Origin of the sequence: uncultured Paraglaciecola sp., from assembly GCF_943787955.1 — a bacterium.
GTDB lineage: Bacteria > Pseudomonadota > Gammaproteobacteria > Enterobacterales > Alteromonadaceae > Paraglaciecola.
On the sequence record NZ_CALSOK010000014.1, the window covers coordinates 1 to 57,671 of the forward strand.

Here is a 57,671-nt window from a genome sequence, read left to right on the forward strand (position 1 = left end):
TTTTTATAAACGCACTGTCGTGTTGTCGTGATACATTGCTTAACCACAATACGTGGTTTTGCTGACAAGTATCTAACTCGCTAAAGTTAAAAGCGTGCGATAAACGAGAGAGTGGTATAAGAAACATGAAGCGTTTGATGAGTGACAAGTATTAAGACAAGATTATAGAGTAAGACTGGAGACATTCTTTAGCCTCGATTACGGCTTAACTTCTTAGGAAGTTGAGTATCAGCTTATACATATTGATTTATTGAGTGAAAACTTGATAGATAACAGTTTTTGTCTGGCGACAATAGCGATGTGGCACCACCTGATCCCATTCCGAACTCAGAAGTGAAACACATTAGCGGCGATGGTAGTTTGGGGTTTCCCCATGCGAGAGTAGCACATTGCCAGGCTCCCATTTAGAGAAAGGGCTATCCGTAAGGGTGGCCCTTTTTTATATCTGCATTTTAAAAAACGAGAGTAGACATATATACATCTCTGTTGAGATAGTCCCAAACTCATCACCTCGATAATCACATCTGCATCGTTCACCCTTTTACTATCCTTGATAGTCCCATACTGAATAGTTCAGGTTTCCCTATGTAAGAGTCTCATTCGGTAGCTGTTCTGTGCATTGCTGTACCTCTCACTTCGATGCGTTTATCTTGTCTGTGAACAGTAAATCAAAAACGTTTAAAATTAACTATTTAATAAGCTTAGCATTGGTAGTGAAGATGAATTGATGCGTGTTGTTACTGACTGACGACACTCACTGAAAGGCTTGAAATAAAGTTCGAAACAAGATACTGCAGGCGTTATTAATTCTATTATCTTCAGAAGTTTGATGAGTGGCTCATATTTTATTAAAAAAGCAGAAATATTACGGTTATGCCAAATGGTTCAATTTCCAGCGACCCTCTAATGTATTAACTAAGTGTGCTACCATAAATGCATCAATCAAATAGGTACATTGTGTGAACTTGCATGTACATAGAGAGCAGGTTCATTGGGCGTTATTCATTGCTTTGTGAGTACTTGATCGTTGTTACTAAGTGATATTTTTTAATTTAACACAGTATGAATAGCCAATCTTTCAGTTAGTAAATGTAAAATATGTTGTCCAAATTAGATAATGAATGATTTTCAAAGCTTGAACGAGATATTTTCTGGTATTAGCTTTTTTCTTGATTACACTAGAGTTTAAATTTCTCTTGGCATCTCTTGTGAACTCACTAGCGTCTCTACATTCTTTCGGCTTCCCTTTGTTAGCGCATGATGTCATGTCTGTTAATGTTGCAGCTGACCTGCAAGCTCAATTAAGTCAATTAAATAATACTGCCTTTTATATTCTTGGCGAGGGTAGCAATACGGTTTTTTTGGAAGACTACCAAGGAACCATCATCAAACCTGCTTTCATGGGGGTCGACCTTGTACATACAGATACGCACTATCTTCTTAAAGTAGGGGCTTCTGAAAATTGGCACAAACTGGTACTTTGGTGTATTCAACATCAAATTTATGGATTTGAAAACTTAGCTTTAATACCTGGCACTGTGGGGGCTGCACCGATCCAAAATATTGGTGCTTATGGCGTTGAGATAAAGCAATTTATTCATCAAGTTGATTATTATGATTTGAGTGAACAAACCCATAAAAGTCTGGATTCACTTAGTTGTGAATTTGCATACCGCGACAGTATTTTTAAGCAACGTTTAGCAGGCCAAATTGTAATTACTGGTGTTACTTTTATTATCCCTAAGCGTTGGGAGGCCGTTATGCATTACGGCGAGTTGAAAGAGTTAATAGAGCCTTGTGCTATTGATATCTTTAACAAAGTTGTTCAGGTGCGTCAGGATAAATTGCCAGACCCTTCAAAAATTGGGAATGCGGGCAGCTTTTTTAAAAACCCCGTTATAGCTATGGGTCAATATAATAAATTACAGCAAACTTGGCCGTCTATTCCTAGTTATTTTGTGGACAGCAATAACGTCAAAGTACCCGCCGCTTGGCTTATTGATCAGTTAGGTTTTAAAGGAAAAAAGATTGGTGGCATTGGCTGCCATCCGGATCAGGCTCTTGTATTAACCAATGATGGTTCAGGTACAGGTGAACAACTTTTACAGCTTGCCCGTAATATAAGAGACACTGTATTCAACGAGTTTTCCATCATAATAGAGAATGAAGTCAGACTAATAGGTAAAAATGGGCCAGTTGCTTTATGAGTCAATCATCAGAATTAGTGCGTGGTAACTTACTCTCGATTTTAAATGACAATACATTCCATTCAGGGGAAACACTAGGCGTAACATTAGGCATAAGTAGTGCTGAAATTTCTAATCACATCAAAGTGCTCACCACCTTAGGGCTCGATATCTTAAGTGTTAGAGGTAAAGGTTATTGTTTATCTCAACGGCTCATGCTATTAAATACCCAAAAGATAAGAGAGCAACTTGACTCCACTCACTCTGCTGATGTAGAAGTTTTGAATGTCATCGGTTCAACTAATCAATACTTAAAAGATAAGTCTATTGATGTCGAAAATGGTCACACTTGCCTAGCGGAAGCACAAACAGCAGGTAGAGGGCGTCATGGTCGAAAATGGGTTTCTCCATATGCAGCGAGCTTATATTTGTCAATGCATTGGTCTTTTTCTGGCGGATATTCTGTGCTGGGCGGATTGAGTTTGGCCATAGGAGTGGCTATTGTTGATGCGCTAAACCAGTGCGGTGTGCAAGGTATACAATTAAAATGGCCAAATGACATTTATGCCCAAGGTAAAAAGTTGGCTGGTGTGTTAATAGAAGTTGAAGGAAAAATTGGTTGTAACTGTAAAGCCATTATCGGTGTCGGACTTAATGTAGCGTTACCAAAAAATGTTCAAATAATAGACCAGCCATGGATTGATCTTGCGCAATTAACTGATCCATTAATTAACCGTAATTTTTTGGCTGGCACTTTGATAAATGAACTGGCTAGAAGCCTCACATTGTTTGAAAGAGACGGACTTAAACCATTTATTAGCAAATGGCGAGCGTTAGATATTTACGCAAACAAAGCCGTAAAACTCATTATTGGTACACAATCAATAACTGGTATTAACCAAGGAATCGATGAAAATGGTGCTATTCTGCTAGAAACAGAGCAAGGCGTAAAAGCTTATCATGGAGGTGAAATCAGTGTCAGACCCATTTAAAGCTCTTTTAGTTGATGTTGGTAATACCCAAATTAAATATGTCATGGTGAATGATATCTCGGACTTATCCGATATTAAGTGCTGCCAAGATATTGCCGGTTTATCTTCCTATATTAGTTCAGCGTGTGAGGTCCTTGTTTCATCTGTGGGACATTTGTCTTTATTGGCAGAGCTAGAGCGCTTGTGTGAAGATTTTAATAAGCCTTACAAAATCATACACACCGAAGCGGAAACTTTAGGCATACAATGCGCCTATGAAAAATTCAAAACCTTAGGGGTGGATAGATGGTTAGCCATTTTGGCTGCACGTGAAATCACCAGATTGCCTGTGGCTGTGATAGATTTAGGCACAGCTAATACTTGTGACATTGTCGTAAAAAACAAACATCTGGGCGGATGGATTGCTCCGGGTTTTTCGATAATGCGTGAAACTTTACTCAGTAACACGCAACAAGTTTTTGCTGACAACAATATGCCTGCAATTTTGGACATAGGGAATACGACTGAAAACTGTGTCAGTTATGGTTGTCTTGCATCACAAGCTGGATTTGTCACAATGGCACAGCAGTATTTAAATAATAAATATGAAGATTATTTTGTTTTAGTGACAGGTGGTGGTCAAAATTCACTCATTTTAAAAGAAGATAAAAAAATATTATCTTTTCCCAATCTGGTTTTGAGAGGACTTTTTCGTTTAATTTGATTTTTCTTACAAAAAAACACCGGTGAATTTATGTACGTAAAGCGTGAAAACTGCACATTAAGTCGTTAAATTAAACAAACAACATAAAAAAAGCAATTTTTTGTAAATTCCCTCTTGCACGACCCCAATCATTACTCTAATATCCGCATCCACTTGATGTAGCCGACTTAGCTCAGTAGGTAGAGCAACTGACTTGTAATCAGTAGGTCACCAGTTCGACTCCGGTAGTCGGCACCATCAATCTGGAGGGGTACCCAAGCGGTCAACGGGATCAGACTGTAAATCTGACGGCTCAGCCTTCGCAGGTTCGAATCCTGCCCCCTCCACCACTTTTTGCTTGATATGGTATGAGAGTAGATTGTGCGGACGTCGTATAGTGGTAATACCTTAGCCTTCCAAGCTAAAGCTGCGAGTTCGATTCTCGCCGTCCGCTCCAATTTTGTGAGATGCTGATATGGCTCAGTTGGTAGAGCGCACCCTTGGTAAGGGTGAGGTCGGCAGTTCGAATCTGCCTATCAGCACCATCATTCTCTCCCCCATCTCAATTAAAAACTATATTTTTAATGTATATTGCTGGGGAATAGACAATGGCAAAAGCAAAATTTGAAAGAACTAAACCGCATGTAAACGTCGGTACTATCGGCCACGTTGACCACGGTAAAACAACTCTTACAGCGGCAATCACTACGGTATTAGCAAAGACTTACGGCGGTCTGCATCAAGCATTCGATCAAATCGATAATGCTCCAGAAGAGCGCGAGCGTGGTATCACTATTTCTACGTCTCACGTTGAATATGATACTCCATCACGTCACTATGCACACGTTGATTGTCCAGGACACGCCGATTATGTTAAAAACATGATCACTGGTGCTGCTCAAATGGATGGTGGTATCTTAGTTGTTGCTGCTACTGATGGTCCTATGCCACAAACACGTGAGCACATCTTGTTAGGTCGCCAAGTTGGTATCCCTTACATGATCGTTTTCATGAACAAATGTGACATGGTTGATGATGAAGAATTACTAGAATTAGTAGAAATGGAAGTTCGTGAACTTCTTACAGAATACGAATTCCCAGGTGATGATTTACCAGTAATCCAAGGTTCTGCACTTAAAAGCGCTTGAGGGTGACCCGGTATGGGAAGCTAAAATCATTGAGCTAGCTGAAGCACTTGATAACTACATCCCAGAGCCAGAGCGTGATGTAGACAAGCCTTTCATTCTTCCAATCGAAGATGTTTTCTCAATCTCAGGTCGTGGTACAGTTGTTACCGGTCGTGTTGAGCAAGGTATCGTTAAAGTTGGTGAAGAAGTAGAAATCGTTGGTATCAAAGATACAGTTAAGACGACTTGTACTGGTGTTGAAATGTTCCGTAAATTGCTTGACGAAGGTCGTGCTGGCGAGAACGTTGGTGTTCTATTACGTGGTACTAAGCGTGAAGACGTAGAACGTGGTCAAGTATTAGCGAAGCCTGGTTCAATCAACCCACATACTAAGTTCGAAGCTGAAGTGTACGTACTTGAGCAAAGATGAAGGTGGCCGTCATACTCCATTCTTCAAAGGTTACCGTCCACAGTTTTACTTCCGTACAACTGACGTAACAGGTGCTGTAGAGCTTCCTGAAGGCGTAGAGATGGTAATGCCTGGTGACAACTTGAAATTCGTTGTTGAACTGATTGCTCCAATCGCGATGGACGAAGGTTTACGCTTCGCAATCCGTGAAGGTGGCCGTACTGTTGGTGCTGGTGTGGTGTCTAAAATCATATAAGTAACTCGTTTACTTATTCAAAAAAGGTCACTTAGGTGGCCTTTTTTATTGGCTGTAGAAAAATATGGGCGGCTGAGCGGATACTCCGAGTCAACATTATCAGGAACGATTTTAAACATTCGTGGACATTACTGATTGCGGTAATACAAGTGCCTGATACCACCCATTATGCCTCGCCAAGTCTAGCTATAATGTTTGCACTTAAAGGCTTCCCGATGAAATTTGAAAGCTGCTTTCGCTGATGTTCAATTTTTGACGTTAGCCAAAACATGCATTAAACAACGTGAAAGATAAATTTTGTGGTTTAAGAGATTTGCGATGATATATGATAATCATCAAACTTCAATTCCTTGGGTTTGTTCAATCAATTAGAATATCCCTTTATTAATTCTGGGGTATTAATTGAACCCCTACACACTTGCTTTAGCAGATTACCTCAAAAGTTGCTTAAAGGAGATTGTTTGGATATTGGGACGTTTGCACTGGTACTTGATGATGTGGAGTATCAATGTTTTTTTTTAATGCGTAAACTGGCCGTTGCAAACAATAAGATTGCCAAACGATTTAAAGGATTGGAATTATGAAGTTCATATTATAAAGCTTTGATGAACAACTTAGGTCCTTATGACGAGAACAGCTTTAAAGAATTAGCTAAACATTAAGTAATACATTTTGGGAGGGTATATATGCAATATAGCGTGCTAGGAAGTAGTGGTGTGCAGGTGTCTAGAGTCTGTTTAGGCAGTATGACTTGGGGTATACAAAACACTCAAGAGCAGGCTAATGAGCAGATTGAATATGCCCTTAGTCAAGGTGTCAATTTTATTGATACTGCTGAGTTATACCCAGTGCCCCCATCGGGAGAGAAATACGGCGATACCGAACGTATTATTGGTTGTTGGTTAGCACAAAATTCTACTCGCAGAAAAGACATCATATTGGCCAGCAAAATTGCTGGGCCTGGTTTACCTTATCTTCGTGGTGGTGCGAAGATTAGTGGTGAGAGTGTTATTGAGGCCGTAGATGCCTCGCTAAAGCGTTTGCAAACCGATTATATCGATCTTTTTCAGTTACATTGGCCAAATCGTACATCACCACATTTTTCAAAACATTGGCCGGGCAAAGTAACGTTTTCAAGCTTTGACTCTGAACATGAAACCAATGAGATGTTGGAAATTCTACAAGCACTAGATAGCTGCGTTAAGGCGGGGAAAATCCGTTTTTGTGGATTGTCAGATGATACACCTTGGGGGATAAACACTTACCTCAAATTGAGCCAGCAACATGCTTTACCTAAGATGGTATCGATTCAAAATGAATTTAGCTTGTTACATGCTAAAGATTGGCCATATTTGATTGAAAACTGTGTGCGTGAAAATGTCGCTTATCTGCCTTGGTCACCTTTGGCGGGTGGCGTGTTAAGTGGCAAGTATCTAAATGGAAAATTACCACAAGGTAGTCGTTGGACGCTTGAACAAAGAAACGGCATTTTCCGGGATACACCGGCCACTCATGGGGCCACTGCTGGATATGTAGAGCTAGCCAAAACCTATAATCTCACTCCATCACAACTTGCGTTGGCTTGGTGTGATCAAGTTGATGGTGTCACATCAACCATTATTGGTGCAACAAACATGGCGCATTTAACAGAAAATATAGCAGCGTTTAAAACACCATTATCGGATGAAGCTATAAAAGCTATCAATCTGGTTTTTAAAGAATACCCAGTCCCTTTTTAATCTTATGCCATTGGTAAAGCTAGCACTGACTTCAATTACAAATTGATGTAAGTGTTAGCTTTTTATTATCTTGAATATATTTTATCCTGTAACCATTCCTAAAAGAAGAACTGATTAATTATGTTTTTTAAAAGTAAGCTTAGTATTTTTGCCTCAACCTTATTTGTTCTTATGTCGTTAAATGTGCATAGCACGGTAGTCGAAATTCGTACCTCGCTTGGTATCATAGAAGTCAATTTATTTGACAATACAACGCCAAAAACAGTGGCTAACTTTTTGAGTTATGCCAATTCCGGTGCTTATGCAGACAGTGTAGTACATCGTTCTGTATCAAACTTTGTGATCCAGGGTGGAGGGTTTACCTATAACGGCCCTGTCGCTGTAAATAGTTTTTCGTTAGACAGCATTTCAACAGGTACTCCTGTAGCAAATGATCCTAAATTATCCAATCTGCGTGGCACTATCGCGATGGCTAAAACCAGCAGTCCAGACAGCGCTACTTCACAATGGTTTATTAATTTATCAAATAACGCCAATAGTTTAGATGTGGCCACAAACGCTGGCGGGTTCACAGTCTTTGGTCAGGTGATTGGTGACGGAATGCAAGTGGTTGATGACATTGCGGCCCTAACTCTGTTGAATGGCGGCGGTGCATTTGGTGAATTGCCTATTCGCAGTTACACACAGACAGATGTAGATAATGAGGTGCCAATTACCGATGATAATTTGGTTGTCATTTCTGACATAGTGGTTACTGATACGGCAGCTGATACCGCTGCCAACCTCAATCCAACACTTAATACGTTAGTAAATCCACCACCAAGTGGAGGCGGTTCAGGCTCTAGCGCGGGCGGTGGCGGGATCAGTTGGTTGTTGCTTCTAGGTTTAGTGATGTTACAAAAAACTCGGTTATTTAAGCGTTAAATTGTAACCGGGTTGTGAGGATCAGTGCGTGTCGCCCGCTCATACTAAAGGTATTTATTATGGGCGGGCGTTAAATATGTATTTGTTCAATAGATAAATATTCTACTTTAGATTCAATTTTTGTCCTAAATGGTTGTGGTGGTTCTGGCTCAGATGTGACGGATTCAATCGCTGCACCAAAAACCTCCTCACATTCTCCGAACATGTTGCAAGGCGTCTTTGTTGACGCAACAGCTTAAGGTTTTGGATTTAGCATTGTCAGTCAATTAAGTATGAAAACTAACATAGTCAGTTTTCATATATTGTGGGTGAAAACGTGATTTGCTCAAATGTTGATACCGTATTTCTAACTGGAGTAGGTCAGGAGATGACTTCTCCATTGGATGTACCGATAACGAAACTTCAACCGATAATATGCGAGTGAGCTACATGGCTCGATTACTACATACATAAGGTGTAGATCGCATCCCAGCCAATGGTATAAGTATTAGCGTTCAGGCGCATAATCAAGCAAAAGAAGTGTTGATAGATTCCTTCTGTCGTTTTTGAACAACAAGTAGTGGATGTGGTGGCTAATTCAGGCGCTGCGTATATCTCTTTGATAATTGCTCACAGAGCTATTCAGCATCTCAATTTAGCACTAGGTAATGCGGTTAGAACTCAAAATTGGGCAGATTATTCAAGAAAAATCCAATTATACAGATACATTTTTTACATTAGTTAATAATGTATCGGCTACGGGCATCGTCATTGATAACGGCACAAATGAAATCAGTATGGTTATCCTTAATGGCGCCACAACCCATGTTAAATATTAAGTTGGCGTGAATGAAAATTTTATGGCTCAAGGCTTTTGGACTAGAATCACGGATTAATGGTCGTTATATTAATGAGTCAATTATTTTAGAGGTAAGCGTCCGGTGATCCCACCTAGCGTTTAGCGCAATTCCATGGCAACAGGTGTTCGATAGTGTCATCTGGTTTCAGGCTTGGGATTTCATTTAGCAGATGGTTGAGGTAATCGAATGGCACTAAGCCATTGGATTTAGCAGTTTCGATAATACTATAAAGTGTGGCACTGGCGTTTGCGCCGTTAGCCGTGTTTGAGAATAACCAGTTTTTTCGACCTATCACAAAGGGTTTTATGGCCCGTTCCGCCCGGTTATTGTCGATAGTCAGGTTGCCATCTTCAATGTAACGAATGAGTTTGGACCATTGATTCAGGCTGTAGGCAAGGGCTTTGCCCAGAGCCGTTTTAGGCGGTACCTCTGTGGCGGACTTATCCAGCCAGCCTTTGAATTGCATAAGTAAGGGTAAGGCGTCAGCCTGACGTATTCGGTATTTTTCTTGTGCTGTTTTACCTTTGATTTTTGTTTCTATGCGATACAGTTTTTGGATTTGATTGAGTGCCCAATTGGCTTTGCCGGTTTTGCCTTTCGGTTGTGCGGTTTCTGCCTCAACAAACTTTCTGCGGGCATGGGCCATGCAGGCGACCAGCGTGGCCTGAGTTTGGGCATACCCCTGATAACCATCCACTTGCAAATAGCCTGAATATCCGGCGAGGAAATCCACCGCACACTGACCTCTGCGACTGTTTTGATAGTCGTAGAGCACAATATTGGGAGTGGAGCTGTCGTTGGGCGAGTCTGTGCCACTGCAATACAGCCACATATAACTGGTGGTTTTGGCTTCCCCGATAACTTTTAATGTTGTCTCATCCGCTTGAATGACCGATTGTTGCAGCAGTATTTCCCGCAGTCGCTCATACAGTATTTGCAACGCCAGTTGCGACTTTATCATCCAATCAGCCATGGTCTTGCGACTCAGCTCGATGCCGTATTGTTTGAACAGGCTTTCCTGGCGGTAAAGCGGTAAACCATATTGGTATTTACTGGTAATGATTTGGCTGAGCAAGCTGGGGGTGGCATAACCTTTGGGAATAATGCTGGCTGGCACAGGCGCCTGTTTTATCTGGTTTTGTGTACCGTCTTTTTCGCAGGCTCTGCATGCATACTTTGGCCGTACCGTTTCAATCACTTTGACTTTAGCTGGGATAAATTCCAACTTCTCGCTCTTATCTTCGCCAATCTGATGCAGTTCACCGTTGCAGCAAGCACAGACTTTATCTTCATCGGCAATATCAATGACCACGACTTCACGGGGTAAGTCCTTCGGCAGCGGTTTGCGCTTTGGCTTATTGCGGGTGTATCCAATTGTCTCTTGTACTGGCTCAACGTCAAGCTGCTCTACTTCGGCTTCCACCTCATTAAACAACTCGCCTTGGCCCGGATGACCTTCACTGCTGGCACCAAACTGTTTTTGTTGGGCAAGGCGGAACTGCTCTTCTAGAAATGCTATCTTGGCATCTTTCTCTGCCAATAAGCTTTCCAGCTCAGTAATGCGTTGTTGGTATTGCGTCTCTATCATGTCTGTATTTTATCGAATAACAGACTGATTTAATTGACTTTTTTAGAATAAGTCGTGATCGTTAAATGCTACTTATGATCGTACGTTATAACCCAGAGGCCGTGTAATCCAAGCTGCGATGTCCAACGACATCATAGCCACCGAGCAACCATGTTAACTGCTGCTCACTCAAATTAGTGTGTTTGAGTTGGCCACACTTAGGCCATTTGAAGCGTTGTTTCTCCAACCGTTTGTACCATAATGCAAACCCGGTTTTATCCCAGTATAAGAGTTTGAGTTTGTCTTGTTTTTTGTTACAGAAGATAAATAATGCACCGGAGAATGCGTTTAATGTTAATTCACTTTCGATAATCGCCAGCAAGCCATTAATCGACTTTCTAAAATCAACATGCTCAAGGTGCAAATAAATGTCATCTGGCTCAACGAACATTCTCATGATTGCAGTGCCTTAACGAAACTTGCCAACCAAACAGGCTCGCAAGACGTCGAAAAAGATAACGAAACCTCGCCCAATCTGACAGATACTGATGGTTGAATAGTCGCGTCGATAGCAGACTTGCTAGCTTTTACAAAACGAGGCGGGTTAACTTGCTGTTGTAATCGCCCACGAAATTTATAAAAACTTGATGTGCTAACTCTGTGCTCTTTACAGAAATCAACAATGGCTAACCCACTCGTTTGTTGTTGGCTTATCAATTTCTGCCATTCATCTAGTGTTTTATGCTTCATAATACCTCCCATTACAGTGAGGAAGTATTTTCGAATGAATAATGGATGACTGCTAGGCGTGGATCACCGGACGCTTACTTTTAGAGTGTCATGCAGGTAAGTCTGTTGGTGGCTTTGATAGTCAGAGTGCGAGGTGTGTAGAATTTTGGGCGGTACTTGGAAATTCATGTCTGCAAGCACCGTAGAATATTTCATATGCTAAGTGCAGATTAAATTAAAATAAAAGCCTTGTAAGGGGTCTTACAAGGCTATTATTTAAGAATTATTTAATTTCAATCAGTTCAACATCAAACAATAATGTCGCATCTGGACCAATAGCTTGACCACTGCCCGTTGTTCCGTAGGCAAGGTCAGAGGGGATCACCAATTCAAACTTATCACCGACGTTCATCAGCTGTAATGCTTCTACCCAACCTTTAATGACGCCTGTCACTGGGAATTCTGCTGGTTCGCCTCTATCGTAGGAGCTGTCAAATACTGTACCGTCAGTTAATGTACCTTTGTAATGTACAACGACTGTTTTATCCGACGCGGGTATTTCGCCTTCACCAGATACCACTTCTTTATATTGCAAGCCGCTTTCTGTTACGACTACACCTTCTTTCATAGCGTTTGCCTCAAGATAAGCTAGGCCGTCTGCTTTATTTTTACCGCTAACTGCTTGTTGCGCAATTTGCTGTTTTTCCTGAGCTTGTTTCTGGACTGCTGCGACTGCCTCTTGGATTTGCTCCTGAGATAAACGGGACTCTGTGCCAGCCATAACATCATTGACGGCAATAGTAAATGCGTTCACATCAAAGGTGAGCTCATCACGCTTAAATTGGCCAGCTAAATTTGTGCCTACTATATAACTGAGCTTTTGCTCAAGACTTGCTAGAGCTGGATCGCTTGCATCACTTGTTGCTGAATCAGTTATCGACTCTGATGCTGGTGCGATTGTAGTTTCGGTTTCGCTTTTTTGATCATTGCCGCATGCAGCTAGAAATAAAGAGGATGCTGCCAATAAGGCAAAAGAGTTCAATTTCATGTGTTTTTTCCTAAAATTTGGGTGGGATGAATGTGAGTTGTTAAACATATATATCAAATAAGTATTGTCACGATGATTCTACTTAACTTTATCATATGGTCACGAGTCATAGTATTCAAATCTAAAAGACTAGATAAGATCAAAAAAGCCCCATTAATAAAAAATAATGGGGCTTTTTAAGTCGTCAGAAGTGTCTACTTCTTAGCTGCAGCGTTACGCTCTTTAGTTTCTGCAATGACTTTCTCTGATACATTTTGTGGACAAGGACTGTAGTGTGAGAACTCCATAGAGAACTGACCACGGCCAGAAGTCATAGTACGTAGACTTCCTATATAACCAAACATTTCAGATAAAGGAATGTCAGCTTTAACACGCACACCTGTTACGCCCGCTTCTTGATCTTTGATCATGCCACGACGACGGTTTAAATCACCAATAACGTCACCTACGTGATCGTCAGGCGTAAAAACGTCAACTTTCATAATAGGCTCAATCAATTGAGGACCAGCCTTAGGAATTGATTGACGGAACGCGCCTTTAGCAGCAATTTCAAATGCAACTGCTGATGAATCCACTGCGTGGAATCCACCGTCGTACAATTCAACTTCAACATCGAGTACTGGGAACCCAGCTAATACGCCAGTATCCATCATGCTCTTGAAACCTTTCTCAATCGCTGGGAAGAATTCTTTAGGTACATTACCGCCAACAACTTTAGAAGCGAAAGTGAAACCAGTGTTTGGCTCACCAGGCTTGATGATGTAATCAATTTTACCAAATTGACCAGAACCACCAGATTGTTTCTTATGGGTATATGAATCATCAATTGTTTGAGTGATCGTTTCACGGTAAGCAACCTGAGGCTCACCTACTTGCAATTCAACTCCGTATGTACGCTTAAGGATATCTACTTTGATATCTAAGTGAAGCTCACCCATACCCGATAGGATGGTTTCACCTGAATCTTGGTCAGTTTCAACACGGAACGTCGGATCTTCTGCCACCATTTTACCGATAGCAATACCCATTTTCTCAGTTGAGCCTTTATCTTTTGGTGTAACAGAGATAGAGATTACTGGCTCAGGGAATACCATGGCTTCTAAGATGATAGGATCTTTTGGATCGCATAAGTGTATGACCTGTTTGAACGTTAGTTTTCATACCTACAATAGCGATGATATCACCCGCTTGCGCCGAGCTAAGCTCATTACGGTCATCAGCCTGCATCTCACACATACGACCAACACGCTCAGTTTTACCCGTAGCCGCGTTAAGAATTGTATCACCTTTCTTAAGTGTACCTGAGTAGATACGCACGAAGGTAAGGGAACCAAAACGGTCATCGGTAATTTTGAATGCTAGTGCTTTAAATGTTTCTTTTGCGTCAACAAGTGCAAATTTTCCATTTGCTTCGCCTTCTTCGTCTGTAAGAGGTTGTGGATCAACGTCTGTAGGACAAGGTAAGTAATCAACAGTAGCGTCAAGGATGTTTTGCACCCCCTTGTTTTTAAATGCAGAACCGCAGTAAGTTGGGAAGAATTCCATAGTACGTGTACCTTTACGAATACAACGTTTGATTTCATCAATAGATGGCTCTTCGCCTTCTAAATATTTCTCCATCAAGTCATCATCTTGACCTAATGCTTCTTCAAGTAACATTTCACGGTATTCTTCTACTTTATCAACCATGTCCGCAGGCACATCAGAGATCTCGTAGTTTTCTGGAAGGCCAGTGTCGTCCCAGATGTGTGCCTTACGAGTAAGCAGATCAACTACACCAACAAAATCATCTTCGATACCGATAGGCAAAACCATAATTAGTGGGTTAGCACCCAATACTTTTTTGGTTTGATCTACAACACGATAGAAATCAGCGCCCATTCGGTCTAATTTGTTTACGAAGATAATACGTGCAACTTCTGAGTCATTCGCATAACGCCAGTTAGTTTCTGACTGAGGTTCAACCCCACCAGAGCCACAAAACACACCGATGCCGCCGTCTAATACTTTAAGCGAACGATATACTTCAACTGTGAAGTCAACGTGTCCTGGAGTATCGATAACGTTAAAACGGTGATCTTTCCAGAAACAACTTACTGCTGCTGACTGGATAGTAATACCGCGCTCGGCTTCTTGTTCCATGAAATCGGTAGTTGATTCACCGTCATGTACCTCACCGGTCTTATGAATTTGACCGGTAAGTTTAAGGATTCGTTCTGTAGTAGTCGTTTTACCCGCGTCAACGTGGGCAAAAATACCAATGTTTCTGTACTTTGCTAAATCTGTCATTATTCCAACTTCAGTCTGAGTAAAAATTGCGCGGGATTATACAAGATATTTCGACTTGATGCCGAATTTCTTTTGTATAAAATTTAATAAATTTAAAAGCGAAAGGATTTTAGCATGTTGTTTCCATTTAATCTTAAAAGCGATCAAAGAAAAACAGAGAGAAAACACTATTTTTCTTATAATTATGAGTCTTGTTCGATACTTTGAAAGTTGAACAGTCTCTAGTTTACACGTCTAGAAAGCGCCTGTTAAAAGCTTCTGCACTCGCAGGTTATAATTGTTGTTAGCGATAATTTTGTGGGTAGCAAAAAGAAGTGGCGTTTTTTACAAGAGTTTACGTGATAGGCATGGCACGATACAAACATAGGTGTACCTAAGAATCTAGTTGGTATTAATAACAAAGGTTTTATGCTTAAGTGATGATGGGATAGTCTGTTTTAATATTGCAAAAATACTTTCTAAATTTTTATCGTCTACCTTAGATTATCCTGTTTAGCTCAGGTGATCAGTTTACACAAAATAGTGGCAATGGCAGAATAAAGCTGTTGTCATCGTTCTAAATTTAATCAACGTTAACCATTGGAGAAAGTTAAATGATCAAAAAGGCTTTAGCAGTAATTATAGGTACAGCGATGCTGAATACATTTACAGTGTTTGCAGAGCCCGCTAAATCAGGTAAACAAGCTAAAGATGTAACAGAGTTTAGACAAGCTCTTTTCAAACTTGTAAAAAGCAATGTGGGCGCACTGGGAGCGATGAACAAAGGTGCGATCCCTTTTAATGTAGAAACAATGCAAACCAATTCATTACGCCTTCAACAATTGTCTTTGATGTTAAACGATTATTTTGCCACTGACACAACCGGATTTGATGTTGATACCGCTGCGTTGGATAAAATTTGGGTAAATCAAGCTGACTTTAAAGAAAAGATAATTGCTTTGTCAGTGGCTGCTAGCAATTTAAATAAAGTGGCTAAAGCGGTTGATACAAATCAGTTTAAGCCAGCTATTGGTCAAGTGTTTAAAAGCTGTAAAGGGTGCCACGACAATTATAAAGAAGACTAACTTTATGGGCATTTCACTACTAGCGAGTCAAATGCCCGTTAATTAATAATAATATTCTTCTACTGGTGGAGGGTTAATTTCAACCAACCAGTAAACAAAAAAAACTACCACTATGGCTAATATCAAAGCTCTAACTAACTTGGAATGAGGGATGCCCTTGGATGTTTCAATTATTTTTTTACCCGTTAACATGGGCGTTATCAAGTCATGTTTTAGACCCCATTGATACCAAGTTATTGCTAATACATGAATAACGACCAGACCGATTAATACATCAAAGACATTGTGGTGTAGCCACTGCATCCACTTCTGTATCGTACTGTTAACTGTATCGTAGTATGGTCCAGCACTGACTATATCGTCAGAAGTAAATAAGCCGCTAATGGCTTGTAAACCAACTAATATAAGCACCGCAGGTAATAACAACCCACCTAAAGGATTATGCCCTGTAGTAACAGTCTTCTGCTTTGATACGAGTGTCTGTAAATAGCCGATAATAGCCTTTGGACCCGCGATAAAACTGCTAAATTTTGCGTATCTTGTACCGAAAAATCCCCACAGAAGCCTAAATATGATCAGCCCTAAGGTAAAATATCCAATGAAGAAATGGATATGCATAGAGTTTTCTAATACCTCAGCAGTTAACCATTGGCCAAACAAACTGAGCACTAATAACCAGTGAAATAATCTTACAGGGATATCCCAAACTAAATTTTTTTTCATATGAAGAAAGTGTTTATTTATCATTTGTTAAAGTAGAGAGCCTTAACAAAAGTTTGTTAAGGCATGTGAAGAATAAATCTAATGTACCCAATGATGCTTTTGTGCTTTAGCGTCTATGGCTTGTTGTGTTGCTTTGGGCATAAACAATTGGTTATTTTGTTCGAAGAAAAAGGCCTCACGTTGTTTTTTGCTGCCTACTTCATTCATGGTCGCAGTTTCATACACGCGGCCATTTAACACGGTATATTCAACAAACTCACTGCGGCGAATATCAGTTAGTCCGTCACCGTCTATAATCATCATATCGGCTATCTTACCTACTTCAATACTGCCTATTTGTTTGTCCATGCCTAAGTGAGTTGCACCGTCAATTGTTCCTCCTCGAAGGGCTTCCCATGGTGTAAACCCACCTTGAGTCATTATCCATAACTCCCAGTGAGAGGCTAACCCTTCTCGTTGACCATGAGCACCAATATGTACACTTACGCCTTTGTCTCGCAATGTTTTGGCATACTCAGCGACAGCGACATGATTGTATTGATTGTCTGGTGCTGAAGGGCGTCTAATTGAACGACCATCCACTAAAAAGCTCGGGGTATAGCGCATTAAACGGGGATTTTTCCATACTTCGGTTCTGTCATAAAAGTATTCTTCGCCCATCATGCCACCGTAAGACACCACAAACGTTGGGGTGTAGCCGAATTTTGTCGCTGACCATAAAGCGGTTAAATCATCATAACCTTTGGCAATGGGTAGCGAATGTTCAAGACCTGTATGGCCATCGACTAACATTGATATGTTTTGCTGAAATTTGCCACCGCCTTCTGGGACTACCATCATGCCGAGCTCCTTAGCAGCAGCTAAAACTTGTTGACGGGTGTCACGTCTGGGTTGGTTGTAACTTTTGACAGAAATAGCCCCTGTATCTTTTAATCTTTGCATATGGAATAGGGCATCGTCATAACTGTTGATGATAGCTTTGTAGCCAAGTGCTTCTGCCCCATACAAAATGGTGCCAGTAGAGTAAATTCTTGGGGCAACGATCTTGCCTGCCTTTTGTAATTCAGCAGCTGAAAATATCTCAGTGGTATCGTTTGATGGATCGTGAATAGTGGTCACACCAAATGCGAGATTAGAAAACATGCTCCAGTTTTGCTGCGGTATGATCTCATTACTGCCCTGTGAGCCGTGGGCGTGAGCGTCAATTAGCCCAGGCAAAATGGTTTTACCTTTGGTATCGATAAGTAATGTTTCATCGGGAATAGTCACATCTTCATATTTGCCTATTGCGACAATTTTATTATCTTTGATTAATACCACGCCATTTTCGATTACTTCCCGTTGCCTATTTGCATCGCGCATCGTGACAACTGTGCCACCCACGAAGGCTTTGTAGCCTAAAGGTTTGTCTGCTTTTTGTTGAAATGATAAGTCAATGCCTTCACTTACTGGCTCAGGCAAGTCTTGTGGCGCATCCGCAAAAAAAGCAAAGGCATCTTTTAGTTTGCGCTCATAAAAGGTTGCGCCGTGATACCAACTGACTGATTGATTGTCGGCACTCCAAGTTAAGTATTCACCCGCGCGACTTGATATTTGTTTGACTGGCAATGAAGACATTTCAGGGCCAATGTCGACGCGTTTACCTGTATCAACAAAAGGTACAACATAGGCATTGTATTGGTGTACAAACGCGACCCATTTTTTGTCATGGGACAAGCGATATTCTGTTACTTTATCGGCACCGTATAAATGCTCTCGTTTATCTTCACCATTTAAATCTAAGCTGATTAATTGAGTTTCATCATAACTACTGTCTGCAACTGAGGTAGTCAAATAGATGCGAGTATTGTCGCCAGCAAAATGTGGTGCTGCTCCCGATTTAGCTATTCGTTTCGTATCGCCATTTTTAACATTTGCTACATAGATCCCAGGTTCGACTGAATATTCAGGACTGAGGAGGTAGCCACCAGTGACTTTGTCATAGACTACTAATTTCCCATCAGTTGAAAAACTGGGTTCGATATAGTGGCCAGGCATTTTTGTTAGCTTTTTACCTTTACCGCCTCGGGTTTTAATGATTCTAACTGAACCTAAGTTTTGATCGTGCCATGTGGTGTAAACGATGCTTTTGCCATCATTAGAGTAGCGTGGGTAAAGTTCTTCGTGATCACTTTGTTTGGTTAAACGTGTTGTTTTACCCGACTTGATATTTTTAACATGCAGTTTGCCTAATGCCTGAAACAATATCGATTTTCCATCTGGAGATTTTTGTGCCCAGCGAGTCATTTTGATAGAAAAATTGTCTGGCGCCACATCTACATCAAAACGCACAGCATCAGCGTATTTAAGTTCTGCTTTGATATTCACTGGTATGGTAGTGATAGATTGGTCTTTGACAGTTAACTTTTGAAATTTCCCATCCGTCCAGAAAACGATGTGTTTGGAATCAGGGGTCCAATCAAAGTAAGCAAAATACCCTTCTGATCCAAAACCTTCTTGCATGTCTCGTTCAAGATTCATATACAGAGGTTTTTCCATGCCCGTCGCCAAATCTTTAATAAAAAGCACTGTTTTTTCTTTTACTCTTCGAATAAAAGCCAGTTGTTGACCGTCTGGAGAAGGTGTCGGAACAACTGCGCCACCTGTGCCACTAACAAAGCGTTCTTCTTCGCCATTGGCTAATTCGTATCGGGTAATGGCAAAAATACCTTTTAAAGGATCGCGGTTATAGCTAAAGGTACTGCCGCTTGATACATCTTGAGTAAAATACAGGTATTTACCATCGGGTGAAAAGGCGGGATCTGCAATATTTTTTTGGTCTTTCTTACCGTTGACACGTTCTTTCACGGCCAGTCCATCCCCTCCAGAATGATGGTATAGCCAAATTTCACCCGCGGGGATACTACGACTCGACATAATGCCTTTGCTCACCGCTATATATTGCCCATCAGGACTCCATTTGGGTGAGTGAATTAAATTATTTTTTTCTGTGCTGAGCTGTTTTAGGTGAGTGCCGTCTTTGTCCATCACCCACAGGTTAGATAAACCACCTCTGTCAGAGATAAAGGCTATTTTTGTTCCATCTGGGCTAATAGCCGGATGAATATTCCAGGCAAAATCTTGAGTCAGTGCCTTGGCATACCCACCCTTTATATCGGTGATGTATAGATCCCCAAGCATGTCGAAGACAAATTGCTTGCCATCAGGCGTCACATCTAAACTTGACCAGGTAGTTTGGTCTGTATCGATTGAAACAGTCGCTAAATCAAAAGGTGGGTTAAGTACATCCCAGTCTTTTTCGTCCGGTATTTTATCAGTAGATATTTGCTCTAAAACTTGCTCTGTTTGGCTAAATGCAGCACAAGATAAACAAAGCAGTGCAGCTAAACCAGCTGCGTGCAGTAGCGATTTTTTGTTGCTTGTCATATTGGTTTCCCTAAATTTTATTTGTTTTTTATATTTATTTTTAAATTGGGCCATGCAAATGAAATACACTATCACTGTGGTTAATATCTGCAAGTTCGACATTCGAATAATACCAATCATCATAAGTAATCTCCCACTTCAATCCAATCTCTAGTACATAGATTGGCGACCCTTTCGCTATGACTGATGAAGCTGTTCCATGCTCTACAACATTGCTGCACACTATTTTCTTAGTCTTCTCAGTCTTCTTAGTGTTCGAAGCATCGATTAGCTAATTCATTCTGTCTAAGCCATTGTGATACCTGCTCTGTTGGATTTAACTCGGGTGAGTATGGTGAGAGCTTGATAATAGAAAGGTTAGCAAACTCGTCAGCTAGGTAGTGTTGATGCCATGCCGCCCCATCGACAATGATAACAGCATGGCGTTCAGCTTGTGTTTGTTTTGATATAAGCGAAAGATGTTCGTGCATTATATTCATATTAACGCACGGGGTAATATTGGTCGCCGTTACGCTGGTGGACGGACAGAAAGCACCAAACAAGTAGGCATATTCAAATTGCTGCTGCTGAACACATCGTGGGCGGCTACTTGTTTACGCTCACAAGCGAGTCGTGGTGTTTTGTTGACCAAACATTGCTTCATCCTGAAACCATACATCTACCTTATTCAAGGCGATATGATTTGGGAACGCATTGAACGTTTCAGTTTTGAATTTGTTAAAAACCTTCTCAAGTGTCTTGTGGCTTTTTTGGTTGCTTAAAGCGACTCGTGAACCACGAAAATTTTAACTAATGGAGCAAGCGGTATACGCTTGTCAGGGTGTAGCTCACAACACACTATTGCTGTACACAGGCAATCACAAGGGTACCTTTGAGGCTGCAACTTGGTTACCTTGAGTAAAGTGTTCAAGCTCTTCAATAGTGGTTAAGTTTACAATATTCATGACAGCTTTCATCTTATGTTCATGAACAGAATTTAAAACTTTATGCGCATTTCATATTAGAAACACGTAATTAGCAAAAACTCATTTCATATTGGACAAGGCTGATGATTGCTATCTAACTGTAAATAGGGGGGCTTTTTGTCGTCAGCTAACCGATTATTATTGAACCTTTTGCATAGGTGCTTAACCAGTCCCACTAATAATTTGTATTTGTGGGATATCAGTATCACCCTTTAACACTTTTAGGATCCCATCTTGTGTGAGTGTTCGCATTCCATCGTACATGGCTTGGGCCTTCATCTCGTGCACAGATGCTTCTTTATAAACCAATGAGCGTAACTCCGCTGTCATGGATAGTAATTCATGTACACCGGTTCTCCCTCTATAACCAGTATCACCGCACTCATCACAGCCATTGCCTTTATATAACATGAGCGGTTCAGGTAAATTAAGCTCTTCTATGTATTCTTTACCATATTGGCGTTTAATGAACGCTATGTCTGTTTCGCTGGCAGGATACTTCTCTTTGCAACTAGGGCAGATGGTTCTGATCAAACGTTGCGCTAAAATACCGACACAAGCGTCTGAAAAATTGACAGGATCCAGTCCTAGATCTAACAAACGCGTAATAGTTTCTGGAGCTGAGTTGGTATGCAGTGTAGAAAATACTAGATGCCCAGTCAATGAAGCCTCTATGCCGGCATGTGCGGTTTCTTTATCACGCATCTCTCCAATAAGTATTATGTCAGGGTCAGCACGAAGAAACGCCCTCAAGGCATTGGCAAATGTAAAGCCAATCTTAGCGTTGACTTGCACTTGTTGTAGGCCAGGTTGTGTTATCTCTACCGGGTCTTCTGCGGTCCAAATTTTCTTTTCTGGTGTGTTGATGTGTCCTAATACAGCATGCAAAGTCGTAGTTTTACCAGAACCAGTGGGCCCTACTACCAATATGATACCGTGAGGTTTTTGAACAAGTTCCAGGGTCTTTTTGTGATTTCGTGGTGATAAATTTAGCTTGCTCATGGGCATTGCACCACCTGCAGCCAATATCCGCATAACCACACCTTCGCCAGCAATAGTGGGAATAGTGGCTACCCGTACTTCAATGAGTTGCCCCGACATCCTAAAAGATAATTTTCCATCTTGTGGCACACGTTTTTCGGAAATATTTAGATTCGACATGATCTTGATACGCGCAATGACAGCACTGTGATGTGATGCCGGTACTTGAGTGACGTCCCTACATACTCCATCTATTCGCATACGAACTCGAGTGGGCGCGTTTTTTTCAGGATCAACATGAATATCCGAGGCATTTAAACGTTTCGCATCATGCAACACACGACTCACTAATCTAACAACAGCTGGGGCATCGTCAGACATCTCATCAGATTGTTCATCAATTACATCTGCACTGGTGCCTATCTCGTCAAGGATCTCATCCATGGCTCCAGGTCCAGTACCTCCACCTGCTGCCTCACCTAGATATTGCAGAATGATATTAGGTAGGCTGACATAAATCTCATAACTATCTATACCTAAAGCACTTTCAATTTCCATTAATAAACCTGCGTTATTGGGTTCTGCCATCAACACAATAGGATTATCTTTTACGTCTGCTAACACAGCTACGAAATGGCGTTTTAGATAAGACAGATTGAGCTTGCTGTTGCTTTGAAATAGATGAAACTTATCGGGTAAATAAGCTATATATGGAACTTGATAATGAACTGATAGTGCATTACCTAAATCATCTTCTGGCACTCGGTGTTCAGATGTTAGACGTTGTATTAACTGCCTATTATCATGACTTGTTTCTTGAAGTTTTTTCATTTCTTTTTCAGAAATAAGATTGCGATGTATTAGATAGTCGAAAGCTTGACTGGTACCACCTAATTCATAACGGAATTTCTTACCCAGTATTTCCGCGATAGCATTGGCAAGAGTCAGGTCGTTTTCAGTAAAAGAAACATCTTTCTTGTTAAGGATCTGCATTACGCCCATCAATACGCCAGAATCGAAGATCGGAATACAAATAATGTTGCGTGTCTTAAATGTTGAGCCTTTATCGAATTTATCAGCAAAGTTTAAGCGTTTATGAATACGGGCTAGCTCTTCTGTGTCGTAAGGGTCTTTAATGATAAGGGGTAATTGACTTAGTGCTACATAGCCCGCAATAGACATAGGGCTAATAGGTACTTTTATTTCGCGGGTTTCTTTACCGGTCTTAAAACGAGCGACCAAATCCTGGTGTTGTCTGCGGCGTTGAAAAATACTCATTCGCTCGGCATCGAATAAGCCCAACACGAACGGCTCAAACTTGTGATACGCATCCATAAGGGAAGGATAGGTTTTAAGCAACTGGTTAATACGGTCGAGGTTGTTTTGGTTCAGTTCGGAATTCATATAGTTGCTTTATGTACTTCTAGGCCAATGATTTATTCTGTAATTAGTTACCTTACTATAACTGACAGGCTACAGACAGCAAATAGCTTCTAATTGAGAAAGGCAGTAATATTTTAATTTTCAAGAAATGGATGGCAAAGTTTTAATATAACGCCCAATTTATAGTGACTGTTTTGCTTTTGCACAGGCCATGTCAGCTTTTTACTAGCGAGTATGTATCTGTTAGTAGCCAAGTGAAAATCAGCGCAAGGACTACCGCAGGCAATAATAATTGCTTTGTTCTGAGATGAGCTTGCAATATTACTACTCTTGTGTATAATTCTTATCCACTAGTTCTTCTGAACAAGTGAATTTGGTTGGAATTGAGGTGCTTTTACTGATATTCAATATATAACCAAATAAAACAGGACCCTAATTTTGGGTCAGCAGTTTACATGCATCCTCCTATCAATTTATTGATGGTGTGGGTGATTTTTTTTGTTCTTTCGGTTGGAGCTTAATCGATGCCAAATCAAAGAATTCGTATACGTTTAAAAGCGTTTGATCACAAGTTGATCGATCAGTCTACGGCTGAAATCGTGGAAACGGCGAAACGCACGGGCGCACAGGTTAGCTGGACCTATTCCTCTACCTACTCGCAAAGAGCGTTATACAGTACTTACTTCACCTCACGTCAATAAAGATGCACGTGATCAGTATGAGATTCGTACACATAAACGTTTAGTGGATATCATTGAACCTACTGATAAAACAGTTGATGCGTTGATGAGATTGGACTTGGCTGCCGGTGTTGATGTTCAAATCAGCCTGGGCTAACAAGAGAGGGTTTTAACATGGCGATTGGTCTTATCGGTCGTAAAGTAGGTATGACTCGCATCTTCACTGAAGATGGTGTTTCAATTCCTGTGACTGTTATTGAAGCCACCCCGAACCGTGTGACTCAGTTACGTACTGACGAAACGGACGGGTACAGCGCTTCAAGTCACCGCTGGCGATAAGAAAGCAAGCCGTGTAATAAAGCTGCAGCAGGTCATTTTGCTAAAGCTGGCGTGGAAGCGGGCCGTGGTTTGTGGGAATTCCGTCTTAGACGACAATGAAGGTGAAGGCATAGAAGTTGGCAGTGAAATCACTGTTGAACTTTTATGCTGATCACTAAAAGGTTGACGTTGCGGTACTTCAAAAGGTAAAGGTTTCCAAGGCGCTATTAAGCGTTGGAACTTTAGCTCACAACGTATGACACACGGTAACTCATTGTCGCACCGTGCACCTGGTTCGATTGGTCAAAACCAATCACCCGGTAAAGTATTTCAAAGGTAAGAAAATGGCCGGTCAGATGGGTAACAAGCGCGTCACACTATGCATCTTTGGAACTAGTACGTGTTGATGCTGAAAACAACCTTTTATTAGTTAAAGGTCACTGTTCCTGGCGCAACTGGCGGTGATGTCATTATCAAGTCCAGCTGTCAAAGCGTAACGTCTGGGGAGTTAAGTGATGGAATTAACATTGAAAGACGCGAAAGCGCTCTTGAAGTATCCGATGCAACCTTTGGACGTGAATTCAACGAAGCACTTGTTCATCAAGTAGTCGTTGCTTTCGGTGCTGGCGCTCGTCAGGGTACTAAAGCACAAAAAACACGTCTGAAGTCCGCGGTGGTGGTAAGAAACCATGGCGTCAAAAAGGTACAGGTCGTGCCCGTGCTGGTACTATCCGAAGCCCTATCTGGGTTGGTGGTGGTCGTGCATTTGCAGCTAAACCTCGTGATTTACAGCAAAAGGTGAATAAAAAGATGTACCGTGGTGCAATCCAAAGCATCCTTATCTGAATTGGTTCGTCAAGATCGTTTAATCGTTGTTGAAAAATTTGGTGTTGACGCACCAAAGACTAAAGCGTTATTACGCAACTTAACGTACTTGAGATTTAACTGACGTATTAATCGTGACACCTGAAGTTGATGAGAATTTATTCTTAGCGTCACGTAACTTGTATAAAGTTGACGTACGCGATGTGCAGGGTATTGACCCAGTTAGCTTAATTGCATTTGAAAAAGTGTTGATTACTGCTGACGCAGTGAAACAACTTGAGGAGGCGTTAGCATGAACGAAGAACGTCTATTAAAAGTGCTTTTAGCACCACATGTTTCTGAAAAGTCAACACTGGCAGCTGAAGCAAACAATACTGTTGTTTTAAAGTAGTTAAAGACGCGAACAAAGCAGAAATCAAAGCGGCTGTTGAAAAATTGTTCGAAGTTGAAGTGAACTCTGTTCGTACTGTGAACTGTAAGGGTAAAACCAAACGTCACGGTCATCTTTCGGTAAGCGTAGAGACTGGAAAAAAGCTTACGTTGTGCTTAAAGAAGGTCAAGACATCGACTTCGTCGGTGGCAGCGAGCTAAGAAGGGGATTAGATATGCCATTATTGAAAGCTAAGCCAACTTCTGCCGGTCGTCGTCATGTTGTTCAGGTTGTTAACCATGATCTACATAAAGGCGCACCACATGCTCCTTTGCTTGATAAAAACAGCAAATCTGGTGGTCGTAACAACAATGGTCGCATTACCGTGCGTCATATCGGTGGTGGTCACAAGCAGCATTATCGTGTTATCGATTTTAAACGTAACAAAGACGGCATTCCAGCCAAAGTTGAACGTTTAGAATATGATCCAAACCGTTCTGCAAACATCTGCTTTGGTGTTTATGCAGATGGTGAGCGTCGTTATATTTTGGCTCCTAAAGGCGTCTAAAGCAGGTGATGCAGATCCAATCAGGTTCTGATGCGCCAATTAAAGCAGGTAACACTTTGCCAATGCGTAACATTCCAGTAGGTACCACGGTACATGCTATTGAAATGAAGCCAGGTAAAGGTGCACAAATTGCACGTTCTGCTGGTGCTTATGCACAGATCTTAGCGCGTGATGAGGTTATGTAACCTTCGTCTTCGTTCTGGTGAAGTTCGTAAAGTATTAGCAGATTGTCGTGCCACTATTGGTGAAATCGGCAACGCTGAACATATGCTACGTTCACTTGGTAAAGCCGGTGCGAATCGCTGGCGCGGGATTCGTCCAACTGTTCGTGGTGTTGCCATGAACCCAGTAGATCACCCACACGGTGGTGGTGAAGGTCGTACCTCTGGTGGCCGTCATCCAGTTTCACCTTGGGGCGTTCCTACTAAGGGTAAGAAAACCCGTAGTAACAAGCGTACCGATAAACTTATCGTACGTCGTCGTAACAAGTAACAGCGAGGATTCACCATGCCACGTTCTCTCAAGAAGGGTCCATTTATTGACCTACACTTGCTGAAGAAGGTAGAGGCTGCAGTGGAAAAGAGCGAGCAAAAAACCAATTAAGACTTGGTCTCGCCGTTCTATGATCATCCCAGATATGATTGGGTTGACCATTGCGGTCCATAACGGTCGCCAGCACGTCCCTGTATTTGTCAGTGACGAAATGGTCGGCCATAAGTTGGGCGAATTTGCTCCAACGCGTACTTACCGCGGCCATGTCGCGGATAAGAAAGCCAAGACGATAAGGAATTAATATGGAAGCATTAGCTAAACATCGTCTTGCTCGTACCTCTGCTCAAAAGGCACGCTTGGTAGCAGATCAAATTCGCGGTTTACACGTTGAAAAGGCGCTTGAGTTTTAACTTACAGCCCTAAGAAAAGCTGCCGATCTAGTCAAGAAAGTACTAGAGTCAGCGATTGCGAACGCAGAGCATAACGACGGTGCTGATATCGACGAGTTAACTGTAGCTAAAATCTTTGTTGACGAAGGTCCAACTATGAAGCGTATCAAGACACGAGCCAAAGGCCGTGCTGATCGTATATTTAAGCGTAGCAGTCACATTACTGTGGTTGTGTGCTGATAACTAGGAGTAGATAATGGGACAGAAGGTACATCCTACAGGTATACGCCTGGGTATCAGCAAACCATGGACATCTACCTGGTACGCTAATACTGCAGATTATGCAGATAACTTGTTTAATGATCATCAGGTACGTCAGTATTTGACCAAACAGTTAAAAAGCGCTTCACTTTCTAAAATCGTTATCGAACGTCCAGCAAAAGCATTCGTGTGACTATTCACACTGCTCGTCCTGGTGTTGTTATCGGTAAGAAAGGTGAAGACGTAGAGAAGCTTCGTAATCACGTATCTAAGTTAGCCGGTGTGCCAGCTCAGATCAACATTGCTGAAGTACGTAAGCCAGAGTTAGATGGACAGCTTGTTGCTGATAGTATTTCTAGCCAGCTTGAGCGTCGTGTTATGTTTCGTCGCGCTATGAAGCGTGCGGTACAAAATGCAATGCGATTAGGTGCTAAAGGTATCAAAGTTCAAGTAAGCGGTCGTTTAGGCGGCGCTGAAATTGCGCGTGCCGAATGGTATCGTGAAGGTCGTGTTCCATTGCACACTTTCCGTGCTGATATCGACTATGCAACGTCAGAAGCTGACTACTTACGGTATCATTGGCGTTAAAGTATGGATCTTCAAAGGTGAAGTATTAGGTGGATTGCCACTTACTCACGAGCAGCCAGCTGCCGCACCTAAGAAGAAAGGCCGTCACGCTAAGCGTGAGGGCTAATCATGTTACAACCTAAACGTACGAAGTTTCGTAAAATGCATAAAGGTCGTAACCGTGGTTATGCTATCGCTGGTGACAGTGTAAGTTTCGGAACTTACGGTCTTAAATCCGTAGGCCGTGGTCGCATGACTGCGCGCCAAATCGAAGCAGCTCGTCGTGCTATGACACGTGCCGTTAAACGTCAAGGTAAAATTTGGATACGAGTTTTCCCTGACAAGCCAATTACTGAGAAGCCTCTAGAAGTGCGTCAAGGTAAAGGTAAAGGTAACGTTGAATACTGGGTATGCCAAATTCAACCGGGTCGTGTGTTATATGAAATGGAAGGTGTTCCAGAAGAAGTAGCACGTGAAGCGTTTGCATTGGCTGCGTCCAAATTGCCCTTTAAAACAACCTTTGTAACTCGGACGGTGATGTAATGAATGCCACAGAACTGAAAGAAAAAAGCGTAGAAGAGTTGAACGCAGAGCTACTTAAGTCTTGCTTCGTGAACAATTTAACTTGCGTATGCAAGCGAGTCACTGGTCAGCTTGAAAAAACTGACGGTCTTCGTAAAGTACGTCGCAGCTATCGCGCGTGTTAAAACCATTCTGACTGAAAAGGCTGCTGCATAATGACTGAACAAACTAGTCGTACAGTACAAGGTCGTGTGGTCAGCAACAATATGGAGAAATCCATCACTGTTGTAGTAGAACGTAAAGTGAAGCACCCAATCTATGGGAAATTCATCAAGCGCACTACTAAGCTACACGCACATGACGAGACTAACCAATGTAACGAAGGCGACGTAGTCACAATACGCGAATGTCGTCCTTTGTCTAAGTCCAAAAACTGGATGTTAGTAGACGTTATTACTAAAGCGTAATTGTTTTAGTAAACAAAATTGAAAAGGCGCTAACCGCAATGTTAGCGCCTTTTTCTTTTGCATCTTTAACCTAGGTCCAGCTTAAACAAGACGCATAAAGCATTCTGTTTAGTTGTTTTGCAATGCTGATGATGCTTGCAAGATATTTCTTCCTCAGTGGAACATAATGACTCGAAGCTAATGCCTAAAAACTTTAATGCGATGCCATCATGACATCTGTCATAAATTTCCTAATTTCACAATTTGAACAATCACTATCGTAAACATGCATCACTTGAGTAAAAACAGATGCACAATCAACATAATTACCCTCAAACCTTTAACAGTCATGCTAAGTGTCTGTGTCAATGTGCTCTTACTTCAGATAACTTGAGGATAATCCTAGGGATTGAATTAATAGCTTTTAACGTTATTCGATAAAGGGACTTTCTAGGTATATTCTTTTTTTTTACTAACTAAAGTCATTGTGGTTTGCAGTTCAGGAGACTCATCATTTTTATATGGCCACTTTGGTTGTGTTGTAAATAACACTGGCCGTTTTTGATGAGTAAGGAAAATGTATCAGCCGGTTTTATATCCCTGCCATCTAATAAAATTCTTTGGTTGTTGCTGTGCTGACTACGATCAACAATTATCGTACTGTTTTGAGTGAATACGTTATCTGCGAGTTTTATTGGGTGGCTATTAATCAGGCTGCCTATGGCTTGTTCTAATATACTACGAATTTCAGGTGATGAGTATTCAAGCAATGCGGGGCGTGACTCATGCGCCTGGATCGTTTTACAGTTAGTGAACATTATTGTCGCCATGACTAAAACACTCTTAACTTTGTTTATTTTCATCATGCAGTTGGCTCGCTAATAGGCGTCAAAATCCTTATCGATTCTAAAAGGGTATTGGGTGTCTGAATGGCAATACCGGGGCCTTGGATGTTTGCTGCCTTTATCGTTACTTTACCGGCAGGTTTATTTTGGATTGGGCATGAGCCAGTTTCTGCATAACTGATTGCCGATGCTAGTAATGATTCGTCTACGTTGCCAAGGATTTGGGTGAAATTGTCCGCTGCTCTACAACCCGGTAATTCGTCATCAAATATTGGGCTGGTGACTGGACTAAATCCTTCTGAATACTCCCCAAAATCTTTTGCGTTAACGCCTTGAAATTGAATGGTGAAGTAGGTCGTACTGCAGTTATCTGTGGCATAAAACCCAAAAGGCTTGCCGCATGTAGTATCGCCGATTAATACCACTTCAACATCAATGCCTCTAAGTCCATTTATCACCGCCTCGCTAGCTGAACAGGTATTGTCTGTTGCCAGAATAAACACTCGGGTCAAATCTACAGAAGGTAACGTATTATTTGTAAACTGATTGGTAGACCAATCGATTTCTCTAGTGTAGAAAGGTGTGGGCTGTAATGTGTCGCCAGTGACAGGGTTTTTATTAGGATATTTTTCATTGAATTGTAATGTTTCAAACGTTTGGTTATTGGTTTGTGCGCTGCCAGCCACCATGTACGCGACTTGTGAGGCCATCGCAAGTAAACCACCGCCGTTGTAACGCAGATCGATAACCAGTTCAGTAATACCTTGGTCAACAAATTGCTGAAACCCATCAATCAATTCCTGTTGTCCTGTGCGGATGAATGAATTGAACTGCATATAGCCCATCCGGCCTATATCTGTGTCTATAACTTTAACGTTTTGTACGGTTTGTAATTCAATATTTTGTGAAGTTAAGGTGCTCTCTAAGACGTCTTTTTTAGTTTCATCTGAAAATACAAAGTTAAAGGTTTGACCCGGATCAGATGGGAACAACGCCGCATTAATTTGGTCGATGTCGACCTGGTCGCTGGTGTTCACAAAGTCAATATTATCAATTTTTTTCAATTCGTAACCTCTAAGAACGCCGGCGATGGCAGCAGGGGAGTCCGGCTCTGTAAAACGCACAATCAAACGCCGTGGGGAACTTGAACTCACAAATTCCCAGCTGATGCCATACCCAGAAGCAACCCCGCTTTGTGTTCGTTGGTTGTGGTCTTCGGTCGATTGGGAAAAATGGAAGTTATCCTTAAACGATCCTGATGCTGTGCGTTCATCGGTTTTCAGCTGGCTAAAATAATTAGCCACAGAAAATGCTGCAGGGTTGTTATCATCTATCTCGTTGAACCAAAGGTAAGTATCGTTAGTCCAAGAGCGAAGCCACATCTTTTCATGCATGCTAGTACCTTGAGAGTCCAAAAAGGTATCGCCGTTGCTATCTGGGCCTGTTCTTGGGACGGCACAAAGATCTTTATAAACTGAATCGTTAGAGAATTGCCCAGCTATCCAATTTGGTTCTTCAATACTGGGTATGGGCGGAGAACTTGGTGTCTGCGAACCACTCCCCCCGCAAGCAAAAAGTGTAAAGCTAATAACTATAATGAGTACTGACAATATTTGTTGATTCATAATGATTCTTCTGCTATGAGAAAAGTTTAATACCCGTTAGATTTTGTTTAGGATCATTTAAGCAGACGTTAAGTGCTCACTAGTATAACTTAAGGCAGGTCATGGTCAAGATTAGTTTCATTTTTAAGACTGTAACTTAAAAGTCTTAGTTTTTAAGTTACAGGCTTACGTTTAATTGCAGAGCTTGCTATCTGGGTGCCAATCAACGACGACAAGCAGTAAGCGGTAAAGTAATAAAACCCCTCCCCAGCAGCAGATAAAGTTTGAGTACTGATATCTAAAGCAATCTTAAATCCAAACACGCTAAATTGTTCAGAAGTAATGGTTTCTGCGTGGTTGGTAGACATAATTGCTAGGAAAATGGCAATGACAAACACATCCGCCATTGACCATTTACCTATGGCCCCCACAAAGTTGATGAGTCTTTTTTCAATTTGTAGTGATTGAGTCAAGTAGGCAACACAAACCAGTATTGTTTTTAATAGTGGAATACACACTGAAAATACGAATATCAGTGCTGCGACTAGCAATCTTTGGTCTTCCCATAGTTCGCTAATGGTGGCCATAATCGACAATTCTTTATCTATTAAGGATGAGGTAAGGCTTGAACCGCTAAGATTGGCCGCCATTTCCATATTAAAGGAAAACATACTCAGCAATATGCCAGGGAAAAATAGCCCTAATGCGAATATATTAAAGGCAAAGCCAATATGTTTTTTATACATTTTCAAACGTTTTCAAATAATGCTTCGACTCGTTTGCGAGTTTCTTCGATATTACTAACATCGGCGGGTGCAATAAATATTGTGTCATCGCCAGCAATAGTGCCTAACACGCCATCTTTTTTGCCTAAAGAGTCTAATAATCGAGCAATTAACTGGGCTGCGCCTGGACTGGTGCGAATAATCACCATTACATTGTTATGTACAATATCTAATACAAGTTGTTTGAGGGGACTTTTTGCTGTGGGCATACCTAATTCAGGAGGCAAGCAATAAACCATATCTCCCCATGCGTTACGAGTACGAACCGCGCCAAATTTACTTAACATACGGGAGACTTTGGACTGACTGATATTATCTAATTGCTGCAATTTTAGTGCTTCAACTATATCGCCTTGCGATCCAAAACTTTCTGTTTTTAGGATGTCTTTAAATGCTTTAATCAGTATGTCTTGTTTAGTGGTTGCCATAAAGCACTCGATAATGGAGTTGGTAGTTGTATTTTGCCGTATTGTATAGGTTTAAGCAATTTGCCTGCAAAAACAATGATGACGAATATATGATAAATCATAGCTAGCTATTAAATCGAGCAAGACCCTAGTATAATAATATGTTCTTGAAATCTTATATATTACATCCATGTTAGCTTTGATTATTGCAAAGCAGAACGCTTTTCACAGGAGAGAATCATGAAAATAGCCGTATTAGGTGCAGCCGGTGGTATCGGTCAAGCGTTATCATTATTATTAAAAGTTCAACTGCCAGCAGGCTCTGAGCTATCTTTGTATGATGTTGCTCCAGTGGTTCCTGGTGTCGCGGTGGATTTAAGCCACATCCCCACCGATGTAACAGTACAAGGTTACGGAAAAGATAATTTAGCTGATGCTTTAACCGGTTGTGACATTGTGTTGATACCAGCAGGTGTGCCTCGTAAGCCAGGTATGGATCGTTCTGATCTGTTTAACATCAATGCGGGTATCGTTAAAAATTTAGTTGATGCTATTGCTGATAATTGTCCTGAGGCTTGTACCTGTATCATTACTAATCCAGTGAATACGACTGTTGCCATTGCAGCACAAGCGTTAAAAGCCAAAGGTGTTTACAACAAAAATAAATTGTTTGGTGTGACCACTTTAGATGTTATCCGTTCAGAAACCTTTGTCGGTAATTTAAAAGGATTAAACCCAGCTAACTTGCATGTTCCCGTTATTGGTGGACATTCTGGTACTACTATTTTACCTCTTTTGTCACAAGTTAAAGGGGTAGAGTTTACGGATCAAGAAGTAGCAAGTTTAACGACTCGTATCCAAAATGCAGGTACTGAAGTAGTTGAAGCTAAAGCGGGTGGCGGGTCAGCAACATTATCTATGGGCCATGCTGCTGCAAGGTTCTGTTTGTCTTTGGTTGATGCTATGCGCGGCGAAAACGTTGTGGAATACACTTACGTTGAAACCAATAGTGAAGACGCTGAGTTTTTTGCTCACCCAGTACGTTTAGGTAAAAATGGTGTAGAAGAAATTTTATCTTACGGTGAGTTGAGTGAATTTGAAGAAAATGCTAAGAACGCAATGCTAGACGGCTTACGAAGTGATATCGCTATGGGTGTTAATTTCGTCAAAGGTTAGGTTTATAATCGCTTAAGTAAGCGCTTATAAAAAAGCCCCTCAGAGGTATACCTCAAGGGGCTTTTTTTAGATGATTTTACGCAGCTGCGATGGGGCGACTGGTGACCGTTTTATTCGTTTGGATCGGTCTTGTGGGTTTGGCTTGTCTGGCAAACGCGGGCATTAACTTACCGCCATTTTGAGGTGTAGGCGCGATTAGTCGCTTAATCTTAGACTTAGGTAATTTAGCTTGAATACATTCTCTAATATCCTGTGGTTTATAGCCAGAACGCACTTTTATTCTAACATGGGGAATATGTGCCGCATCAAGGGCGCCACTTAAATAAAATTCACGCTGAGCTTTCTAGCCATCTTTACCACTGCTGTGGACTAGATCAATCGCAATAATAGGTGACATATCGTCTTTGGAACAAAGCACAAAATCAAGATGTTTGCTGCCTGCTCGCGAAGGTGCATTTTTACTGGTTTTCTTATCTGTGCTTTGATGAATAGTTAAAATATCGCCCATCTTCACTCTGCATAAGATTCGAAATTCATTTCCTACCGCTTCTTCGATAAGTCCGAAAAACGTACGTTCAACGGGTGTAAACAAGTTACCTTTTTTTTAAAAGGAAATGCTAAACCTGGTTCATGCAGTTTCATCGCGCCTACAGCTACCATGATCAGTAACATCATCAATACAATCGCTAGTTCCATGATATCTCCAAAAGCCAATGTCAGAAAATTGACTAAGTGTTAGTCTTTTCTTGAATAGGCAAAAAAAGTGCCAACGGCGTGATATCAATGAGACTTTTGAATTAGAGCTTTAGAAAATATTAGATTAACTTGAGGTATATCGTTAATCAGCAGATTTTATTAAGATATCGATCTGACTTCCTTGACCGTCCTTAGATATCACTACTACTTTTTGACCATTAGAATATTGAAGCACAATACGGCCTTTAAGCATTTTTTCATCTTCGGCTTGCCCTAGTTTTTCGATATAAAACGCCTTTGCAGTTTGTTGATCACTGACAGCAAAATAAGACATACTGGCAGGTAGTTCTTCCGCAAATAATTGGCAGAACTTGGCATTAGGGTATAGTGGCAATGTATAAAAAACTTCTGGACAGTTTTGTGTACTAATATTCGTTTCAGGTTGTTGTTCTTGCGCCTGTGACAATCCGCTAGACGACAGTGACAATAATATAGACACTTTTAAGATTAATTTTAACAAAGACATATCCCCACCCCAGAACTTTTGTTTACTATAGGAGCTGATTTACTTAGCATCAAGCTAATTTAATACGTAAAAGGTATGGCTAGCCGTTTGTGAGTATGTAAATGATAAAACTATGTGCAGACTATTTAAGGATCATATTGTTTTGGTGGCTTTCTCATAGGTATTCAAATACCCGCTGTTGTGGACCAGTATGCCAAGCGAATTGATGCTTCTAATGGATATAGCAAAAATTATTTATGCGAATCCAAGTAAAGGAAGTTTTTATCTTAATATGGGGTTTAAGTTTATGACTTCAGCTATGGCATTTTTAAAAATGAATCGTTTGCTATCGAATCAGGCGTTGTAAGATAAAATTATAACAAAGCAAATCAAGCTGATGCATGAAGGTTGTCACTGTTTTTGTTAAAACAAAAAGCCAGCAAAAATGCCTCACAACCTGCGTGCTGTTGTTTGCAGTGTTAACGTCAGCTTTAGGGTAAACAAGTCATTATCAAAGAGCTTCGGTTTTTTAAAGTTTGTTCAGCATATGGTGATAAAAGAACTGAATGATATGAGGACAATCTTTTCCGCACTCCATTACTATTGCCCACCAAAGACAAGAAATAGCGCTCAACTGTGCAGCAATTAATGTACCGGGGGTAAGTGTCAAAAACACAGATGCTTGGTGAATACAGCGGCTATACATATTAAGGCTTTAGTGAGTCTGCTGGGTATCAACAATTGAATGCTTTATCCATTGCCCTTGACTATCACTTCTGGTTCCCCCAGATCTACTCATCACACTCATAAATATATTTTAATGATGACTCTATGAATAAGCACTTAAAAATCGACATCGTATCCGACGTATCTTGCCCTTGGTGCATCATCGGCTATCAAGCATTGAATCAAGCTTTAGCTAATTTGGCCCCAGATATTCAAGCCGATATAACTTGGCAACCCTTTGAGCTTAATCCACAGATGCCAAAAAAAGGTCAAGAAATTACTGAACATATCACTCAAAAGTATGGCATTACTGTTGAACAGAGTGATCAAAATCGTGCAGCCATTAAAGAACGGGGTTTGTCTGTAAGTTATGAATTTGGTAATCGTGGTGGTGGTCGTATTTACAATACTTTTGATGCGCATCGTTTATTGCATTGGGCTCATGAACAAGGCAAACAAACTGAATTAAAGTTAGCGCTATTTGATTTATATTTTCAGCAAAATGGTAACCCTAGTGATCATCAGCAACTGTTATCTGTTGTTGAACAGATTGGATTAGAGGTGGCACAAGCTAAACAGGTATTGGATTCAGATAAGTACTCATCTGACGTGAGAAAGCAGCAACAGTTTTATCAAGCCGCTGGGGTGAGTTCAGTGCCTGCAGTGATAGTGAATGATAAACATTTGATCAGTGGTGGTCAGCCTACTGACGTTTTTGAAAAGGCGTTAAAGCAAATTGCTGAAGAGGGTTTTAACTAGACCAAAGCAATTATTGTTATTTTGTGTGACGAGGGTGGCATTTAAGTCGCTAGCTAATTATCTAGAGTTCAGGTTAATTATGGTGAGCTGAGCATAAACAGGTTGTTAAGCTTTATTATGAATGAACCCCCTTCAGTAGAAGGGAGCCCATACCTTTCTTAATGCTTTGACATGATTGATATGTTACTGAGTAACGGGAAAACCTCTATCTCGCATCAAGGCTTCCACTTTGGCGTCGCGTCCACGGAATAGACGATAAGCTTCGGCGGGATCCATAGCATTACGAATAGAAAACAAGTGATCGACTAGCTTTTTGCTGACGTCTTTATCGTAAAAGCCACCTGGTGCGTCGGCAAAAGCTTCTGCTGCGTCAGAAGTGAGCACTTCAGCCCACATATAGCCATAATAGCCAGAAGAGTAACCTTCACCCGAAAACACGTGACCAAACTGAGTGCTGCGATGGCGCATCACCACTTCTTCGGGCATACCCAGAGCGGTTAGCTGTGTTTTTTCAAAGCTCTGTGGTTCGATTAACGCAGGATCTGTGGTGTGGTATAACAAGTCCATGATGGCTGAAGCCATATATTCAGTTGTTTTGAAGCCTTCATTAAAGGTGGCGGCTTTTTTAATTTTGGCGACTAAATCAGCAGGAATAGGTTCACCCGTTTTGTAATGCACCAAGTAGTTATTGATGACTTCGTCTGTTGTTAACCAACGCTCCAGTAACTGAGATTGAAATTCAGTGTAATCTCGCACCCCAGAATGTGAGGTAGGGTAAGCAACCGAGGCCGATAAGAAATGCAGGGCATGTCCAAATTCGTGAAAATAAGTTTCTGCATCGTCCCAAGATATGAGTGTTGGCTGACCTTCTGACCCTTTCACAAAATTAGAATTATTAGAGGAAAGTACCGTCTTTTTACCATCAAAGGTTGTATGACTACGATAAGTGGTGGCCCAAGCGCCAGAACGTTTTCCTTTGCGACCAAATGGGTCTAAGTACCACAGACCAATATGTTCACCTGACGTTTTGTCTTTGACTTCCCACACCTTAACGTCCTCATGAAATACTGACACGGAACCTTCAGGTACAGGCGTAAAATCAAAGTTAAATAATCGGCCTGCTACATAAAACATAGCTTCACGTAATTTATGCAATTGCAGGTATTGTTTGACTTCATCAGAATCAAGAGAGTATTTGTCTTTGCGGACTTTTTCGGCGTAATAGCGATAATCCCAGGGCGCTATTTTAATGTTAGCTTCTTGTGTATCTGCTATTGCCTGCATATCGGCAACCTCTTGTTCGACACGTGCTATTGCTGCTGGCCACACTTTTTTCATCAAATCCATGGCGTTTTCTGGGTTTTTTGCCATGCGATCTTCTAGGCGCCATTGCGAGTAGTTGTCGTAACCTAGCAGTGCAACACGTTCATTACGTAAAGTGAGGATGTTTTTGATGAGTGCGTTATTATCAAATTCATCACCGTTATTCGCTCGGCTGTAGTAGGTTTTCCATACTTTTTCTCTCAGTTCTCGATTGTCCGAGTAGGTTAAAAAGGGATCCATCGATGAGCGCGAATTGGTAATGGCATATTGCCCTTCTTTACCAAGCCCTTTTGCGGCGTTTGCGGCAGCCGAAATCAAAGACTCTGATAGGCCTGATAACTGGTCTTCATTTAAAAACAACACATAGTTTTCTTCGTCAGCAAGTATGTTGTTGGCAAATTGCGTTTGTATGCCAGCTACTTCTTGATTGATGGCGGCATAACGCGCTTTGGCTTCGCCTTTTAGAGTTGCACCGTTGCGAGCAAAGCTATTATAGGTAAGCCATGTGACCCGCTGTTCTTCGCTGGTTAAGGTTTTTAATTCTTCACTTTGATAAACGGCTTTTACTTTCGCAAATAGTTTTTCATTACCTGTAATACTTGAATTGAATGCAGAAATTTTCGGCACCATTTCTTTTTGGATACCACGAAACTCAGAGCTATTATTATTTGAGCTCCATATGCCCCAATAACGAAATACTCTGCTTAAAGCACTACCGGCTTTTTCTAAAGCCACTACTGTGTTTTGAAAATTCGCCGGCTCTGGATTACTAACTATGGCATCGATTTCAGCCAAATTTAGGGCCATACCTTTTTCTAAAGCGGGTTTAAGGTCTGCTAAATCCATCTTATCAAAAGCGGGTACGCCGCCATAAGGGCCTTCATATTCTGCTAATAATGGATTTTGTTGTTCTGCTTTTACCTCTGCAACTGTGGTTTTTAGTTGGGTGTTAGTAGAAGTGGGTTCACTACATGCACTTAATGCCAATATCACCGCACTACTTAATAGCGCTGCTAGTCTTATTTTCATAATTTCCTGCCAGATGGTTTTTATAATTTTGATTTAGTTCGTCAAGGTTAATCTGACGATCACAAGAGTGTAATGTTATGGCATCAAAGTACAAGGGGGTATTAGTGCGATGTACTATGTTATGAGGAGTATTTTGAGTATCTATTGCCATGCATAACTGGCGTTGGGTATACGGCAACTTCGCGAATACTAGCTAAAGTGTAAGAATCTTAAAACTCACGTTAAGTGTCTGAAATGAGAGCAGTTCTAATAGCCACATTTTTAATGGTATCAAGCCATTGTTGTGCTAGTTCAGATGCACTGGCAAACACCTTAAGCTGGTTGCAAACTTGGGCTCCACAAAACCTCGAATTTAAGATGACAACGTCTGCAATAAAATTCAATGGTTGTAAGCAGAAAGAGTATTTAGCTTCTTTGAACCAACCTATTACTAAAAATATTACGCTTGAAATGGGCTTAGGTTATGCTAAAGGTGCACATTTTTGGGGGATTTTTAATCAAAAAGTGTCTGTAAAAGAGTTTTTTTTATTCCGAGATACCAATTTAGTCATGATGTTAGTATTGGGTTTGGTGTCATTGCTCAATCACAAACTGAATTTAAAACAAGCCAAGGGTTTGAGTACAATTTACCAAAAAATACCGAGTGGTTGGTTAATACACGCATTGATGGTTTTGCTTCTAATCATTATTGGCAGTGGACTGCGTCAAGCCAAAAGTGGAGTGCTTCAGATGCGCTCGGAGGGTTATTTAAAAACGGCGCTACGCGTCATAACATTAGCTTAAGTTACAATGAGTATTTTTGAAACACTACAGAGACAGTATTTAAACTGTCGCCCCTATGGCACTTCCTTTATCCAAATGCTGAGCATCGCACAATCGCAATACTGTTTTTTTATCGGTTGCATCTATTTCAGTAATACATGTATTTTGAAAGTTTGATAGTGGCGAGATAGCCTCATCCACTATCAAGTGTTGTTTAATTATTTCGCGCAGTACTAAGCCGTGAGTCATAACAATTAGGCTCCCTTGCATGTTCTGATGGGTTGTTAATACCAATTGCCACGCATGATGGACTCGTTCAATAAACTGCTGATGCGTTTCACCATTTGGCGGTGCATAACTTTCCGCAAAAAAATCAGTGTTAATCTCGTCATAAGGCCTACCACGCAAATCACCAAAGCTTCTTTCCCTCAGTAAAGGTTGTAGGCTAAAGGTAGATTGTTTTATTGCACGAAGAGGCGCCGCCGTTTGTTGGGTGCGCATGTAGTCACTGCATATTATTTTCTCTATGGAGATATTTTGAAACGTCTGAGCAAGTTGCTTGGCTTGTTGATGCCCAAGCTCTGAAAGAGGTGTATCAGGCATTTGTACAATTCTATCTCTGTTGCCATTCGTTTGGCCATGACGGATAAGATAGATAGACATTATGCAAATACTACCGTTTTATTTTTGTGAATGATTACGCGGTCTTCTAAATGGTAACGCACCCCATTGGCTAAGGCTGTTTTTTCACAGTTTTTACCCTTACGCACCATGTCAGTAGAGGTATCGCTATGGCTAATACGCATCACTTCTTGTTCAATAATTGGACCTTCATCTAAATCGCTCGTCACGTAATGGCAAGTGGCACCAATTAACTTCACGCCACGGTTATAAGCTTGCAAATAAGGTTTAGCACCAGCAAAAGATGGTAAAAAGCTGTGGTGAATGTTGATCGCTTTACCTGCTAATTTTTTGCAAAGATGATCAGGAATAATCTGCATAAATCTAGCAAGTACGGTTAAATCTGCTTCGTAAGCCTCGATGAGTTTTTCTACCTCAGCAAAGGCTTTTTCCTTTGGTTGGTTTTTAAAATCCACCCAATGAAAAGGGATGTTGTGCCAGTCCGCAAATTGTTTCATTTGCGGATGATTGGCAATAATACAAGGAATATCGCAATGCAATTCACCACTGTGCCAACGATGCAAGATATCCATCAAGCAATGAGACTCGTGACTAGCCAGCATCACTACTTTTTGTTTTTTGAGTGAATCAGCAATTTTCCAATGCATTTGGAATTTTTCAGCGATAGGTTCAAAAGCCTGCTTCACGCTGTCAATACTCATAGTGATAGATTCAGCTTTGATTTCGTGACGCATAAAAAATCGCCCCGTTTGCTGATCAGTATGATGGTTAGCCTCAACAATAGTGGCATTTTGATTAGCCAAAAATTGGCTTACGGCTGCCACTAACCCTACTTGATCTGGGCAATCAATGACTAATCTAAATGTTTGCTGCATAACTCTTAAAACCTTGATTTCTTTTATAGCTTATTGTCACCCGCTAAAGCCAATGAGGTAAAGAACAAAAACTGCTATTTCAGAATAAACACCATGCTTGACATTTACATTTTAAACTCAATGATTATCAAATAAGTGTTCAAACTCAGACTGCTTTAAAAGCAAATAGTCTGGCCAATGGCCAAGTCTGCCGAATATGATAAGACACCCCTTTTTTACCTAAAACCGACTCGTATAAATGAAATTCTGCGTTATGCCAAGAAAAGGTAGGTGAAATTAACGCTGCTGGTGGGTTTACCGAACACTTTCTGGCAAGAGTAAGATGTGCAATGTAATCTTGTTTAGGAAGTTGCAAGCCAACTGAGTGAGATATTTGATACAGAATTTTCGCAAGTTGTCGATGGGTATTTTGAGTATTTTTGCATCCTAACCAAAGAGCTTTGGGTTTGGACCAATAACCTATTTGGTTAAGTGAAACATCAAATGCGTGTATTTGATCAATCTGATTAACGGACTCACATAAGGCATCGAGCTGTTTAGGCGAAATTTTCCCTAAAAAAGCTAAGGTGACATGAAAATTGGCTGCCGGTACCGGTGCATCAAAGTGAGGAAATACTTTATTTCGCCAACCCTCTATCGCCAACTTAGTTTTGATGTCGGGTGATAAACCAAAAAATGCGCGCATACTGTCAGCCCTGATGTTTGTTATCATCTTGGTTAGATACTTTACTCACACCTTTATTTAAACAAAAGAGATTTCATTTGTTACCTGTTGAACATATTTTACCCGCGCTACATAGACAATTGATTGGCGGTGATGCCATTGTTGTGGCGCCGCCCGGTGCGGGGAAGTCGACCTGTTTACCTTTGTCTTTGCTCAAATTAGATGTGTTTAAAGATAAAAAGATTATCCTGTTACAGCCAAGGCGTATTGCTGTTAGGACGATTGCCTCATATTTAGCGAGTCAATTAGGTGAATCGGTTGGTCACACCATAGGTTATCGTATTAGAGGTGAAGTAAAAGTATCGGCTAATACCCGATTAGAGATCGTCACAGAGGGTATTCTAACCCGCATGTTACAGAATCAGCCAGACTTACCTGATGTGGGTCTAGTGATTTTTGATGAGTTTCATGAACGCAGCGTGCATGCCGATTTTTCATTGGCCCTGTGTATTGAAGTGCAACAAGCGCTTAGGGAAGATTTACGTTTATTAGTGATGTCGGCTACGCTTGATGTCACAGCACTAGGCGAGTTATTGCCTGCAGCCAAATTATTAGAGTCTAGTGGAAAAAGTTACCCTGTAGACATCATTTATCATCCCGACAATTCAAGTTTACATTTATTTGAAAAAGTCAGTCGTTTGGTTATCTACGTTTTTCCTAAACACCAGCATGATTGTTTAGTTTTTTTGCCCGGTGCTGCCGACATTAACAAAGCTGCACAGCGTTTGAGCCAACACTTTTTAAGTACAGGTGAAGATGAGGTTGAGGTTGTGAAGTTGTTCTCAGAATTATCGAAGAATGAGCAGCAACAAGCTTTATTGCCCAACCCCGCAGGAAAACGAAAAATTGTCTTAGCGACAAATATCGCTGAAACCAGCTTAACCATCGAGGGTATTGAAGTTGTCATTGATAGCGGTATTGAGAAAAAAGCAATTTTCCAATTAAATCGTGGTGTTACGCACCTACAAAGCCAAAATATATCACAAGCATCTGCCACACAACGGGCTGGAAGGGCTGGGCGTTTGACTGCAGGCACTTGTTACCGACTATGGAGTAAAGAGCAACATAGCAGGTTAGCTCAACAAATTACGCCTGAGATCATGCATAGTGACATGAGCAGCTTTATTTTAGAAAGTGCCATATGGGGAACGGATGTGTCAGCGCTTGCGTTACAAGATCATCCCAGTGACGCGCAGCTATCCCAAGGTTTTGCACTTTTAAAGCAGCTTGAATTGCTTGATGATAACCATAAACTCACGACTTTAGGCCGTAAAGCTCATGGCTTAGGTTGCCACCCTAGTATCGCCGTTATGTTGATTAAAAGTGCGAGCATGAGCTCAGAACATTTAAGTATGGGATGTGCTATTGCGGCACTTTTAGAAAATAAAGACCCTATGGGCAGAACGGATAACGGTGCAAGCCTTGCCGCTAGGTTACATTTTGTATTACAACAAAGACATCATGTTATCTGGCAAGCAATCCGCCAATGGCATTCGAAATTAGCATGTCGTCTTTTAGTTTGGCCGACCGAAGATACGGCTGTTTTGGTCGGTTACGCTTACCCTCAATGGTTGGCAAAGCAGAGGAAAAATGAACGTTATCAGCTGGTGAATGGAAGCGGCGCGGTATTATACCAAGATGACGCTTTAACCGCGCACCCTTGGTTAGCGATAGCAAATATGCAAACCAGTGATAGACAACAAGACAATGCGCAAATTCGTTATGCGGAGTCTTTAACGCTGTCACAACTTGAGCAACATTTTGAGTACTTGATTGAGAAAAAAGAGCGAGTTGACTGGGATCCTGAAAATCAAAGAATAGTCTCAGAAATGCAAAAGATTTTGGGTAAAATCATTATTCACAAACAACCCATAAAACGTCCCTCTGAGCAGCATATTCTGTCTATTTGGCGAGATGTTATTCATGCCAAAGGCATGGCAGACATGCCTTTCAATGATGAAGCTCAGCAACTTATCTATCGTGTACAATTGGCAGCAAGTTTTGCTGGGGTCCCATCATCTTCGGCGTTTCAGGCATTACCAGATTTTACGGTAGCTGGTTTGCTCAATTCAATTGACCGCTGGCTGATACCCTACCTTACGAATATATTAACTTGGCAGCAATTTACGCAATGTCATTTTCTGCAACAACTGCTTAACGAGTTGGACTTCGCACAGCAACAAAACCTGAACAAACAGTTACCAAAACGGATGACTTTACCCAGTGGGAGCAGTGTTCAGTTAACTTACACCTCGAGCAATTGTGTGGTGTTATCGGTGCGTATGACCGAATTATATGGTTTGCAGCGTCACCCAACGGTTGCACAACAACAGGTTCCGATTACTGTTGAGTTACTTTCTCCTGCGGGGCGCCCCATCCAAACGACGCAAGATTTACCCAGGTTTTGGCAAGGAAGTTATAAAGAGGTACAAAAAGAAATGAAAGGTCGTTATCCTCGTCATTTCTGGCCAGATGACCCAGCAAATGCTCAAGCAACAACGCGCACCAAAAAAAAGATGAACAGTAAACCATGAGTAAAATCCCCTCAGGCAAAGCTAGAGCTGCAGCAGTGAAAGCCAAGTCAACGAACATTGTATCGAAGGTTTCGATATGGAAACGACTTAACCCTTTTAGTTGGCTTTGGCGTCATTGGGGTAAGTTACTGTCTATTTTTATACTAGTGATGGCAGCTTACACACTGTATCTCGATGCAACAATTAGTCAGAAATTTGCCGGTAATAAATGGCAGGTGCCAGCACAAATATATGCACGACCCATGTATTTAAGTCTAAAACAAGAAATAAGTATTAAAGAGATTGAAGAGGAATTGCAACTATTGGGTTACAGAAGGGTGACCCGTGCCTATAGTTCAGGCGAATACCAAGTATTGACGAACAAAATTCGTATCCAGCGTCGTAAATTTGATTTCTCCCATGGCATAGAAGATTTACGATATATTGAAATTAGTCTTAAAAAAGCGCGTATCAGTCAAATACAAGACCTTAATAGTCGTCAAAGTATCAATAATATTTACCTTGAACCATGGCTCGTCACTCGCTTGGTCAGCAGCGGTCGGGAAGACCGTATGTTAGTAAAAATCAACGATGTTCCGCCTATTTTGACTCAGGCGTTAGTCGCTGTGGAAGATAAGGAATTTTATCAGCACTTTGGTGTGGCGCCACTTTCTATCTTACGGGCTCTCATGGCCAATATTTCTGCAGGGCGCACTGTACAAGGTGGCAGTACATTGACCCAGCAGCTGATTAAAAATCTATTTCTAACTCGCGAAAAATCTTTAGTGCGTAAAGCTAAAGAAGCCATGATGGCGCTGATCATAGAATTCAGATATAGCAAAGACGTGATCCTCGAGGCTTATCTAAACGAAGTGTTTTTAGGGCAAAATGGTGATACCGGTGTGTATGGATTTGGTTTAGCCAGTTATTTTTATTACGACCGCCCTTTGAATGAACTGAGCATTGACGAAATGGCTACATTGGTTGGTATTATCAAAGGCCCTTCATATTACAACCCCCGTAAGCATAATGAGCGAGCATTAGAAAGGCGCAATATAGTGCTGCGCTCTATGTTTGAAAGTAACCAATTGTCACCCAATGAATATCAAGATTTAGTGAAGTTACCCATTAAATTAGCCACAGGTGCGAGCCTGAAAAAAGATAAACATCCGGCGTTTATGGATCAAGTACGTCGTGAGCTACGTTTGGTGTTGGATAACCCAGATATTCGTCAGTCAGGTTTAAAAGTGTTTACTACATTGGACTCTAATGCACAGATGAAAGCTGAGCGTGCTGTCTTTGAGGGAGTCGCAGTTCAGGAGAAACGTATAGGCAAGTATGGGTTTGAGGCGGCCATGATAGTGACTGACATTGATTCAGGGGAAATTCGCTCGATTGTGGGCGGGCGCAATGTTGATTATGCCGGTTTTAATAGAGCACTGGATGCGAAGCGTTCTATTGGTTCATTGATAAAACCGGCTATTTACCTTACTGCGCTAGAGCAAGCTGCAGACTATAACTTAGCCACACACTTGACTGATGAGCCCATTAAACTGAAAAGTGCTTATGGCAAAATGTGGGAGCCACAGAATTCAGATAAAAAATTCCGAGGTCAAGTACCGTTATTGACCGCGTTGAGTCGGTCTCTAAACGTGCCAACTGTGACGTTAGGCATGAACTTAGGCTTAGGCAATATTGCTGATACTATCTGGCGTTTAGGAGTAGAAGAGGAGCTTGATTTGTATCCTGCTCTTACTTTGGGAGCGGTAAATTTTTCTCCGTTACAAGTGAACCAAATGTATCAAACCATCGCCAATAATGGGCGTTACATTCCGCTGCACTCAATTACTGCCATTATGTCTGCAGATAATAAATTATTGTGGAAATTTGATGTTGCCGAAGAGCAACGAGTAGATGAGCAGGCGACTTACTTGCTGAATTATGCACTACACAAAGTAACGCTGAAAGGCACAGCAAAAGATATTCGAGTAAAATTTCCAGATATCAATATGGCGGGTAAAACCGGTACTACAGATGATTATCGCGATAGTTGGTTTAGTGGTTTTGACAAAAACATTCTTGTGACCAGTTGGATTGGCAAAGATAATAACCAACCCGTTAACTTAAGTGGTGCTAGTGGCGCTATGCAGCTATTTATTGATTATCAGCAACAACAAGAACCCAAGTCACTGGTGAGGCGCTTTCCTGATGGTTTGAGTATTGCTCATTTTGATAACGAGACAGGTCACTTAAGCAAAGCAGGGTGTGCCGATACTTTCAGTGTGCCTGCCATCACTTTAGCATTGCCCCCCGTGCCTATTACATGCTTTAGCGAACCTTCTGTGCCAGATAAGCCCAAAAGTTTGTGGGAGAAGATTTTTGGTTAAGGTTGTTTTTTAATCACAACCGATTGTGGCCTTTTTTGATATTGTTGCAGGTTTTGATCGGGTAAAAGAGATGTTTTGTTGATTCTATCTTGGATGAAACTATTAATGGGTGGAGGTATTGAACAGTTAATTTGTCCCCCTAAAATACCTAATAACACTGCCGCTGTTTGTTTGCTGGCACTACTACAATCTGCGCGCACCTTTAAGTCGTCTCTTAGTTTTTCATCTTCGGTCATAAAAGTATTTTTGACTTCATCATCTATTACCGGTGAATTTTTGTGTTGCTGATAATACCGAGATGCCTGTTTAGCCACTCTATTTCTTTGCTGCTGCTGAAAACTATTTAGGTGACGTCTTGCCATGCTTGTTGCAGGAGCGAGTGCTTCTGAACTTGGTATTGGGTTCACACTTTGTTCACTGGGCATAATTTCATTCACTTCATCATTTACTGCTGCTTCTTCCTCTTGTATCTTTTCCTCGCGCATGGGTGGTAATCCTTGTGGTGGAATGACCTGTACCTCGGGTTCTGAAATAGGGGCAATTTGATTATCTGGTGGGGTTTCAGCAACGCCAGGCTTTTCTTCTAACTCGTCAGGTGGAGGTATGTCCTCTTTTACCTCCTCAACAGGTATTTCTGGCATGATGGGAGGCATATCAAATATTAAGGTTGCTTGAATCACCTCTTGCCTTTTTAGCGGCAAGTCTGGTGCTGTAGGAAACATAACCGACCGGGCAACCACATACATGACAATCAGGTGCAAAATGACTGATATAAATAGAAATTTATTTTTTTTAAACACTGCCGTTTGCGCATGTCCTTGATGAATGTTTCGGATTTAGTAGAGTACCCTTTTAGGGATTAGTTCAAAACAGCAATGATGTCTATACCCAGTTTAATGACGGGCTTGGCTAGCTACAAAGCAGTCTTTTTAAGGCGTTGCGTTTAGCGTCAGTAACCAATATATCGGGCTGACTATCAAGAAAGTATACCTTTAGTACCTTTTTCATCACATCATGTCGTTCTTATTGATAGCCGTTACTGTGGTTATTTTCTTAGATTTCCCGAACTCATCTTCGTAAGCATAGTCATTGCGAACACATTTTCTGTTATCAGCAATACGCCAGAAATGTTGGTGTAGTCGATAAAGATTTTTATATTGGTTGTTCACATCCTAGCAGTTTTTGCTTTAGAACATATAGATTGAGTCTAAGGCATAAAAATCGCCCTCGATAGTGATGCAAGCCACGTTTTATATAATAGATATGTCGTATTACATTTTCTTATTACCCATAGAGCTAATCGGTCAAGGATAAACCAGAATAAAGTGTTTCGCACTGACACCTCTATTTCAATCCGATATTTTATACGGATGAATGGGTGAATTTGAAAATCGCGCACCAACTTGATCCCATTTTTACGTGCTGCACCAAAAAAGCGCAATATAATGTGGCAAATAGGCGTCTTAACTAATTAACATGTTGATTTTATTGCTAAAAATAAATGGCATAGGTTTTGTTGCATCTTTACTAAACACTTTAAACACATGTCAATAAACTGGGAGCTACACCATGAAATTAGTTACTGCGATCATTAAGCCTTTCAAGCTTGATGACGTGCGAGAAGCAATCTCCGAAATCGGAATAGATGGTTTGACCGTTACCGAAGTGAAAGGCTTTGGACGTCAAAAAGGGCACACTGAGTTATATCGTGGTGCGGAGTATCAAGTGGACTTTCTACCGAAAGTGAAACTTGAAGTCGCCGTACAAGACGATCATGTCGAACGTTTAGTTGAAGCCATCGTTGGCGCAGCTAAAACTGGCAAGATTGGCGATGGTAAAGTATTCGTGTATGACTTAGAGCATGCCGTTCGTATTCGTACTGGCGAAACCGATGGCGAAGCCATTTAGATTTTAGGAGAACAACCGTGGAAATTACTTTTGAATTGGGCTATGCCCTAGATACTTTTTACTTTTTGATATGTGGCGCGCTGGTTATGTGGATGGCCGCTGGTTTTACTATGCTCGAAGCAGGTTTAGTTCGTGCTAAAAACACTACAGAAATTTTGACTAAGAATGTCGCCTTGTATGCGATTTCTTGCATTATGTTTATGGTGTGTGGTTATTGGGTTATGTATGGTGGACCTGAAGGCTTACATGCAGCTACGCCGTTCCTTGATGGAATTTTAGGAGACGGAGTTGCTGAGCATGAAGATACATACTCACCTGCTTCAGACTTCTTTTTCCAAGTTGTGTTTGTTGCTACAGCAATGTCTATTGTATCTGGTGCCGTTGCTGAGCGAATGAAACTTTGGGCGTTCTTGACTTTTGCTGTGGTAATGACTGGTTTCATTTACCCTATGGAAGGATCTTGGACGTGGGGTGGTGCATCTGTATTTGGTATGTATACACTAGGCGATCTTGGTTTCTCAGACTTTGCCGGTTCCGGTATTGTACATATGGCCGGTGCGGCTGCTGCTTTGGCTGGCGTTTTATTGCTAGGTGCACGTAAAGGAAAATATACTGCCGACGGTAAAGTTAACGCTATACCAGGCGCGAACCTTCCATTAGCTACAGTGGGTATGTTCATTTTATGGATGGGTTGGTTTGGTTTTAACGGTGGTTCAGTACTCGCCTTAGCAAGTGTTGAAAGCGCCAATGCCGTTGCAGTGGTTTTCTTGAATACTAATGCTGCCGCTGCTGGTGGTTTGGTTACCGCTCTTATCCTTGCTCGCATCTTATTTAAGAAAGCTGACTTGACCATGGCGTTAAATGGCGCATTGGCTGGGCTAGTGGCGATTACAGCCGAACCTTCTACTCCTACTCCGTTACAAGCTACATTGTTTGGTGCCTTGGGTGGTGTATTAGTGGTGTTTAGCATCCTTGCCTTAGACAAGCTTAAAATTGATGATCCAGTGGGCGCTATCTCTGTTCACGGCGTGGTTGGCTTATTAGGCTTATTACTTGTGCCTATCACTAACGATGCTTCTACATTTAGTGGTCAGTTGATTGGTGCGGCTACTATCTTTGTTTGGGTGTTTGGAGCCAGCTTCATTGCCTGGGCAATCATCAAAGCAGTGATTGGAATTCGTGTAAGTGATGAAGAAGAGTTCGAAGGCGTAGACATGAGTGAATGTGGTCTTGAAGCTTATCCTGACTTCACTGTTCGTTCTTAATCATTGTTCATTAAAAATGATAGAAGGTTTAACTGAGTGGTAACACATATGTTTAGTTAACCTTTGATAAGAACAGTATTAGCCCCGCATTCGCGGGGCTTTTTTATGGAAGAATACGTTGTCTTGCACTATCTTTATCACAGCGTCATTTACCCTATTTAAAGTCATCAATCTCCACTTAATATGGGTCTTTTACTTTGGCCCAAACAATCAACAATCAACAAGCATGCAAGCTATGAAAACGATCATAGTAGTCAGTATCTATACCTTCAACGCGCAGTGTATTATTAGTTTGATTATCCAATGTCATTGATTAATTAAGTTTGTATAGTTTAAGTCAGTGCATTGCACTGTAAAATCAGAGTATCCTAATAACATTGTTAATTTTTAATCTGTGGCCAATGAAAATATCTATATTAATGAGTCTATTAACCCTGGCTTTAGGTAGCTCTCATAGTGTTGCTTATGACCGAATAACAGGCGAACCTTTTGCCTCTCGCTCTGAAGTGATAGCCCAAGACGCTATGGTAGCGACAAGTCAGCCATTAGCGACTCAAGTAGGTTTGGATATTTTAAGGCAGGGCGGGAATGCCATAGATGCAGCTATTGCAGCCAATGCTATGTTAGGACTTGTTGAGCCAACGGGTAGTGGTATAGGTGGTGATTTGTTTGCCATTGTGTGGGATGCTAAAACTCAAAAATTATATGGACTCAATGCCTCGGGTCGTTCACCCAAGTCGCTTACTTTAGAGCATTTTAAGTTACAAGGTCTCGACAATATTCCTGCCTATGGACCACTGCCTGTATCTGTTCCCGGTGCGGTGGATGGGTGGTTTGAACTGCATGCTAAGTTTGGCAACTTACCCATGACCAGCATTCTTTCACCTAGTATCGAATATGCAAAAAAGGGTTTCCCAGTAAGTGAGCTGGTGGCTTATTACATGCAGCGCAGTGTGCCTAAGTTGAGCGAATTTGCAGGTTTTAAAGAGACATATATGCCTAATGGCAAAGCCCCAGTTAAAGGACAGATTTTCAAAAATAAAGACTTAGCTGTTACCTATGAAAAAATTGCGGCTGGTGGACGAGATGTTTTTTATAAAGGCGATATTGCGCGCTCGATAGATGCATACATTAAACAGCAAGGTGGTTTCTTAAGTAACGAAGATTTAGCCAGTCATACGTCTGAGTGGGTCGAGCCAGTATCAACCAATTATAAGGGTTATGATGTGTGGGAATTGCCACCAAATGGTCAGGGTATAGCCGCATTGCAAATTTTAAATCTGTTGGAACAGTTTGATGTTGAAGGCATGGGTTTTGGCTCTGAGCAATATATTCATACTTTTGTCGAAGCGAAAAAATTGGCATTTGAAGATAGAGCAAAGTATTACGCGGATCCTGCCTTTAATAACATCCCAGTGGACAGGTTAATCTCTAAAAAGTATGCGCAACAGCGCCGCAAGTTAATTGATAGTAATAAAGTCGCCAAGCGTGTTGATGCGGGGTTAAATGATGGGGACACCATTTACCTCACCACGGCGGATAAAGACGGCAATATGGTATCGTTAATTCAAAGTAACTACCGTGGCATGGGATCGGGTATGACACCCACTGGATTGGGTTTTGGTTTGCAGAACAGAGGCGAGTTGTTTAGTTTAAAAGAAGGTCATTTTAATGTGTATGCGCCGAATAAACGTCCTTTTCATACTATTATCCCCGCTTTTATCACGCGTAATGGCCAGCCTTGGCTTAGTTTTGGTGTAATGGGCGGTGGAACACAACCACAAATGCATGCACAAATTGTGGTGAACTTGATAGATTTTGGGATGAATTTACAAGAAGCGGGGGATGCACCTCGGATGTTACATTCTGGGTCTAGCCAACCGACAGGTGAGTCCATGACAGACGGTGGTTATGTCAGCTTAGAGTCAGGCTTCGATAATAAGGTAAGGAGAGAGCTGACTAAAACGGGTCATATACTCCGTGATGTAGTCGGTGCGTATGGTGGCTATCAAGCTATTATGCGTGATCCAAAAACAGGAGTGTATTACGGTGCATCTGAAAGTCGTAAAGATGGCCAAGCAGCCGGTTATTAACAGTGTTGGATATGATTAAAGTATTATGACTCAAGCCCAAAAAGGTATCTGCGCAGAGCCAAATCTTCACGCACTTTATTTGACATTTACGGTGGTTGACGATGACTCTCAAGCTATACGCGTAAAATTAGCTCGCATTTTAGACTTATTGTCTTATTTTGATGATGAGTATTACGAAGCTATGGTGTCCGGTGTGCTCGCCATAGGTACTAATTATTGGTACGAGTTATATCCAGATATTATTCCTAAAGAACTTGCTCCCTTTCCTGATATCCACTGCGAAGACCGAAATGCCCCGAATTCTCCCGGTGACTTATTTATTCTGATTAAGGCTGACCGTATTGATATTTGTCATGCGATTGGGGTGGAGATTGTTCAATTGTTAAAGCCCCATGTCGATTTATATGAAGAGGTAAGAGGATTTAGATATTTAGATGGTAGAGACTTCACAGGTTTTGTTGACGGTGCTGAGAATCCTAGGGGCATGAAAAAATTCGATGTCGCAATAGTGGGTGCCGATGATCCCGATTTTACTGGCTCAAGCTACCTACATATTCAACGTTATCAGCACAATATGCAAAAGTGGCAGTTGTTACCTATTGCTAAACAACAACAGATTATGGGTCGACAGAAAACCGATAACAGGTTACTAAACAGCGCCGATTTAGTCACAGACTCCTACACAGCCCGTGTTCAAATTACCACCCCAAATAAAAATAACAGCGCATTACTTACACAGAATATGCCTTATGGGGACATGTCTACTCAGGGGATATATTGTGTATCTTGTGCAAATAGCCCGCTACCCTTCATTAAACTGCTTAAAAGCCGAATTTTTGGTGATGATGAGGGTCATTACGACAAATTACTCGACTACACCACAGCCGAAACTGGCGGTGCTTTTTTTGCGCCCTCCGTAACCTTCATAAAAGAACATGCTAAAGACTAATTCATACTCAATTTTTTACATCACTTTTCTGGTAAATGTAGCTTTGGCTCAGTAACAATTGCACTCTGCAGTCTTAAAATGGTGACTATCTATAGACTTTGGAACTGTTACCGTGATTGTTGTATGCAGCGAGATATTGAATATTAATCTGATTCCCGGCTTAGATCATTTATGTGGATTGGTATCAATCCAAATTTCCTTTGTATTATCTAAAACAAGGCTCATAGCAAACCATGATTCTGCTTTATGTAACATGTTAAACCTATGTGGGTGTTGGCTATATTGACGAAATAACATCTTTAATCTCTACCTAAGCTGGCGCATTTCTGTTTACTCTGCGGATTGACTGGCAGGTATTTTTGTCTACTTACCCAGTAATAGAGATACTTATCGGATATATCTAAATGCTTGGAACTATCAGGTGCGGAATGGCTTTTTTCAACAACTTGGCGAGCGGCTTTTTGTTTAAACTCATCGGGGTATTTTTTATTCATAGCACGTTTACATCACCTCGGTTTCTAAGTAATAGATGTCTATAGAGTTAGGGGAAGGTTAAAGAGCTATCCCCACTTACATTTAAAAAAAATGAACGAGTCCGAGAAACCTTACTAGGTAAGAAGTATGAGTTGGGCGTAACGATTTAAACGGGTATTCAACATTTACATCACTGAATGTAAAATATGTGAAAAACACAATGTGAGAATTATCACCCGTATCACCTGGCCCATGGTTATCCAAACAATATTGTCACACTCACATAAACAGGCATCACTTTCACTCATACCACAGTCGCACAACTTAATACCGCCGCAAAGCAGGCCACCGGTGTCTGGCCCAGCACAAAATACTTTCAACTGGAGCGCATAGCGTATCCATAAGGTTAAGCCTTGGTTTTTTCATCCGTCACATGCCATTTGAATAGCATGTTTTACTTCATGATTGTAGCCCAAGTAAAGCCTATTTCATATTGATTAGAGCTGGGATAGCGTTTATTGTTCCAATACTAAATACCCTGATCCATTCGAAGCTCGATGACTCAGATATAATAATCTCCGGTAAATGCGGAGCAACCAGACCTAAAAGGATGAGTACATGAAGAAAATTGCCATACTTGTAATAGCGGCAACGAACCAACCAGTTTACATTCATTACATCAAAACCTATTGGATTGAATTGATAAAATATACCAACGAGGTAAAGCCAAACATTGATGTATTTCTTTTGCTTGAAAACGGCACAGTGACGGATCTTTTCTCAGACATTCCAAATAATGTTATTGAAGATAAAAAGTCTGATTTAGATCGGCTTTGCAATCCACAATTTCAGTCGATCAATGTGCCGGGAATCCTTAGTAAAACAATTTATGCTTTGGAACTGTTACATGATAAATATGATGTTTTTTTCAGAACTAATTTAAGTAGCTTTATCAAAATGTCAAAGTTTGAAAATCATGTTGAGTCAAAAAAGATGATCGGTTACTCCGGCGCAATGGTATGGAATGATGCTTTGAGAGAAAACCTATTGCATTACAATTGGATTGGCCCCGACAAATGCATCAAAACCATTTCTGAATTAGACGAATTTGAGGGAAATACCTTTATTTCAGGTTCAGGTTACTTTCTGAGTTCACAAGAAGCGTTAAGCTTGGTAAAACGTAAACAATCGATACGATACGACCTTCCTGATGACGTTGCAATCGGCTTAATGTTTACGAAATACGAAATACTTAAAAATTTCTCAACCATCATTAAACCAAGCATGCCACTCAATGAAATCATGCGAATTATTCGAACAAGCGACTCTCCTCATATTCGGCTACAACACTTGCCCGTTAGTATTGCCGAAGCAATCTGGCACGAACTGGAAAAGGACCCTGTCTGGAAATAGCTATGGTGGCATTCAATAAGTAACAGTTATTCCCGCAGAGATATTAAAGGTCTGCACTTTAAATGCTGACTTCCTATTAACGCCAAAAACACTCTGGTATTTTGAATAATCTTACTAGAGCCGTCATGAGTTTTAATTAGATCTGTACTTCGGTCTAAAATCTTATGTCGTAAATGAAAAAACCTTGTTTTAACCTCGCTATATCGTAATTGCCAAATTCACTTGGATGTGTTTATCCCAGAAACCCGCAAACAACTCATAATCTGTGGGATAAAGTGTGATGTTTTATATTAGAGTAACTGGGTGATGCCCTTTTTAAATGAGACAAAATCAAAAAAAGTGGTTTGATGCGGCACAATATTATCCGTGGGTTTGTTCTTGTGCCAATCTTAAAAAGCGACTATTCAATTTTTCGTGTGTTAACCCGTTTGTGTAATTCCCCAAGCAAATCAAACATTGAAGTGATTGTTAATAACAATCTCCAGGGTATTTTGTTTTTGCTAAAACATTTTATACAAGCCAATGGGTATAACTACTACGTAAGCTTCCGGTGATCCCACCTAGCGTTTAGCGCAATTCCATGGCAACAGGTGTTCGATAGTGTCATCTGGTTTCAGGCTTGGGATTTCATTTAGCAGATGGTTGAGGTAATCGAATGGCACTAAGCCATTGGATTTAGCAGTTTCGATAATACTATAAAGTGTGGCACTGGCGTTTGCGCCGTTAGCCGTGTTTGAGAATAACCAGTTTTTTCGACCTATCACAAAGGGTTTTATGGCCCGTTCCGCCCGGTTATTGTCGATAGTCAGGTTGCCATCTTCAATGTAACGAATGAGTTTGGACCATTAATTCAGGCTGTAGGCAAGGGCTTTGCCCAGAGCCGTTTTAGGCGGTACCTCTGTGGCGGACTTATCCAGCCAGCCTTTGAATTGCATAAGTAAGGGTAAGGCGTCAGCCTGACGTATTCGGTATTTTTCTTGTGCTGTTTTACCTTTGATTTTTGTTTCTATGCGATACAGTTTTTGGATTTGATTGAGTGCCCAATTGGCTTTGCCGGTTTTGCCTTTCGGTTGTGCGGTTTCTGCCTCAACAAACTTTCTGCGGGCATGGGCCATGCAGGCGACCAGCGTGGCCTGAGTTTGGGCATACCCCTGATAACCATCCACTTGCAAATAGCCTGAATATCCGGCGAGGAAATCCACCGCACACTGACCTCTGCGACTGTTTTGATAGTCGTAGAGCACAATATTGGGAGTGGAGCTGTCGTTGGGCGAGTCTGTGCCACTGCAATACAGCCACATATAACTGGTGGTTTTGGCTTCCCCGATAACTTTTAATGTTGTCTCATCCGCTTGAATGACCGATTGTTGCAGCAGTATTTCCCGCAGTCGCTCATACAGTATTTGCAACGCCAGTTGCGACTTTATCATCCAATCAGCCATGGTCTTGCGACTCAGCTCGATGCCGTATTGTTTGAACAGGCTTTCCTGGCGGTAAAGCGGTAAACCATATTGGTATTTACTGGTAATGATTTGGCTGAGCAAGCTGGGGGTGGCATAACCTTTGGGAATAATGCTGGCTGGCACAGGCGCCTGTTTTATCTGGTTTTGTGTACCGTCTTTTTCGCAGGCTCTGCATGCATACTTTGGCCGTACCGTTTCAATCACTTTGACTTTAGCTGGGATAAATTCCAACTTCTCGCTCTTATCTTCGCCAATCTGATGCAGTTCACCGTTGCAGCAAGCACAGACTTTATCTTCATCGGCAATATCAATGACCACGACTTCACGGGGTAAGTCCTTCGGCAGCGGTTTGCGCTTTGGCTTATTGCGGGTGTATCCAATTGTCTCTTGTACTGGCTCAACGTCAAGCTGCTCTACTTCGGCTTCCACCTCATTAAACAACTCGCCTTGGCCCGGATGACCTTCACTGCTGGCACCAAACTGTTTTTGTTGGGCAAGGCGGAACTGCTCTTCTAGAAATGCTATCTTGGCATCTTTCTCTGCCAATAAGCTTTCCAGCTCAGTAATGCGTTGTTGGTATTGCGTCTCTATCATGTCTGTATTTTATCGAATAACAGACTGATTTAATTGACTTTTTTAGAATAAGCCGTGATCGTTAAATGCTGCTTATGAGCTGTGGTTATAAGCTGACGGCTTGATACGTCAAGGGGCTGTGGCCGATGATGTCATAACCGCCGAGTAACCAATTGAGCTGTTGCTCTGACAGAACTAAACGACTTAGCTGGTCATCTTTGGGCCACTTGAAGCGCTGCTTCTCCAGCCGTTTGTACCACAACGCAAAACCTGTCTTATCCCAGTAAAGGATTTTGAGTTTATCCCGTTTCTTGTTGCTAAAGACAAACAGCGCATCGCTTAAGGGCGACAATTCAAGTTGCTGCTCAACCACCACAACCAAACCGTTAATCGACTTTCGAAAGTCCACAGCCTCAATGTGCATATAGATATCCGACGGCTCAATAAACATCTTCATGCTGCCACTGCCTTGAGCAATTGTGCCAACCACAAGGGCTCGCAATTGAGTGGCAAAGACAATGTAGCGTCACCTATTTGCAGTGACATCATTGTTGTATCAGGACTTGTTTTACTGACCTTGATAAACGGTGATGATAGTTTGCGTTGTTGACGCTTGAGCAATGACTGTTTTCTGGCATGGAAGTATTTATTGTTTAGCGCGTGTTGTTTGCAAAATTGAGCAACCGATATGCCGCTGCTTTCCTGTTGCTCAATGATGACCTGCCATTCTTTAGAACTACGTCTTCCCATATTCGACTCCGATGATTATCAAAGTCGATATTCTGCTCTGCAAGGTTAACTAATGGAACGTGCTAATTACCGGACGCTTACACTACTACTATTAGAAATGGGAATTTGAAGACAATGCTTTAACTAGTTGATGCGTGACTCAGATTTTGGCGATTGCGTTAAGGCCAACGGTATAGCCACATCACGCTGGCTAAGTTGTCAGCGGCCCAGGCGAAAACTTTCCGGGCTAATGAACACAATTTCTTTAAATATGATTAC

At 41.3% G+C, this 57,671-nt stretch carries 44 protein-coding genes, 4 tRNA genes, 1 rRNA gene and 13 pseudogenes; 37 read left to right on the top strand and 25 right to left on the bottom strand.

The features are described from left to right. Positions 1–282: 282 nt before the first annotated feature. The 13 genes and pseudogenes from rrf (at position 283) to Q0Y52_RS13600 (ending at position 9,133) form a co-directional block, all read left to right on the top strand. Positions 283–398: ribosomal RNA gene (rrf, locus tag Q0Y52_RS13540) — 5S ribosomal RNA — on the top strand. Positions 399–1,208: 810 nt separating this feature from the next. Then, positions 1,209–2,207 carry a UDP-N-acetylmuramate dehydrogenase gene (gene murB / locus Q0Y52_RS13545; RefSeq protein ID WP_297822427.1) on the top strand — a complete coding sequence of 333 codons (999 nt, stop codon included), beginning with the start codon at positions 1,209–1,211 and terminating at the stop codon, positions 2,205–2,207. Further along, positions 2,204–3,178, top strand: a complete 975-nt coding sequence (gene birA / locus Q0Y52_RS13550) for a bifunctional biotin--[acetyl-CoA-carboxylase] ligase/biotin operon repressor BirA (protein ID WP_297822429.1) — start codon at positions 2,204–2,206, stop codon at positions 3,176–3,178. Before murB ends, birA begins: the two co-directional genes overlap by 4 nt. Next, entirely contained in the window at positions 3,162–3,881 is a 720-nt protein-coding gene (locus Q0Y52_RS13555; RefSeq protein WP_297822431.1) for a type III pantothenate kinase, read from the top strand. Before birA ends, Q0Y52_RS13555 begins: the two co-directional genes overlap by 17 nt. 161 nt (positions 3,882–4,042) lie before the next feature. Beyond that, positions 4,043–4,118, top strand: a tRNA-Thr gene (locus Q0Y52_RS13560). 7 nt (positions 4,119–4,125) lie between these two features. Then, positions 4,126–4,210 (top strand) — tRNA-Tyr (locus tag Q0Y52_RS13565). A gap of 33 nt (positions 4,211–4,243) precedes the next feature. Further along, positions 4,244–4,317, top strand: a tRNA-Gly gene (locus Q0Y52_RS13570). Between the two features lie 12 nt (positions 4,318–4,329). Further along, positions 4,330–4,405 (top strand) — tRNA-Thr (locus Q0Y52_RS13575). A 63-nt stretch (positions 4,406–4,468) separates the two neighbouring features. Beyond that, a pseudogene (gene tuf, locus Q0Y52_RS13580) lies at positions 4,469–5,652 on the top strand (elongation factor Tu). A 461-nt stretch (positions 5,653–6,113) separates the two neighbouring features. Next, the gene (locus Q0Y52_RS13585) at positions 6,114–6,236 is read left to right on the top strand and encodes a hypothetical protein (RefSeq protein WP_297822433.1); all 123 of its coding nucleotides are present in this window, start codon (positions 6,114–6,116) and stop codon (positions 6,234–6,236) included. Positions 6,237–6,338: 102 nt separating this feature from the next. Continuing rightward, complete coding sequence (locus Q0Y52_RS13590) at positions 6,339–7,391, top strand: aldo/keto reductase (protein ID WP_297822435.1); 1,053 nt, start codon at positions 6,339–6,341, stop codon at positions 7,389–7,391. Between the two features lie 120 nt (positions 7,392–7,511). After that, positions 7,512–8,315 carry a peptidylprolyl isomerase gene (locus Q0Y52_RS13595; RefSeq protein ID WP_297822437.1) on the top strand — a complete coding sequence of 268 codons (804 nt, stop codon included), beginning with the start codon at positions 7,512–7,514 and terminating at the stop codon, positions 8,313–8,315. Between the two features lie 647 nt (positions 8,316–8,962). Further along, a complete protein-coding gene (locus Q0Y52_RS13600) occupies positions 8,963–9,133 on the top strand; it encodes a hypothetical protein (protein ID WP_297822439.1) in 171 nt (56 codons plus the stop codon). Positions 9,134–9,245: 112 nt separating this feature from the next. On the opposite strand, the gene Q0Y52_RS13605 is transcribed toward Q0Y52_RS13600, so the two are convergent. From Q0Y52_RS13605 to fusA, 5 genes and pseudogenes are all read right to left on the bottom strand, one after another. After that, positions 9,246–10,742: an IS66 family transposase gene (locus Q0Y52_RS13605; RefSeq protein WP_297822441.1), complete on the bottom strand. Its 1,497-nt coding sequence runs from the start codon at positions 10,740–10,742 to the stop codon at positions 9,246–9,248. 85 nt (positions 10,743–10,827) lie between these two features. Then, positions 10,828–11,178: an IS66 family insertion sequence element accessory protein TnpB gene (gene tnpB / locus Q0Y52_RS13610; protein WP_297816922.1), complete on the bottom strand. Its 351-nt coding sequence runs from the start codon at positions 11,176–11,178 to the stop codon at positions 10,828–10,830. Beyond that, the gene (locus tag Q0Y52_RS13615) at positions 11,175–11,471 is read right to left on the bottom strand and encodes a hypothetical protein (RefSeq protein ID WP_297816924.1); all 297 of its coding nucleotides are present in this window, start codon (positions 11,469–11,471) and stop codon (positions 11,175–11,177) included. The genes tnpB (Q0Y52_RS13610) and Q0Y52_RS13615 overlap by 4 nt, the downstream gene beginning before the upstream one ends. A 262-nt stretch (positions 11,472–11,733) precedes the next feature. Beyond that, positions 11,734–12,498, bottom strand: coding sequence for an FKBP-type peptidyl-prolyl cis-trans isomerase (locus Q0Y52_RS13620; RefSeq protein WP_297822443.1), 765 nt, complete (start codon positions 12,496–12,498; stop codon positions 11,734–11,736). 194 nt (positions 12,499–12,692) lie between these two features. After that, a pseudogene (gene fusA / locus Q0Y52_RS13625) lies at positions 12,693–14,787 on the bottom strand (elongation factor G). A 593-nt stretch (positions 14,788–15,380) separates the two neighbouring features. On the opposite strand from fusA, the gene Q0Y52_RS13630 reads away from it, so the two are divergent. Beyond that, positions 15,381–15,851, top strand: coding sequence for a cytochrome c (locus Q0Y52_RS13630; RefSeq protein ID WP_297822445.1), 471 nt, complete (start codon positions 15,381–15,383; stop codon positions 15,849–15,851). A 42-nt stretch (positions 15,852–15,893) separates the two neighbouring features. Here Q0Y52_RS13630 and Q0Y52_RS13635 read toward each other — a convergent pair whose 3' ends face one another. The 4 genes from Q0Y52_RS13635 to Q0Y52_RS13650 form a co-directional block, all read right to left on the bottom strand. Continuing rightward, positions 15,894–16,574, bottom strand: coding sequence for a cytochrome b/b6 domain-containing protein (locus tag Q0Y52_RS13635; protein WP_297822447.1), 681 nt, complete (start codon positions 16,572–16,574; stop codon positions 15,894–15,896). Positions 16,575–16,652: 78 nt separating this feature from the next. Then, entirely contained in the window at positions 16,653–20,000 is a 3,348-nt protein-coding gene (locus Q0Y52_RS13640) for an amidohydrolase family protein (RefSeq protein WP_297822449.1), read from the bottom strand. Positions 20,001–20,248: 248 nt separating this feature from the next. Next, positions 20,249–20,542 (bottom strand): transposase, encoded by a 294-nt coding sequence (locus tag Q0Y52_RS13645; RefSeq protein WP_297822451.1) that lies wholly within the window; start codon positions 20,540–20,542, stop codon positions 20,249–20,251. Positions 20,543–21,127: 585 nt separating this feature from the next. Next, complete coding sequence (locus Q0Y52_RS13650) at positions 21,128–23,350, bottom strand: ATPase, T2SS/T4P/T4SS family (RefSeq protein WP_297822453.1); 2,223 nt, start codon at positions 23,348–23,350, stop codon at positions 21,128–21,130. A 503-nt stretch (positions 23,351–23,853) separates the two neighbouring features. Here Q0Y52_RS13650 and rpsJ point away from each other — a divergent pair. The 12 genes and pseudogenes from rpsJ (at position 23,854) to rpsQ (ending at position 28,788) form a co-directional block, all read left to right on the top strand. Next, positions 23,854–24,166, top strand: a pseudogene (rpsJ, locus tag Q0Y52_RS13655) (30S ribosomal protein S10). 17 nt (positions 24,167–24,183) lie between these two features. After that, positions 24,184–24,820: pseudogene (gene rplC / locus Q0Y52_RS13660) on the top strand (50S ribosomal protein L3); the annotation flags it as partial. A gap of 33 nt (positions 24,821–24,853) precedes the next feature. Continuing rightward, positions 24,854–25,173: pseudogene (gene rplD, locus Q0Y52_RS19565) on the top strand (50S ribosomal protein L4). 113 nt (positions 25,174–25,286) lie between these two features. Next, the gene (rplD, locus tag Q0Y52_RS19570; protein ID WP_366939296.1) at positions 25,287–25,448 is read left to right on the top strand and encodes a 50S ribosomal protein L4; all 162 of its coding nucleotides are present in this window, start codon (positions 25,287–25,289) and stop codon (positions 25,446–25,448) included. Beyond that, a pseudogene (gene rplW / locus Q0Y52_RS13670) lies at positions 25,445–25,730 on the top strand (50S ribosomal protein L23); the annotation flags it as partial. The gene rplD (Q0Y52_RS19570) and the pseudogene rplW, both read left to right, overlap by 4 nt. Positions 25,731–25,757: 27 nt before the next feature. Further along, positions 25,758–26,582: pseudogene (gene rplB, locus Q0Y52_RS13675) on the top strand (50S ribosomal protein L2). Between the two features lie 15 nt (positions 26,583–26,597). Further along, positions 26,598–26,883 (top strand): annotated as a pseudogene (rpsS, locus tag Q0Y52_RS13680) (30S ribosomal protein S19). Between the two features lies 1 nt (position 26,884). After that, positions 26,885–27,211: pseudogene (gene rplV / locus Q0Y52_RS13685) on the top strand (50S ribosomal protein L22). 16 nt (positions 27,212–27,227) lie between these two features. Further along, positions 27,228–27,926, top strand: a pseudogene (gene rpsC, locus Q0Y52_RS13690) (30S ribosomal protein S3). Between the two features lie 2 nt (positions 27,927–27,928). After that, the gene (rplP, locus tag Q0Y52_RS13695; protein WP_297822456.1) at positions 27,929–28,342 is read left to right on the top strand and encodes a 50S ribosomal protein L16; all 414 of its coding nucleotides are present in this window, start codon (positions 27,929–27,931) and stop codon (positions 28,340–28,342) included. Beyond that, positions 28,342–28,537: pseudogene (rpmC, locus tag Q0Y52_RS13700) on the top strand (50S ribosomal protein L29). The gene rplP and the pseudogene rpmC overlap by 1 nt, the downstream one beginning before the upstream one ends. Further along, a complete protein-coding gene (rpsQ, locus tag Q0Y52_RS13705) occupies positions 28,537–28,788 on the top strand; it encodes a 30S ribosomal protein S17 (RefSeq protein WP_297822458.1) in 252 nt (83 codons plus the stop codon). The pseudogene rpmC and the gene rpsQ overlap by 1 nt, the downstream one beginning before the upstream one ends. 461 nt (positions 28,789–29,249) lie before the next feature. On the opposite strand, the gene Q0Y52_RS13710 is transcribed toward rpsQ, so the two are convergent. From Q0Y52_RS13710 to argR, 4 genes are all read right to left on the bottom strand, one after another. Beyond that, positions 29,250–29,585: a hypothetical protein gene (locus tag Q0Y52_RS13710; protein ID WP_297822460.1), complete on the bottom strand. Its 336-nt coding sequence runs from the start codon at positions 29,583–29,585 to the stop codon at positions 29,250–29,252. Positions 29,586–29,629: 44 nt separating this feature from the next. Further along, positions 29,630–31,237, bottom strand: a complete 1,608-nt coding sequence (locus tag Q0Y52_RS13715) for a S41 family peptidase (RefSeq protein ID WP_297822462.1) — start codon at positions 31,235–31,237, stop codon at positions 29,630–29,632. 152 nt (positions 31,238–31,389) lie between these two features. Beyond that, a complete protein-coding gene (locus tag Q0Y52_RS13720) occupies positions 31,390–31,962 on the bottom strand; it encodes a paraquat-inducible protein A (protein ID WP_297822464.1) in 573 nt (190 codons plus the stop codon). 2 nt (positions 31,963–31,964) lie between these two features. After that, positions 31,965–32,429, bottom strand: a complete 465-nt coding sequence (argR, locus tag Q0Y52_RS13725; RefSeq protein WP_271862080.1) for a transcriptional regulator ArgR — start codon at positions 32,427–32,429, stop codon at positions 31,965–31,967. Positions 32,430–32,648: 219 nt separating this feature from the next. Between argR and mdh the strand changes: the two genes are divergently transcribed. Further along, positions 32,649–33,584, top strand: coding sequence for a malate dehydrogenase (gene mdh / locus Q0Y52_RS13730; protein ID WP_271862081.1), 936 nt, complete (start codon positions 32,649–32,651; stop codon positions 33,582–33,584). Between the two features lie 76 nt (positions 33,585–33,660). Here mdh and Q0Y52_RS19575 read toward each other — a convergent pair. Then, positions 33,661–34,280: pseudogene (locus Q0Y52_RS19575) on the bottom strand (DUF2726 domain-containing protein). Positions 34,281–34,422: 142 nt separating this feature from the next. Then, the gene (locus Q0Y52_RS13750) at positions 34,423–34,806 is read right to left on the bottom strand and encodes a hypothetical protein (protein WP_297822471.1); all 384 of its coding nucleotides are present in this window, start codon (positions 34,804–34,806) and stop codon (positions 34,423–34,425) included. Positions 34,807–34,974: 168 nt separating this feature from the next. Here Q0Y52_RS13750 and Q0Y52_RS13755 point away from each other — a divergent pair, with 168 nt between their 5' ends. Together Q0Y52_RS13755 and Q0Y52_RS13760 are read left to right on the top strand one after the other, a co-directional pair. Beyond that, entirely contained in the window at positions 34,975–35,058 is an 84-nt protein-coding gene (locus Q0Y52_RS13755; RefSeq protein WP_297822705.1) for a hypothetical protein, read from the top strand. 558 nt (positions 35,059–35,616) lie between these two features. Further along, complete coding sequence (locus Q0Y52_RS13760) at positions 35,617–36,270, top strand: DsbA family oxidoreductase (protein WP_297822473.1); 654 nt, start codon at positions 35,617–35,619, stop codon at positions 36,268–36,270. 183 nt (positions 36,271–36,453) lie between these two features. Here Q0Y52_RS13760 and Q0Y52_RS13765 read toward each other — a convergent pair whose 3' ends face one another. Then, the gene (locus tag Q0Y52_RS13765; RefSeq protein WP_297822475.1) at positions 36,454–38,622 is read right to left on the bottom strand and encodes a M3 family metallopeptidase; all 2,169 of its coding nucleotides are present in this window, start codon (positions 38,620–38,622) and stop codon (positions 36,454–36,456) included. Positions 38,623–38,856: 234 nt separating this feature from the next. Between Q0Y52_RS13765 and Q0Y52_RS13770 the strand changes: the two genes are divergently transcribed. Then, the gene (locus tag Q0Y52_RS13770; protein ID WP_297822477.1) at positions 38,857–39,405 is read left to right on the top strand and encodes a hypothetical protein; all 549 of its coding nucleotides are present in this window, start codon (positions 38,857–38,859) and stop codon (positions 39,403–39,405) included. A 39-nt stretch (positions 39,406–39,444) separates the two neighbouring features. Here Q0Y52_RS13770 and Q0Y52_RS13775 read toward each other — a convergent pair whose 3' ends face one another. From Q0Y52_RS13775 to thpR, 3 genes are all read right to left on the bottom strand, one after another. Beyond that, positions 39,445–40,047 (bottom strand): histidine phosphatase family protein, encoded by a 603-nt coding sequence (locus tag Q0Y52_RS13775; protein ID WP_297822479.1) that lies wholly within the window; start codon positions 40,045–40,047, stop codon positions 39,445–39,447. Beyond that, positions 40,047–40,901, bottom strand: a complete 855-nt coding sequence (purU, locus tag Q0Y52_RS13780) for a formyltetrahydrofolate deformylase (protein WP_271862090.1) — start codon at positions 40,899–40,901, stop codon at positions 40,047–40,049. The genes Q0Y52_RS13775 and purU overlap by 1 nt, the downstream gene beginning before the upstream one ends. A gap of 145 nt (positions 40,902–41,046) precedes the next feature. Then, positions 41,047–41,586: an RNA 2',3'-cyclic phosphodiesterase gene (thpR, locus tag Q0Y52_RS13785; RefSeq protein ID WP_297822481.1), complete on the bottom strand. Its 540-nt coding sequence runs from the start codon at positions 41,584–41,586 to the stop codon at positions 41,047–41,049. Positions 41,587–41,663: 77 nt separating this feature from the next. Between thpR and hrpB the strand changes: the two genes are divergently transcribed. Beyond that, complete coding sequence (gene hrpB / locus Q0Y52_RS13790) at positions 41,664–44,159, top strand: ATP-dependent helicase HrpB (RefSeq protein ID WP_297822483.1); 2,496 nt, start codon at positions 41,664–41,666, stop codon at positions 44,157–44,159. Beyond that, a complete protein-coding gene (gene mrcB, locus Q0Y52_RS13795) occupies positions 44,156–46,525 on the top strand; it encodes a penicillin-binding protein 1B (RefSeq protein WP_297822485.1) in 2,370 nt (789 codons plus the stop codon). The genes hrpB and mrcB overlap by 4 nt, the downstream gene beginning before the upstream one ends. On the opposite strand, the gene Q0Y52_RS13800 is transcribed toward mrcB, so the two are convergent. Together Q0Y52_RS13800 and Q0Y52_RS13805 are read right to left on the bottom strand one after the other, a co-directional pair. After that, complete coding sequence (locus Q0Y52_RS13800; protein WP_297822487.1) at positions 46,522–47,325, bottom strand: hypothetical protein; 804 nt, start codon at positions 47,323–47,325, stop codon at positions 46,522–46,524. The two genes, mrcB and Q0Y52_RS13800, sit on opposite strands and share 4 nt — an antisense overlap. 207 nt (positions 47,326–47,532) lie before the next feature. Continuing rightward, complete coding sequence (locus Q0Y52_RS13805; RefSeq protein ID WP_297822489.1) at positions 47,533–47,694, bottom strand: hypothetical protein; 162 nt, start codon at positions 47,692–47,694, stop codon at positions 47,533–47,535. A 400-nt stretch (positions 47,695–48,094) separates the two neighbouring features. On the opposite strand from Q0Y52_RS13805, the gene glnK reads away from it, so the two are divergent. The 4 genes from glnK to Q0Y52_RS13825 all read left to right on the top strand — a co-directional run bounded on the left by glnK (position 48,095) and on the right by Q0Y52_RS13825 (position 52,740). Continuing rightward, positions 48,095–48,433 (top strand): P-II family nitrogen regulator, encoded by a 339-nt coding sequence (gene glnK / locus Q0Y52_RS13810; RefSeq protein ID WP_007622553.1) that lies wholly within the window; start codon positions 48,095–48,097, stop codon positions 48,431–48,433. A 17-nt stretch (positions 48,434–48,450) separates the two neighbouring features. Then, positions 48,451–49,698 carry an ammonium transporter gene (locus tag Q0Y52_RS13815; protein ID WP_297822491.1) on the top strand — a complete coding sequence of 416 codons (1,248 nt, stop codon included), beginning with the start codon at positions 48,451–48,453 and terminating at the stop codon, positions 49,696–49,698. Positions 49,699–50,117: 419 nt separating this feature from the next. Further along, on the top strand, positions 50,118–51,791 hold the full coding sequence (gene ggt, locus Q0Y52_RS13820; protein ID WP_297822493.1) for a gamma-glutamyltransferase: 1,674 nt from the start codon (positions 50,118–50,120) through the stop codon (positions 51,789–51,791). Between the two features lie 25 nt (positions 51,792–51,816). Then, positions 51,817–52,740, top strand: a complete 924-nt coding sequence (locus Q0Y52_RS13825) for a Dyp-type peroxidase (protein ID WP_297822495.1) — start codon at positions 51,817–51,819, stop codon at positions 52,738–52,740. Between the two features lie 299 nt (positions 52,741–53,039). On the opposite strand, the gene Q0Y52_RS13830 is transcribed toward Q0Y52_RS13825, so the two are convergent. Then, the gene (locus Q0Y52_RS13830) at positions 53,040–53,234 is read right to left on the bottom strand and encodes a transposase (RefSeq protein ID WP_297822497.1); all 195 of its coding nucleotides are present in this window, start codon (positions 53,232–53,234) and stop codon (positions 53,040–53,042) included. Positions 53,235–53,832: 598 nt separating this feature from the next. On the opposite strand from Q0Y52_RS13830, the gene Q0Y52_RS13835 reads away from it, so the two are divergent. Next, positions 53,833–54,627, top strand: coding sequence for a hypothetical protein (locus Q0Y52_RS13835; protein WP_297822499.1), 795 nt, complete (start codon positions 53,833–53,835; stop codon positions 54,625–54,627). A gap of 560 nt (positions 54,628–55,187) precedes the next feature. On the opposite strand, the pseudogene Q0Y52_RS13840 reads toward Q0Y52_RS13835, so the two are convergent. The 3 genes and pseudogenes from Q0Y52_RS13840 to Q0Y52_RS13850 form a co-directional block, all read right to left on the bottom strand. After that, positions 55,188–56,684: pseudogene (locus Q0Y52_RS13840) on the bottom strand (IS66 family transposase). Between the two features lie 85 nt (positions 56,685–56,769). After that, positions 56,770–57,120: an IS66 family insertion sequence element accessory protein TnpB gene (tnpB, locus tag Q0Y52_RS13845; RefSeq protein ID WP_297819525.1), complete on the bottom strand. Its 351-nt coding sequence runs from the start codon at positions 57,118–57,120 to the stop codon at positions 56,770–56,772. Then, positions 57,117–57,413 carry a hypothetical protein gene (locus tag Q0Y52_RS13850; RefSeq protein ID WP_297819528.1) on the bottom strand — a complete coding sequence of 99 codons (297 nt, stop codon included), beginning with the start codon at positions 57,411–57,413 and terminating at the stop codon, positions 57,117–57,119. The genes tnpB (Q0Y52_RS13845) and Q0Y52_RS13850 overlap by 4 nt, the downstream gene beginning before the upstream one ends. Positions 57,414–57,671 lie beyond the last annotated feature (258 nt).

Excerpts from the sequence above, each read along its gene's own strand:
- Q0Y52_RS13760 (WP_297822473.1), top strand. The coding sequence starts at position 35,617 with ATGAATAAGCACTTAAAAATCGACATCGTATCCGACGTATCTTGCCCT.
- Q0Y52_RS13750 (WP_297822471.1), bottom strand. The coding sequence starts at position 34,806 with ATGTCTTTGTTAAAATTAATCTTAAAAGTGTCTATATTATTGTCACTG.
- rplP (WP_297822456.1), top strand. The coding sequence starts at position 27,929 with ATGTTACAACCTAAACGTACGAAGTTTCGTAAAATGCATAAAGGTCGT.
- Q0Y52_RS13620 (WP_297822443.1), bottom strand. The coding sequence starts at position 12,498 with ATGAAATTGAACTCTTTTGCCTTATTGGCAGCATCCTCTTTATTTCTA.
- Q0Y52_RS13630 (WP_297822445.1), top strand. The coding sequence starts at position 15,381 with ATGATCAAAAAGGCTTTAGCAGTAATTATAGGTACAGCGATGCTGAAT.
- argR (WP_271862080.1), bottom strand. The coding sequence starts at position 32,429 with ATGGCAACCACTAAACAAGACATACTGATTAAAGCATTTAAAGACATC.
- tnpB (WP_297816922.1), bottom strand. The coding sequence starts at position 11,178 with ATGAGAATGTTCGTTGAGCCAGATGACATTTATTTGCACCTTGAGCAT.
- thpR (WP_297822481.1), bottom strand. The coding sequence starts at position 41,586 with ATGCGCGCATTTTTTGGTTTATCACCCGACATCAAAACTAAGTTGGCG.
- Q0Y52_RS13650 (WP_297822453.1), bottom strand. The coding sequence starts at position 23,350 with ATGAATTCCGAACTGAACCAAAACAACCTCGACCGTATTAACCAGTTG.
- mdh (WP_271862081.1), top strand. The coding sequence starts at position 32,649 with ATGAAAATAGCCGTATTAGGTGCAGCCGGTGGTATCGGTCAAGCGTTA.
- Q0Y52_RS13715 (WP_297822462.1), bottom strand. The coding sequence starts at position 31,237 with ATGAATCAACAAATATTGTCAGTACTCATTATAGTTATTAGCTTTACA.
- rpsQ (WP_297822458.1), top strand. The coding sequence starts at position 28,537 with ATGACTGAACAAACTAGTCGTACAGTACAAGGTCGTGTGGTCAGCAAC.
- Q0Y52_RS13640 (WP_297822449.1), bottom strand. The coding sequence starts at position 20,000 with ATGACAAGCAACAAAAAATCGCTACTGCACGCAGCTGGTTTAGCTGCA.
- Q0Y52_RS13825 (WP_297822495.1), top strand. The coding sequence starts at position 51,817 with ATGACTCAAGCCCAAAAAGGTATCTGCGCAGAGCCAAATCTTCACGCA.
- Q0Y52_RS13605 (WP_297822441.1), bottom strand. The coding sequence starts at position 10,742 with ATGATAGAGACGCAATACCAACAACGCATTACTGAGCTGGAAAGCTTA.
- Q0Y52_RS13775 (WP_297822479.1), bottom strand. The coding sequence starts at position 40,047 with ATGTCTATCTATCTTATCCGTCATGGCCAAACGAATGGCAACAGAGAT.
- glnK (WP_007622553.1), top strand. The coding sequence starts at position 48,095 with ATGAAATTAGTTACTGCGATCATTAAGCCTTTCAAGCTTGATGACGTG.
- Q0Y52_RS13720 (WP_297822464.1), bottom strand. The coding sequence starts at position 31,962 with ATGTATAAAAAACATATTGGCTTTGCCTTTAATATATTCGCATTAGGG.
- Q0Y52_RS13595 (WP_297822437.1), top strand. The coding sequence starts at position 7,512 with ATGTTTTTTAAAAGTAAGCTTAGTATTTTTGCCTCAACCTTATTTGTT.
- ggt (WP_297822493.1), top strand. The coding sequence starts at position 50,118 with ATGAGTCTATTAACCCTGGCTTTAGGTAGCTCTCATAGTGTTGCTTAT.
- purU (WP_271862090.1), bottom strand. The coding sequence starts at position 40,901 with ATGCAGCAAACATTTAGATTAGTCATTGATTGCCCAGATCAAGTAGGG.
- Q0Y52_RS13830 (WP_297822497.1), bottom strand. The coding sequence starts at position 53,234 with ATGAATAAAAAATACCCCGATGAGTTTAAACAAAAAGCCGCTCGCCAA.
- Q0Y52_RS13850 (WP_297819528.1), bottom strand. The coding sequence starts at position 57,413 with ATGGGAAGACGTAGTTCTAAAGAATGGCAGGTCATCATTGAGCAACAG.
- Q0Y52_RS13770 (WP_297822477.1), top strand. The coding sequence starts at position 38,857 with ATGAGAGCAGTTCTAATAGCCACATTTTTAATGGTATCAAGCCATTGT.
- Q0Y52_RS13590 (WP_297822435.1), top strand. The coding sequence starts at position 6,339 with ATGCAATATAGCGTGCTAGGAAGTAGTGGTGTGCAGGTGTCTAGAGTC.
- Q0Y52_RS13600 (WP_297822439.1), top strand. The coding sequence starts at position 8,963 with ATGCGGTTAGAACTCAAAATTGGGCAGATTATTCAAGAAAAATCCAAT.
- tnpB (WP_297819525.1), bottom strand. The coding sequence starts at position 57,120 with ATGAAGATGTTTATTGAGCCGTCGGATATCTATATGCACATTGAGGCT.
- mrcB (WP_297822485.1), top strand. The coding sequence starts at position 44,156 with ATGAGTAAAATCCCCTCAGGCAAAGCTAGAGCTGCAGCAGTGAAAGCC.
- Q0Y52_RS13835 (WP_297822499.1), top strand. The coding sequence starts at position 53,833 with ATGAAGAAAATTGCCATACTTGTAATAGCGGCAACGAACCAACCAGTT.
- Q0Y52_RS13765 (WP_297822475.1), bottom strand. The coding sequence starts at position 38,622 with ATGAAAATAAGACTAGCAGCGCTATTAAGTAGTGCGGTGATATTGGCA.
- Q0Y52_RS13635 (WP_297822447.1), bottom strand. The coding sequence starts at position 16,574 with ATGAAAAAAAATTTAGTTTGGGATATCCCTGTAAGATTATTTCACTGG.
- Q0Y52_RS13710 (WP_297822460.1), bottom strand. The coding sequence starts at position 29,585 with ATGTTCACTAACTGTAAAACGATCCAGGCGCATGAGTCACGCCCCGCA.
- birA (WP_297822429.1), top strand. The coding sequence starts at position 2,204 with ATGAGTCAATCATCAGAATTAGTGCGTGGTAACTTACTCTCGATTTTA.
- Q0Y52_RS13615 (WP_297816924.1), bottom strand. The coding sequence starts at position 11,471 with ATGAAGCATAAAACACTAGATGAATGGCAGAAATTGATAAGCCAACAA.